Source organism: Streptomyces sp. NPDC001604 (assembly GCF_042893475.1).
Lineage (GTDB): Bacteria > Actinomycetota > Actinomycetes > Streptomycetales > Streptomycetaceae > Streptomyces.
The window spans coordinates 283,408-339,575 of the sequence record NZ_JBIAUY010000008.1 but is presented as its reverse complement, the minus strand read 5'-3'; the positions used below and the strand labels follow the sequence as shown (position 1 = coordinate 339,575).

The following is a 56,168-nucleotide window of genomic DNA, read 5'->3' as shown; positions in this document are numbered from 1 at the left end:
CGCCGTGGATGGCGCGCAGGGCCGCCGCCACGGCCGGGTCGTCGAGCGCGGCCGACCAGCCGGTGGCCTTGCGGTCGTGCTGCCACCAGGCGCGCAGGATGTACAGCAGCAGGGTGTCGAGCAGCGAGGTGACGATGGCGTCCGAGCCGGGCTGCGGCTCCTCCAGCTCCATGCCGAGCAGGTCCACCGCCGCCCGCAGTGAGCGATGGGCGCCGACCTGGGCGGGCAGGTGCACCACGTCCGGCAGTTCGGAGACCAGACGGTGGGTGCGGCTGCGGTCCATCTGGTAGGAGCCGCAGAGCAGGACCGCGTCTGGTGTTCCCTCCCGTGGACTGTTCGTCGGCGCGGGCCACCGGTTGTCCGACCCGGGCCGTACGTGCTCCAGCGGCACGTCGAGCCCGCTGGCCAGCGCATGCCCCCGCCCGTGCGCCAGGAACACCACGTCCCCGGGCCCGACCGCGACCGGCTCGCCCTCCGCCGGGATGAGCCACGCCGACCCGCGCAGCACCACATGGAACCCGGCCCCCGGGGATGCCTCGAACCGCATGCCCCACGGCGCGTACTTGTCCCGGCGCGAGGAGTGCGGCCGCCCGGTGCGCATCGCGCTCACGGCGTCACTGAGTACGTCCATGTCCGAACGGTAGCCGCATGCCGTACCGGAGAGACGATCGGACAGGAAAGGGAGAGCGGTGGACATGGATCGTCTCGCTTCCCGCCGCCTAGCGTGTTCCGCATGCCAACTACCGCACGCACTGTGCTTTTTCATGAAATCGGCGGACCCGAGGTCCTGATGGTCGAGGACGTGACCGTCCCCGACCCCGCCCCCGGCCACGTGCTCGTACGGGTCGAGGCGTTGGGCCTCAACCGCGCCGAAGCCCTCTTCCGGAGCGGCGGTTACTACTACCAGCCGGCCCTCCCCGCCTCCCGTCTCGGCTACGAGGCCGCCGGCGTCGTCGAGGCGGTCGGCGAGGGCGTGACCGAACTGGCCGTCGGCGACCCGGTGATGACCGGCCCCGGCATCGAGATGAGCGCCCAGGGCGTGTACGCCGAGCGGGTCGTCCTGCCCGAGACCGCGGTCCTGCGCCGCCCGGCCTCCGTGGACGCCGTCACCGGCGCCGCGGCCTGGCTGACGTACACGACCGCGTACGGCGCCCTGCTGGAGACGGCCGGCCTCAGGCCCGGCGACCATGTGCTGATCACCGGCGCGTCCAGCGGCGTCGGCACCGCGGCGATCCAGGTCGCCCGCCGCATCGGCGCGATCCCGCTCGCCACCACCCGCACCGAGGAGAAACGGGACCGGCTGCTGGAGCTCGGCGCGGCCGAGGTGATCGTCACCGGCGGATCGGCACCCGAGACGGTGGCCAAGGAGGTCAAACGGCTCACCGGGGGCAACGGCGCCGAAGTGATCTTCGACGCGATCGGCGGTCCCGGGTTCGGCCCGCTCGCCGAGGGCCTCGCCACGGGCGGCTCCGTGGTCGTCTACGGCTGGCTGGACACCCGCCCGGCCGAGATCCCCAGGAACTGGCCCTTCACCCTCCACACCTACGCCAACCTGATCCTCACCAGCACACCCGCCGGCCGCCGCCGCTCCACCGCCTTCCTCGACGCGGGCCTCGCCGACGGCGGGTTCCGCCCGGTCGTCGGCGAGGTCCTCGACGGGCTCGACCGCATCCAGGACGCCCACCGCCTGATGGAGTCCAACCGGCACACGGGCAAGATCGTCGTACGGGTCTGAGGGCCCTGACCCGTTTGCCGCAGCCCGCGGAATAGGCCGCCGATCTCCGAGGTTGACGCGACCCAGACCTATGCACGTGCATCATCCAGGGAAGGGCCTGTCATGAAGATCGGCATCATCGGCGCGGGCAACATCGGCGGCAACCTCACCCGGCGGCTCACCGCCCTCGGCCACGACGTCTCCGTCGCCAACTCCCGCGGTCCCCACACGCTCACCGAGCTGGCCGAGGAGACCGGCGCGACCCCGGTAACCGTGGAGGAGGCGGCGCGCGGCGCGGAGGTCGTGGTGATCACGATTCCCGTCAGGGCCATCCCGGACCTGCCGACGGGCCTCCTGGACGGCGCGGCCGAGAACGTCGCCGTGATCGACACCGGCAACTACTACCCCCGGCAGCGGGACGGCAGGATCGCGGCGATCGAGGACGAGGGCCTCACGGAGAGCGCCTGGACGGCACAGCAGATCGGCCACACCGTCATCAAGGCGTTCAACGGCACCTACGCCCAGGACATCCTGGATCGCCCGCGCCCCGCGGGCGACCCCGAGCGGCAGGCGCTCCCGGTCGCGGGCGACGACGAGGCCGCTAAGCGCCTGGTCAGGAACCTGATCGACGAACTCGGCTTCGACACGGTCGACACGGGCACCCTCGCCGACTCCTGGCGCCAGCAGCCGGGCACCCCGGTCTACGGGCTGCGCGCGGGCGTGGACGAGGTGACCAAGGCACTGGCGGAGGCACCTCGGGAACGTCCGGCGGACTTCAGGGCGTAACGGCGGGCGCGGGCCCGTCACCCACCCGAGGCCCACTCCTTCAGGGCGGCCTTGTCGGCGAAGTTCGCGACGTCCTTGTCGTGCGGCTCGCTGGTGTACTGGTGGAAGCGCCACTTGGCCTTGATGCGGGGCTTGCCCGCCGTGACGTAGTCGGCGATCCAGAGGCCGTCGCCGGCGTACGAGGTGGTGTCGACGTTCAGCCAGAAATCCTGGTTGGTGTAGAGGATGACCCGGTGGTTCGGCCGCAGCTCCTTGACCTTGCGGAGGAACTGGTCCTTCTCCGCGTTGCTCGCATGGGTCCCGGCGCTGGTCCGCTCCCAGTCCACGGCGAGGATGTCGCCCACCTTCGAGGGGGCGCGCTCGACGAAGTACTCCGCCTGGGCCTGGAGATGGCCCGGCCAGAGGAAGTGGTAGAAGCCGATGACGAGGCCGGCCTCGCGACCGTGTCGCGCCTGGGCGCTGACTCTCGGGTTGATGTACGAGCGGCCTTCCGTCGCCTTGATGAAGGCGAAGGAGAGGCCGTCCGTGCTGTACGAGGAGGGCTGGTAGGCGCTTACGTCGATACCGCGCAGCATGGAGGACTCCCTGAAGTGCCGGTGGGGGGACAGCGGTTGATTCATCCCCACCTTTGCACGGGTGATCCGTTCCGGATGTGGAAACGACGTGCAAAACGTCAACTCCGGTCGGCAAAACGGAGTTCAGCAAACTGGCCGGACAGCGTTGATCATCGGCCCGACACCCGGCCCGGCGACACAGGTCGTGCCCGGCGGCAAACCCGGCCACACTGCCTACGCCTACGCCTACGCCTACGCCTACGTCGGCCCCGCGGCCCTCCTGCGCACCCTCGTCATGGGCATCACCGGGGCCGCCGATCGCACTCGAAGCCGGCGGAACCTTCGTCCGGACGGTGTGACAGGCCCTAGCACTCGATGATGTTCACCGCGAGCCCGCCCCGGGCCGTCTCCTTGTACTTCACGCTCATGTCCGCGCCGGTGTCCTTCATCGTCTTGATGACCTTGTCCAGGGACACCTTGTGGGAGCCGTCGCCGCGCATCGCCATCTTCGCCGCCGTGACCGCCTTCACCGCGGCCATGCCGTTGCGCTCGATGCACGGGATCTGGACCAGGCCGCCGACCGGGTCGCAGGTGAGGCCGAGGTTGTGTTCCATGCCGATCTCCGCGGCGTTCTCGACCTGTTCGGGGGAGCCGCCGAGCACCTCCGCCAGCGCGCCCGCCGCCATCGAGCAGGCGGAGCCGACCTCGCCCTGGCAGCCGACCTCGGCGCCGGAGATGGAGGCGTTCTCCTTGAAGAGCATGCCGATCGCGCCCGCGGCCAGCAGGAAGCGGACGACTCCGTCCTCGTCGGCGCCCGGCACGAAGTTGATGTAGTAGTGCAGGACGGCCGGGATGATGCCCGCGGCGCCGTTGGTGGGGGCGGTGACCACGCGGCCGCCCGCCGCGTTCTCCTCGTTCACCGCCATCGCGTAGAGCGTGATCCACTCCATGGCGTGCGCCAACGGGTCGCCCTCGGCGCGCAGTTGACGGGCGGAGACGGCGGCCCGGCGCCGCACCTTCAGACCGCCCGGCAGGATGCCCTCGCGGGACATGCCGCGGGACACGCACGCCTGCATCACCCGCCAGATGTCGAGGAGCCCCGAGCGGATCTCGTCCTCGGTACGCCAGGCCCGCTCGTTCTCCAGCATCAGGGCGGAGATGGACAGACCCGTCTCCTTCGTCAGGCGCAGCAGCTCGTCGCCCGTGCGGAAGGGGTACTTCAGCACCGTGTCGTCCAGCTTGATGCGGTCCTGGCCGACCGCGTCCTCGTCGACGACGAAGCCGCCGCCCACCGAGTAGTACGTCTTCGACAGCAGCTCCGTACCCGAGGCGTCGAACGCCCACAGGGTCATGCCGTTCGCGTGGTACGGCAGGGCCTTGCGGCGGTGCAGCTTCAGGTCGTCGTCGAAGGAGAACGGGATCTCGTGCTCGCCGAGGAGCCGGATCCGGCTGGACGACTTGATCTCCGCGACCCGCTCGTCCGCCGTCTCCACGTCCACCGTCCGCGGCGAGGCGCCCTCCAGGCCGAGCAGCACCGCCTTGGGGGTGCCGTGGCCGTGGCCGGTCGCGCCCAGGGAGCCGTACAGCTCGGATCGTACGGACGCGACGGAGCCCAGCAGCTCCTCGCCCCGCAGACGTCGCGCGAACATGCGGGCCGCGCGCATCGGTCCCACCGTGTGGGAGCTCGACGGGCCTATGCCGATCGAGAACAGGTCGAAGACCGAGATGGCCACGGGAACTCCTCCGAAAAGGGTGGGGGCACACGTCGTCGGGTGCCCCCACCGGGGAACTACTTGTTCAGACCGGGGTACAGCGGGTGCTTGTCGGCAAGCGCCTTGACCCGGGCCTTGAGCGCCTCGACGTCGTACGACGGCTTCAGCGCCTCGGCGATGACGTCCGCGACCTCGGCGAAGTCCTCGGCGGTGAAGCCGCGGGTGGCCAGCGCCGGGGTGCCGATCCGCAGACCCGAGGTCACCATCGGCGGGCGCGGGTCGTTGGGGACGGCGTTGCGGTTGACCGTGATGCCGACCTCGTGGAGACGGTCCTCGGCCTGCTGCCCGTCCAGCTCGGAGTGGCGCAGGTCGACCAGGATCAGGTGCACGTCCGTGCCGCCGGACAGCACGTTCACCCCCACCTCGCGGGCGTCGTCCGCGGTCAGCCGCTCGGCGAGGATGCGCGCACCCTCCACCGTACGCCGCTGCCGCTCCTTGAACTCCTCGCTTGCGGCGACCTTGAAGGAGACCGCCTTCGCCGCGATCACATGCTCCAGCGGACCGCCCTGGAAGCCCGGGAAGACCGAGGAGTTCAGCTTCTTCGCGAAGTCCTGCTTGGCGAGGATGATGCCGCCGCGCGGGCCGCCCAGCGTCTTGTGCGTGGTGGAGGTGACGACATCCGCGTACGGCACCGGGTTGGGGTGCAGCCCGGCCGCGACCAGGCCCGCGAAGTGCGCCATGTCCACCCACAGGTACGCCCCGACCTCGTCGGCGATCCGCCGGAACTCCGCGAAGTCCAGCTGACGCGGATACGCCGACCAGCCCGCGATGATCACCTTCGGGCGGTGCTCCTTGGCCAGCCGCTCCAGCTCGGCCATGTCGACCAGGCCGGAGTCGTCCACGTGGTACGCGACCACGTTGAACTGCTTGCCGGAGAAGTTCAGCCGCATCCCGTGGGTGAGATGGCCGCCGTGCGCCAGGTCCAGGCCCAGGATGGTGTCGCCGGGCTGGGCCAGCGCGAACAGCGCGGCCTGGTTGGCGGAGGCACCCGAGTGCGGCTGCACGTTGGCGTACTCGGCGCCGAACAGCTCCTTGACCCGGTCGATGGCGATCTGCTCGGCGACATCGACGTGCTCGCAGCCGCCGTAGTAGCGCCGGCCGGGGTAGCCCTCGGCGTACTTGTTGGTCAGGACCGAGCCCTGGGCCTCCATCACCGCCAGCGGCGCGAAGTTCTCCGAGGCGATCATCTCGAGGGTGGACTGCTGGCGGTGCAGCTCGGCGTCGACCGCGGCGGCGATGTCCGGGTCGAGCTCATGCAGGGGCGTGTTCAGTACGGACATGCGTCTACGGCTCCTCAGCCGGCGTTCTGGGCGGTGTACTCGTCGGCGGAGAGCAGATCGGCCGGCTCCTCCGTGACACGGACCTTGAAGAGCCAACCGCCCTCGAAGGGCGCCGAGTTGACCAGGGACGGGTCGTTCACCACGTCCTCGTTGATCTCGGTGACCTCACCGGTGACGGGGGAGTACAGGTCGCTGACCGACTTGGTCGACTCCAGCTCGCCGCAGGTCTCGCCCGCGGTCACGGCGGAGCCCACCTCGGGAAGCTGGGCGTAGACGACATCGCCGAGCGCGTTGGCCGCGAACTCGGTGATGCCGACCGTCGAGACGCCGTCCTCGGCGGCCGACAGCCACTCGTGCTCCTTGCTGTAACGCAGCTGCTGGGGGTTGCTCATGGCCTGAATTCTCCTGTACGCGGTGGAGTGCTGATGAAGGGGGGACTGCGGGAAAAGCGTGTGAGCAGCGAAAATGTGCAGGGGGTCACGTCCGGGGACGGAGCCCCCCTCGCCCAGTCTCAGTCAGTGTCTACTTCTGCCGCTTGTAGAACGGCAGCGCCACGACCTCGTACGGCTCGTGACTGCCCCGGATGTCCACGCCGACACCCTCGGTGCCCGGCGCCGCATGCGCCGCGTCGACGTACGCCATCGCGATCGGCTTGCCCAGCGTGGGGGAGGGGGCTCCGGAGGTGACCTCGCCGATCACCTCGCCGCCCGCGACGACGGCGTACCCGGCGCGCGGGACCCGACGGCCCTCGGCGACCAGGCCGACGAGGACGCGCGGCGGGTTCTCCGCAGCCCTGGCGGCCGCCTCCTGGAGCGCCTCGCGCCCCACGAAGTCGCCCTCCTTCTCGAACTTCACCACCCGGCCGAGCCCGGCGTCGAACGGCGTGAGCGAGGTGGACAGTTCATGCCCGTACAGCGGCATGCCCGCCTCCAGGCGCAGGGTGTCCCGGCAGGACAGCCCGCAGGGCACCAGGCCGACCGATGCTCCGGCGTCGGTCAGCGCCTGCCACAGCTTCTCGGCGTCAGCGGGGGCGACGAACAGCTCGAAGCCGTCCTCGCCGGTGTAGCCGGTGCGCGCGATGAGGGCGGGGACGCCGGCGACGGTGCCGGGCAGGCCGGCGTAGTACTTCAGGCCGTCGAGGTCGGCGTCGGTGAGCGACTTCAGGATGCCGGGGGACTCGGGGCCCTGCACGGCGATCAGCGCGTAGTTGTCCCGGTCGTCGCGCACCTCGGCGTCGAAGCCGGCCGAGCGCTCAACGAGCGCGTCCAGCACCACCTGGGCGTTGGAGGCGTTGGCCACCACCATGTACTCGGTCTCGCCGAGCCGGTAGACGATCAGGTCGTCGAGGATGCCGCCGTCGGCCCGGCAGATCATCGTGTAGCGGGCGCGGCCGACGCCGACGGAGGCGATGTTGCCGACCAGCGCGAAGTTCAGGAGCTGGGCGGCCTGCGGGCCGGTGACGGTGATCTCGCCCATGTGGGAGAGATCGAAGAGCCCGGCCTTCGTCCGCACGGCGAGGTGCTCGTCGCGCTCGGAGCCGTAGCGCAGGGGCATGTCCCAGCCGGCGAAGTCGGTCATCGTCGCGCCGAGCGAACGATGCAGGGCATCGAGCGCGGTGTGACGGGGTTCGGTGCTGCTCATCGGACGGTCGTCTCCCAGGCAGAGTGCATGACGGGCGAGGTCGTTCCTCCCCATCTGTCATCGGAACCTGAGAGGTTCGCCATGAAGTCATGGCTTGCACCTTGGGTGGGGCCACCGGATCCGGTGGCCCGCTTTTCAGATGTGCCTCGCCCGCGCGGTAACGGGGCCTGAGAGATTCAAGGGAGGGACTTGCTCCTTCGGCGCCCGGCAGACTCTGCTGCCGGGACTCTCCCGCGCGGATTCAAACGGCCGGTATGCAGTTGCGCGCACATCATTGCACGCGCCCCCTCCTCCGTGGCACCTCCTCTGTGCCCCTCCTCTTTGTGACGGGGCTGTGGCCGGAACCGAACACACCCGCGAGACGCCGTGCATTACCTTCCCTTTACAAAGAGTGGGGAGAAGCTTTCCTGACCCCCAGGAAGGACGATCACGGTGAACAGGACCACGGTGTACGCCACGACCTCGGCCGTCGCGCTGCCCAAACAGCCCGCGGCCCCGGCCAAGGACGTGTGCGGTGCCTGCCCCGCACCCGTGGTCCGCGATCTGCGCGACCGCTCGGGGCACAGCCCGCACGCCCTGCTCTTCGGCCCCCGTGACCTGGTGGTGGTCACCGGCCTGCCCGGCAGCGGCAAGTCCACGCTGATGGAGCGCGCTGTCCGCGGCCTCCGCATCGACTCCCAGGACGCCCGGGACCGCTGGGAGGCCCGCACGCCCCGCTTCCTGCCCTACGCGCTCTACCGTCCCCTCGTCCGCCTCGCCCACTACGCCGGACTGCGCCGCGCCCTGCGCAGCGGCGAAGGGGTCGTCGTGCACGACTGCGGTACGCAGGCCTGGGTGCGCGGCTGGCTGGCCCGGGAGGGCCGGCGCCGCGGCGGCACCCTGCATCTGCTGCTGCTCGACGTCACGCCCGGCACGGCACTGGAGGGCCAGCGGGAGCGCGGCCGTGGCGTCTCGCGCTACGCCTTCCTGCGGCACCGCACCGCGGCGGCCCGGCTGATCCGCGCGGTCGAGCGGGGCGACCTGCCCGAGGGCGTCGGCTCGGCGGTGCTGCTGGACCGGGACGCCGCGGACGTCCTGCGCAGGATCGGTTTCACGGGGTGACGCACGGCCCAACCCCTTTGTCCCTCCCACCCGCTAGCCTTTCCAGCCACAGCAGTGGTTCTCAGCAGGCGGTCGGACACAGATGGACTTCGCAGCGGATCTCCCCGCGGACTTTCCCTTGCAGGCGCACCCCCATCCGCACGGCGGATGGCCCGGCAACGAGCTGGAGGAGGTGCTGTCGGCCTCCCTCGGCATACCCTCGGCGGGCGGCCGGATCCTCGAGGTGCTCGGCCGCAGCTTCGTCTGGGTGCCGCTGCCGAACGGCGGCGACCTGAACAGCGGCCCCCTCGACCTGCCCACGCTGGAGATCGAGGGCCAGGCCTATGTGCCGGTCTTCAGCTCCGAGGAGCAGTTCCGGCAGGTGGTCGGCTCCCACATGTCGTACACGATCGCCCCGGCCGTCGAGTTCGCCCGCGGACTGCCCCCGCAGGTCGGCCTCGCCGTGAACCCGGACGGCGTGGTCGGCATCCCGCTCCCGCCGCCCGCCGTCGCCGAACTCTGCCGCGTGGGCCGCACCCCGCTGGACGGCCCCGCCTCCGGCGGCCGCGTCAAGCTCTTCGAGCCGGACTGGCAGGACGACCCGATCGACTTCCTCGCCGCGGCCTCCGCCGAGTTCGCCGGGACAGGCGTGGTCGTCACCGCCCGCCGCTGCCTCGCCGCCATCGAGACGGCGGACCCGGTGATGTTCGTGGGCGTCGAACTCTCCCAGCGTGAGGGTGACATCAGAGCCCTTCCCCTGGAGGCCCTGAGCCGGGCCATCACCAGAATCCCCACCCAGTGGCCCGTCAACCTAGTCCTCCTGGACGTGACGGACGATCCGGTGGCGACCTGGATGCTCGAACGGGTACGCCCTTTCTATACGAGGGATCACCTGTAGAACGCCGCGAGGGGCAGCCGCCCCGGGCGCGCGTGCAGTATCGACACACAACAAGCCTCGAGTTCCTAGGCGCTTAAGCTTGTGTCCACGCGGGGCAACCATGAGAAGGGGCACACACGTGAGCGCCAGCGGCACCACGACCGGGACGGTCGAGAACATGCTGCGCCAGGTGACGCCGGGGCGCTACGACGCCTACGAGGCACTCCTCCGCGCACTCGCGACCCCCGGCTCCGGCCAGGTCTGGATGCTCCTGTGGCACGGCCAGGCGGGCTCCCCGGACGCCCAGTACGGAAACATGGAGGTCGGCGGCTACGGCTACGCGCCCTGCGTCACCTCGGCGCAGGAGCTGAGCGCCAGCGGCTGGAACAGATCGTACGAGGTGGTCGACGGGCTGGACGTCGCCCGGACCCTGTACCCCGACCACTTCGGCCTCTGGCTCAATCCGCACGCCCCGGGCGGCGGCGTGGGCATCCCCTGGCTGGACCTGCGCCGGATCGCCACCGGTCTGGAGCGCCAGGCGGCCGGCCCGCTGCGGATGTCGGAACCCGCGATCGAGATCCCGCAGTTCTACGCCCTGCTCGCGCAGAACGCCCATCGCACCCCGGCCGTCCGCTCGCTGCGCCGCGCCTGGGTGCAGCCGGCGCTCGGGGCGCCGTATCTCGCGATCGGGCTCGACGTGTACGACACCAGCCCGCCCGCGGTGGACTCGGTGCGGGCGATGATGCAGCAGTCCATCGGCGCCGTCCCGGACGGACTGCCGGTGTCGACGGTGGCGATGTCGGACGAGTACGACCCGGTCGCGCTGTGGATGCGCGCGAGCGCCCGCCCCTTCTACGACCGCGAGGCCCACGCGGCCGCTCCGGCCCAGGCCCCGGCGGCCGGGTACGGGTACCCGCCGGTGCATGGCGGATACTGAGACGCAGGCCTGGTCCGTACCAAGCCGGGAGTCGATCTGCGCGCGTAGATCGGGACGGAAGATCCTTTTCCGTGGAGTATGTCCGAAATTATCCCCGTCCGGCCGCCGTTACCCGGTGTCCGGATAACGGAACCCTCCAGCCTGCATCACGTTTACGCATCCTTTCCCCGCCAAGTCTGGCAACAGATCGCCAAAGCGTTGAAGACTCCCGGTCCAGGGGACTTCGTCCCTGTGTACGACGGACTGATCACGCCGCCACCGCGGCAAAGTGCGGGCCGGCTACCGCCGGTTGAGAGGGGTCCCTGCCAGATGACGGCACCATTGCACGAGCCGACCGCAGAAGCGGCCCCGAGCGCGGCCGAAGAAGCGGCGGTCGCCGCCGCCGGCGACAAGGCCGTACAGGGGCGTTCCCTGGGCCGGATCGCCTGGGAGCGCCTGAAGAGGGACAAGCTCGCCCTCACAGGCGGCATCGTCGTGCTCGTACTCGTCGTGGTGGCGCTGCTCGCTCCGGTGATCACCAGCCTCTACGGGCAGGACCCCGACGTCTACCACGAGAGCCTGATCGACCCGCTGTTCAGCACCCCCAAGGGCTCGCTCGGCGGCATCAGCGGCGACCACTGGCTGGGCGTCGAGCCGGTCAACGGCCGCGACATCTTCGCGCGCATCCTCTACGGCGCCCGGATCTCGCTCCTGGTCGGCTTCCTGTCCGCGATCGTCGCCGTCGTGCTCGGCACGATCCTCGGCATCCTGGCCGGCTTCTTCGGCGGCTGGGTCGACTCGGTCATCAGCCGCGTCATGGACGGCCTGCTGGCCTTCCCGCAGCTGCTCTTCATCATCGCGCTGGTCTCCGTCATGCCGAACGAGATGCTCGGCCTGAGCGGCTCCAGCGTGCGCGTGTTCGTGATGATCCTGGTCATCGGCTTCTTCGGCTGGCCCTACATCGGACGCGTGGTGCGCGGCCAGACGCTCTCGCTGCGAGAGCGCGAGTACGTCGAGGCGGCCCGATCGCTGGGTGCCGGGCGGTTCTACATCCTGTTCAAGGAACTGCTGCCCAACCTCGTCGCCCCGATCATCGTCTACACGACGATGATGATCCCCACCAACATCCTCACCGAGGCGGCACTCAGCTTCCTGGGCGTGGGCGTCAAGCCCCCCACGTCCTCCTGGGGGCAGATGCTCTCGACCGCGATCGACTACTACGACTCGGACCCCATGTACATGGTCGTCCCCGGCGTGGCGATCTTCATCACCGTTCTGGCCTTCAACCTCTTCGGCGACGGCGTGCGGGACGCGCTCGACCCGAAGGGCTCGCGCTGAACCTGCCGTAACCCAAGCGTCCCGTGAGTACTCCCACGGGGTCTCTCATCAAAACCGGAGGATCCGAGATCGTGACTACCCAACGCACCTCAGGGCGGCGCAAGCAGGCGTTGGCCGCTGCTGCCGCGGTCGCCGGCATGCTGACCATGGCGGCGTGCGGCGGCGGCAGCGACAGCGGCGGTTCGAAGACGGGTGCGGCCGGCTTCGACGCGGCGAACAACAAGGTTGCCCAGGCCGATCAGGTCAAGAAGGGCGGCACGCTGAAGTTCGTCACTGCGCAGGACGCCGACTCGTGGGACACCACGCGTGGTTACTACGGCTTCATGTGGGACTTCGCGCGCTACTACAGCCGTCAGCTGCTCACCTACAAGACCGAGCCGGGCGCCAAGGGCGCCGAGGTCACCCCCGACCTCGCCACGGACGAGGGCCAGGTCTCCACCGACGGCAAGACGTACACCTTCCACCTGCGTGACGGGATCACCTGGGAGGACGGCAAGCCGATCACCTCCCAGGACATCAAGTACGGCATCGAGCGCGTCTGGGCGCAGGACGTCCTGTCCGGCGGCCCGATCTACCTGCAGCAGATGCTCGACCCCAACGGCACCTACAAGGGTCCCTACAAGGACACCACCAAGGACAAGCTCGGCCTGAAGGCGATCGACACGCCCGACGCCAAGACGATCGTCTTCCACCTGCCGAAGGCCAACTCGGACTTCAAGCAGGTGCTGGCGATGGTCACGGCCTCGCCGGTCCGCCAGGACATGGACACCAAGTCCAAGTACGGCCTGAAGCCGTTCTCCTCCGGCCCGTACAAGTTCCAGTCGTACGCCCCGGGCAAGTCGCTGGTGCTGGTGCGCAACACCAACTGGAAGGCGTCCTCGGACCCGGTCCGCAAGGCGTACCCGGACAAGATCACTCTGGACATCTCCACCAACCAGAGCGACATGGACCAGCGCCTGATCAACGGCGACTACGACATCGACGCCAGCCAGACGGGCCTCGGCCCGCAGGGCCGCACCATCGCCCTGAAGCAGCACAAGGACAACCTGGACAACCCGGTCTCCGGCTTCATCCGCTACGCGGTCTTCCCGCAGAGCGTCAAGCCGTTCGACAACATCGACTGCCGCAAGGCCGTGATCTACGCCGCCGACCACGTGTCGCTGCAGACCGCGCGCGGTGGCCCGATCGCCGGTGGTGACATCGGCACCAACATGCTCCCGCCGTCGATCCCCGGTGGCGAGGGCCAGAAGTACGACCCGTACAAGATCGCCGGTGCCAACAAGAACGGCAACGACGACCTGGCCAAGCAGTCGCTGAAGGCCTGCGGTCAGCCGAACGGCTTCAAGACCACCATCGCCGTCCGCAACAACAAGTCGCAGGAAGTGGCCACGGCCACCTCCCTGCAGGCGGCGCTGAAGAAGGTCGGCATCCAGGCCGACATCTACCAGTACGACGGCTCGCAGAGCGCCGGCATCATCGGCTCCCCGTCGAACGTGGCCAAGAAGAAGCTCGGCATCATCATCATGGGCTGGGGCCCGGACTTCCCGACCGTCCAGGGCTACGGCATCCCGCTGTGGAGCAGCCACTACATCCTGCAGAGCGGCAACAACAACTACGCTCTGATCAAGGACAAGACGATCGACGGTCTGTTCGACCAGTACAACGCCGAACTGAACGAGGCGAAGAAGACCCAGATCGCCACGGAGATCAACCACAAGGTGAGCGAGGGCGCGTACTACCTGCCCTTCACCTTCGAGCGGCTCCTGAACTGGCGTTCCTCGCGGATCGGCAACGTGTACACGACGAACGCGTACAGCGGCTACTACGACTTCGTCAACATCGGTCTGAAGTCCTCGAAGTAATCCCGGCACACCCGCCGTACGGCACGAAAGGCAGGTGAAGGCCGGCGCGGCGGGACCGCGGGCCCCGGAAGACCTCCGGCGGCCCGCGGCCCCGCGGCGGGCCGTTAGCTGTGCTCGCTTACCTCATCAGGCGGCTCTTCGCCGCCGCAGTGATGCTGGTGGTCATCATCCTGGTGGTCTTCAGCATCTTCTTCCTCGTCCCCAAGTGGGCGGGCGTGGACATCGCCACGAGCTTCGTGGGCAAGCAGGCCGACCCCGCGGCGGTGGAAGCGGTGCGGACGAAGCTGGGTCTGAGCGACCCGATCTTCATTCAGGTCTGGCACTTCTTCAAGGGCATCTTCGTGGGCCGCACCTACGCGGCCGGCGGCGACATCACCCACTGCTCCGCGCCGTGCTTCGGCTACTCCTTCCGCAGCGAGCAGGCCGTGTGGCCGGTGCTGACCGACCGCTTCCCGGTGACCCTGGGTCTCGCGCTCGGTGCCGCCGTACTGTGGCTGGTCTTCGGTATCGCGGCGGGTGTGCTGGCCGCGCTGAAGCGGGGCAGCATGTGGGACCGCAGCGCGATGGTCATCGCGCTCAGCGGTGTCTCCCTCCCCATCTACTTCACCGGTCTGCTCAGCGTCGCGATCTTCGACATCGGGCTGCACTGGATCGACGCTCAGTACGTGCCCTTCAGCCAGGACCCCGCCCGCTGGTTCGAGAGCATGCTCCTGCCCTGGATCACCCTGGCGTTCCTCTATGCGGCGATGTACGCCCGGATCACCCGCGCCAACATGCTGGAGATCCTCGGCGAGGACTACATCCGCACGGCCCGCGCGAAGGGCCTCAAGGAACAGGTCGTCATCGGCAAGCACGCCATGCGCTCCACGATGACGCCCATCCTGACCATGCTCGGCATGGACCTCGGCGCCCTCATCGGCGGCGCGATCCTGACCGAGACGACGTTCAGCCTGCCGGGCCTCGGCCAGGCGGTGCTGACCGCCATCAAGAACCAGGACCTGCCCATCATTCTGGGCGTCACCCTGATCACTTCTCTCGCGGTGCTGATCGCCAACCTCGTGGTGGACGTCCTGTACGCCGTGATCGACCCCCGAGTGAGGCTCGCATGACGGAACTGAGCAAGAGCGGAGCGGCCGTGGGCGAGCCCACGGGCACCTCGCCCGCCCCGACCTCCTTCCTGGAAGTGCGCGACCTGAAGGTGCACTTCCCGACCGACGACGGCCTGGTCAAGTCCGTCGACGGGCTCTCCTTCAAGCTGGAGAAGGGCAAGACCCTCGGCATCGTGGGCGAGTCGGGTTCCGGCAAGTCGGTGACCTCGCTCGGCATCATGGGTCTGCACACGGCCGGCCAGTACGGCAAGCGCAAGGCGCAGATCTCCGGTGAGATCTGGCTGGACGGCACCGAGCTGCTCAGCGCCGACCCGGACGAGGTGCGCAAGCTGCGCGGCCGCCAGATGGCGATGATCTTCCAGGACCCGCTGTCCGCACTGCACCCGTACTACACGATCGGCCACCAGATCGTGGAGGCGTACCGCATCCACCACGACGTCGACAAGAAGACCGCGAAGAAGCGCGCGGTCGAGATGCTCGACCGGGTGGGCATCCCGCAGCCCGACAAGCGCGTCGACAGCTACCCGCACGAGTTCTCCGGCGGTATGCGCCAGCGCGCGATGATCGCGATGTCGCTGGTCAACAACCCCGAGCTGCTCATCGCGGACGAGCCGACGACCGCCCTGGACGTGACCGTCCAGGCGCAGATCCTCGACCTGATCCGGGATCTGCAGAAGGAGTTCGGCTCCGCGGTCGTCGTCATCACCCACGACCTGGGCGTCGTCGCCGAGCTCGCCGACGACATCCTGGTCATGTACGGCGGCCGCTGCGTCGAGCGCGGTCCCGCGGAGAAGGTGTTCTACGAGCCGCGCCACCCCTACACCTGGGGCCTGCTCGGCTCGATGCCGCGCCTGGACCGGGAGCAGCAGGAACGCCTGATCCCGGTCAAGGGCTCCCCGCCCTCCCTGATCAACGTCCCGTCCGGCTGCGCCTTCAACCCGCGCTGCCCGTACGCCGACATCCCGAAGGACAACGTCACCCGCACGGTCCGCCCCGAGCTGACCGAGGTCGGCAGCCAGCACTGGGCCGCCTGCCACATGACGCAGGAGCAGCGGGAGCGTATCTGGACCGAAGAGATTGCGCCGAAGCTGTGAGCGAGGACAAAGTGACCACTCCCGCGAAGAGCGACGGTGCCACCCTCACCAAGGACGCCGCCCCCGGCGAGACCCTGCTGAAGGTGACCGGGCTCCAGAAGCACTTCCCGATCAAGAAGGGCCTGCTCCAGCGGCAGGTCGGCGCCGTGCACGCGGTCGACGGCATCGACTTCGAGGTCAAGGCCGGCGAGACCCTCGGCGTCGTGGGCGAGTCCGGCTGCGGCAAGTCGACGATGGGCCGGCTGATCACCCGGCTGCTCGAACCGACCGGCGGAAAGGTCGAGTTCGAGGGCAAGGACATCACGCACCTCGGCGTGAGCGGTATGCGTCCGATGCGCCGCGATGTGCAGATGATCTTCCAGGACCCGTACTCCTCGCTGAACCCGCGCCACACCATCGGCACGATCGTCGGCGCCCCCTTCCGGCTGCAGGGCGTCGAGCCCGAGGGCGGCATCAAGAAGGAAGTGCAGCGGCTGCTGTCGGTGGTCGGTCTCAACCCCGAGCACTACAACCGCTATCCGCACGAGTTCTCCGGCGGTCAGCGCCAGCGCATCGGCATCGCCCGCGCGCTCGCCCTGAACCCGAAGCTGGTCGTGGCGGACGAGCCGGTCTCCGCGCTGGACGTGTCGATCCAGGCGCAGGTCGTCAACCTGCTGGACGACCTCCAGCAGGAGCTGGGCCTGACGTACGTGATCATCGCGCACGACCTCTCCGTCGTCCGGCACGTCTCGGACCGGATCGCGGTGATGTACCTCGGCAAGATCGTGGAGCTGGCGGACCGCGACTCGCTGTACCGGGCGCCGATGCACCCGTACACCAAGGCGCTGATGTCGGCGGTGCCGATCCCGGACCCGCGGCGCAAGAACGCCAAGAGCGAGCGCATCCTGCTCAAGGGTGACGTGCCCTCGCCGATCTCCCCGCCGAGCGGCTGCCGCTTCCACACCCGGTGCTGGAAGGCGACGCAGATCTGCAAGACGACCGAGCCGAAGCTCGTCGAGCTCAAGCCCGGCCAGCAGGTCGCCTGCCACCACCCGGAGAACTTCGAGGACCAGGCCCCGCAGGACACCGTTCTGCTGACGGTCGCCAAGGAGGCGGCCGAGCTGGTCGCGGACGAGGTGCTCGCGGAGTCGGCGGAGACGTCGGCGGCGGTGGCTGCGGAGGTCGCCGGGGATTCTCCCGAGGCCGTCGCTGTTTCTGACGAGGCCTCCGACAGCACTGGCTCCACAGAGGCGGAAGCGGGCGCTCAGGAGTCGACCGACGGGCAGAACTGACCACCGGTGTGCCCGGGCCGGCCGCCCGACGGGAAAGAGCCCCTGCCATCACTGGCAGGGGCTCTTTCCCGTCGGGCGGCCGCCTTTGTCCGCGCCTGGCGGGGGCCGTCCGGGTCACCCCCAGACCAGCACCCGCCACGACACGGAAGGTTTCACCGCGAGCCGCATCACCCGGTCACTTTTCGTGCCGGTGAATCCCGTGGTGTATGCCGCCGTGGCATTGCAGCCGGCCACCTCCAGAACGGAACCGCCTGATGCGTCGGTCATCTTCGCGGCACCGGGGCCCAGGCAGATCAGCCGCACCGTGACAGTGGAGCCGGTTTTCGCCAGGGCCACATCGAACTGCCGGGCACCCCGACCGCTCTCCGTGACCAGCAGTTTCCCCGGCGGAACGGGGAACTTCAGAGATTCCATCGTCGGCAGCCTTGTTTCCGCGGCCGCCGAGGCGTGCACTGGCGTCGGTGGTGCCGACTGCTGCGCCGGGGAACCCGATCCGCCGCAGCCCGCCATGGATATCAGCGCCCCGGACACTACGGCCACGCGTGCCGCGCATCGCGAGAAACGAACTCCGGAGACGGAAATCATCCCTTGCTGTGCCAGAATGCCGGAATGTGGTACGGGAATTTCGCGACGCCCTTGCGCGAGATCACCCACTTGCAATTCGCGCCGTAGTGTCCGACGTCCCAATTCATCACCTTCCGGTCGGCGCCGGCGTGGAGGTACCCCTCCCGCCACGACGACGGCACCTTCCAGGTGTCCGAGTAGGAGACCGAGGCCGTCATCGAGACCGCGATCGAGGCACCCACGGTCTCCTTGGCCTTGGCGAAGATGACGCCCTCTTCGGCCGACACGGAGCCGGTGATGGTGCCGGTGATCGAGGTTCCGGCGGTCAGGGTGATGCCGAGGGTGTGTCCGCCCGGCGCGCTGGACGGAGGAATCATCCCGATCCGGTCGGACCTCACGTTGCTGATTTCATACACCGATTCCGTGCCGCAATTGGTCGGATGCGTTGTCACGGACGTGGCGGCGTGAGCCGAGGTCGTACCTACGGCGACCAGGGCGAGCATTGCCGCACCGACAGTCATGGTTCTCGCGTATTGCGTCAAGATTCTGGTCCCTCATTGAGGAATGGAGGAGACCCGTCAACCACCCCGTGTGGCGACTCCCCCGTGGTTGTGAATTTAATGCATGCAGTGGACGGTGTAATAGATCATTTGCTATCTCATTGCCTCCAATTTGCCGGGTAAGCTCAGATAAAGCTCAAATTGAATTTCTGCAGGGGTGGATGATGTGGTCTCACTTTCCATAAGTGGGGACATTTGGTCGCCGCGGCATGGCCTGTGTCGGCCCCGGTCGGGGTCTGCCATCAGGAGTCAACTGCCGTGTAGCACATGACAACTTGGTAAAGTCATGTCCATGCCCCAGTTGCAGGGCGCAGAGTCGGGCGTATCCGTCTGATCGGACCACGCACCGAAGGGGCAACTCATGGCACTCTCCCGTTCGGCACGCTTAGGGGCCGTCGCGACCGCGGCGGCCTCTTTCCTTGTCATCGCCGCTTCCTCCGCCCCCACTCCGGGCGCTCCCGGCATCGGCGACAGCTACTTCCCGAACCTCGGCAACGGCGGCTTCGACGCCCGCCACTACGACCTCGACGTGGCGTACAACCCGGACACCGACCGCCTCGACGGCCGGACGACGCTCACCGCCCGCGCCACCCAGAACCTTTCCTCCTTCGACCTGGACCTGCAGAAGCTGGAGGTCACCCGGGTCGAAGTGAACGGCAGACGCGCCGAGTTCACCCGGGACGGGGACGAACTGCGCATCACGCCGAAGGGAGTGCTCCCCAAGGGGCACACCTTCAAGGTCACCGTCACCTACGGCGGCGTCCCCGAACCCCTCAACGGCCCCATCGTCTTCGGTTCCGACTACGGCTGGATGAAGACACCCGACGGCGTCTTCGTCGCCTGCGAACCCAATGCCGCCTCCACCTGGTTCCCGTCCAGCGACCACCCCGACGACAAGGCCACGTACGACATCCGCATCAAGGCGCCCAAGGGTCTGACCGGCGTCTCCAACGGCCGCCTCGTCTCCACGTACGACAAGGGCGACTCGACGTACACCCACTGGCGCGAGTCGAAGCCCATGGCCACCTATCTGGCGACCGCCACCATCGGCAAGTTCGACGTGAAGACCGGCACCACGCCTTCCGGCATCCCGATCTACGTCGCCATCGACCCGGTGCTCTCGAACAGCAACAACGTCGACGTGTACGCCGTCACCGCCGCGGCCACCGACTACTGGTCGCAGGTCTTCGGGCCGTACCCCTTCGAGGAGACCGGCGCGATCGTCGACGACATGCCCCAGGCCGGGTTCTCGCTGGAGGTGCAGAGCAAGCCGGCGTACTCGGCCGTGCGCAACGAGACGACGATCGTGCACGAACTCGCCCACCAGTGGTTCGGCGACTCGGTCTCGGTCGAGCGCTGGAAGGACATCTGGCTCAACGAGGGCTTCGCCACCTACGCCCAGTGGCTGTGGGCCGAGCACCAGGGCACCCGCAGCGCCCACGACTCCTTCCTGGCCGCATACAACTCGCGGGCCGCCGACAACCCGTTCTGGCAGATCACCGTCGCCGACCCGCAGCGCGACACCATGTTCGCCTCCGCGGTCTACCAGCGAGGGGCGATGACGCTCCAGGCGCTGCGCGAACGCATCGGCGACAAGGCGTTCTTCGAGCTGCTGCCGACCTGGACCAGGGTCCACCGCTACGGCAACGCGAACACCGGGCAGTTCATCGCGCTCGCCGAGAAGATCTCCGGTCAGAACCTCGACGACCTGTTCCAGAAGTGGATCTACACCACCGGCAAACCGGCCCTGTGAGAGCCGTGAGAGCCCCCGAGTAAGAATGTGGGGTGCTCCAGCAACTGTTCAGCCCCTCCGTCCAGCACACGCTCGACCTCGTCGGCATCTTCGTGTTCGCCATCTCCGGCGCACTGCTGGCCGTCCGCAAGAACTTCGACGTCTTCGGCATCGCCGTGCTCGCCGAGGTCACCGCGCTGGGCGGAGGGCTGTTCCGGGACCTGATCATCGGGGCGGTGCCCCCGGCCGCCTTCACGGACCTGGGCTACTTCATCACCCCGCTGCTGGCCGCCCTCATGGTCGTCTTCCTGCACCCGCACGTCGAGCGCATCCAGGTCGCCGTCAACGTCTTCGACGCGGCCGGCCTCGGTCTGTTCTGCGTCGCCGGAACGATCAAGGCGTACGAGTACGGTCTCGGCCTCACCCAGTCCGCGACCCTCGGCCTCGCCACCGCCGTCGGGGGCGGTGTGCTCAGGGACGTCCTCGCCAACGAGGTGCCGTCACTGCTGCGCTGGGACCGCGATCTGTACGCGGTCCCAGCGATGGTCGGCTCCACCATGGCCGTCCTGTGCATCCGCTACGACGCCCTGACCCCCTTCACCAGCGGACTCGCGGTCGTCACCGCCTTCGTGCTGCGGCTGCTTGCGATGAAGTACCACTGGCGAGCGCCGCGTGCGTGGAACCGCCGGTCGACCGTGCGGGAGGAGTAGCGTTCCGCGCCCGACCGTGGTGCTGGCCCATCTCCACGGAGAGCCAGCGGAACGACGGGACCACCTGCGGACGCCACAGCGCCATGGTGTGGCCGCCCGCGCTCTTCGGGATGAAGACGACATGCACCGTCGTCGGCGCCTTCGCGATCTGTTCGAGGCCGACACCGGCCTCGTAGCCGTCGTGCGGCTGGCCGGAGATGTACAGCGCGATCCGGGGCGGGGTGGGCGACTTCTTCAGCAGCAGGAAGGGGTTGTTCTCGGCCCGGACCGTCGGGTTCTGCGCGGCGAGCGAGTTGCGTTCGCCGATCGGGTCGTTGTAGCCGGACATGCTGATCGCGGCCATGTAGCGGTTCGGGTGCGCGACGGCCAGCTTGACCGCGCAGTGCGCCCCGGCCGAGTACCCGGCGACCGCCCAGCCCTTGGGGCCGGGCTGGGCGCGGAAGTTGTCCGTGACCATCTTCGGTACGTCGATGCTGAGCCAGCTGTCGGCGTTGACCTGGCCCGGAATGTTGGCGCAGCCCGTGTCCACGCCGGCCAGCAGGTTGGTGCGCGGGGCGACCAGGATGAACGGCGCGACCTGCCCGCTGCGCATGAGCGGGGCCAGCTGCTGGGTCACCTTCATCGACCCGAACCACGCCTTGGCCGAGCCCGGGTAGCCGGGGAGCAGCTCGACCACGGGGAAGTTGTGGTGGCGGTAGCCGGGGTCGTCGTACTGCGGCGGCAGCCACACATAGACCTCGGCGTTCACCCCGGAGACACGGCCCTTGAGCTCGGTCTGGCGCACGCCGCGCATGCCGGGGCCGGTGGCCGGGCTGAAGTCCTGCTTCACTTTGGGCAACCGTTTCACCGCTATTCCGCCGGTGCCGTCGGCACCCAGGTTGGCCGCCTGCTGCACATGGTTGCCCGTGCCGAGCAGGTCGGCCCAGTTGTCGTAGAGGTTGTTCGCGTTGTTGATGAAGACGAAGACCAGCGCGACCGCCGTCCCCTGGGCGAACAGCAGCATCAGCATCCGGGCCGCCATGCGCAGGGCTTTCGGCCCGCGCATGCGCGTCCACAGGACGAGCGGCAGTATCAGGGCGATCGCGAACAGCACGATCAGCGTGTAGAGGAACGGAGTCCCGGTGAGGCTCATGTCCCCATAGAGGGGGAGAGGCGCCTCGGGGTTGAGGACGAGTGCGGACACTTACCAAGAAATTGCCGGAACCTCACCCGGGAGGACGGCGGCCGAAGGAATGTGTCATGTGTCCTTAACATGGAAAGCTACCGCTTAGTAATTTCTCGTTGTACGGTTCAGACATGCCAGAAGCAGCTTCCGTGCAGGCCACCAGGGCCGCCATCGGTGACAGCGAGTTCGACCGGGACACCGCGCTCGTCCGGCGCGCACCCGGCGTGTACGACATCGACCTCTCCGCCGGCTGGACCATCATCAACGCCGTCAACGGCGGCTATCTGCTGGCCGTCCTGGGCCGCGCCCTCGCGGACGCCCTGCCGCACGCCGACCCGTTCACGATCTCGGCGCACTATCTGACGGCGTCCCAGCCGGGCCCGGCGGTCGTCCGCACCGACGTCGTCCGCACCGGCCGCACCCTGTCGACCGGCCAGGCCTCGCTCTTCCAGTACGACGACGAGGGCCGCGAGGTGGAACGCATCCGTGTCCTCGCCTCCTACGGCGACCTGGACGCGCTGCCGGACGACGTGCGGACCACGGCCGTCCCGCCCGCGTTCCCGCCCGTCGACCAGTGCTTCGGCCCACAGGATGCGCCCGCCCCCGTCTCCGGCAGCTCGGCGATCGCCGACCGTCTGATGATCAAGCTCGACCCGGCCACCCTCGGCTGGGCGGTCGGAGCACCGTCCGGCAAGGGCGAGATGCGCGCCTGGTTCGGCCTGGCGGACGGCCGGGACGCCGACCCGCTCTCCCTCCTCCTGGCGGTGGACGCACTCCCGCCCACCGCCTTCGAACTCGGCCTGAAGGGCTGGGTGCCCACGGTGGAGCTCACGGTCCACGTCCGCGCCCGCCCGGCCCCCGGCCCCCTCCGCGTCTCGATCACCACCCGCAACCTGGCCGGCGGCTTCCTGGAGGAGGACGCGGAGGTCTGGGACAGCAACGACCGCCTGGTGGCCCAGTCCCGCCAACTGGCCCGCGTGAGGCTCGGCTAGCGCCCGGCGGGCCCCCAGACCGCCGGACGGGCTGAATTTTCAGCCCCTCCGGCGTTTGAGGAGCGGGGGTCCGGGGGCTGGCTCCCCGGGTCGGGACGGGTAGGGGCGGCGGGGGCGAGATCAAAACGCAGACTGTGGTGGGCGATCAGGCTCGGCTGAGCGGAGACCGTCCGAGCCAGGCGGCCAACTGGCGGTAGACGTCGGCTCCTTCAGGGGCCGGCAGGACGTCGGCGAAGGGGGTCTGGTCGTCGCGCTCCGGGTCGGGCAGGACGCGGCGGGCGGTGGCGAAGGCGAACTCGGCCGGCTCCGGGTCGAGGTCCAGGGGGTGGCCCAGGGACTCGGAGAGGTCCCAGGTGTGGGTCACCAGTTCCATCACGTAGCCCGACAGGGCCGCACGGCCCGGTACCTCACCCCAGGGGACGCGCACCGGCGCCTCCATGCGGTCGTCGCTCGCCCAGGCCTTGAGCACCCGGGTGCGGACCTCGTCGTACACGGCCGTCCAGTCGTCGTCGGCCACGCCGTCCACGAACGGGTGCACCGCGAGCCCGTCGCCGCCCTCGCCGACCACCGCGATGCGCAGGGTGCCGCCGACCATGTGGCTGAGCAGCGTGCGCACGTCGAACTCGGTACAGGGAGTCGGTCCGGCCAGCTGCTCGGGACGTACCGTCTTGATGAGCGCCGCCGCCTGCTCGGTGGCGCGGCTGTACACGGGGCGGGGGTCGATGGCGTTCATGGCGTTCATGGCGTTCATGGGGACCTCTCTCTGAAGGGCTTGGGTCAGAGAGTCGCCGCATAACCTGACAGTTTCCGTCAACATTTGCCGGAGAGATCCGGGGGCGCGATTCTGGTGCCGTGAAGTCCGACCGACTGCTCTCCATCCTGCTGCTCCTGCAGACCCGCGGCCGTGTCCCCGCGCATGAACTCGCCGACCGGCTGGAGGTGTCGGTGCGGACCATCTACCGGGATGTCGAGGCCCTGTCCGCCTCCGGTGTCCCGGTCTACGCCGAGCGCGGGCGGCACGGCGGCATCGAACTGCTCGCCGGGTTCCGTACGGACGTCACAGGGCTGACCGCCGACGAGTCCCGCGCCCTGTTCATCCTCGCCGCCCAGGGCGCACACGCCGCGCTCGGCCTGGACGCGGCGCTCGGCTCGGCGCTGCGCAAGGTGATGGCCGCGCTGCCGGCGCCGTACCGCCCCGCCGCCGAGGTGACCTCCCGCCGCATCCTCGTCGACGCCACGCGCTGGAAGGGCGGTCCGCAGCCCGCCGTCGACCTGGACACCCTGCAGGACGCCGTCTTCACCGACCGGCGGCTGCGGCTGCGCTACCGGCACAGCGGGGCGCAGGAGGCGCGGACGTACACCGTCGATCCGTACGGACTCGTGTCGAAGGCGGGCATCTGGTACCTCGTCGCCGACCGGCGTGCGAAACCGCAGCTCTTCCGCGCCGACCGGGTGCGGTCCGCCACTGTCCTCGACGACGTGGTGAAGCGGCGGCCGGGTGTCGAACTCGCCGATGTCTGGGAGGTGTTGCGCCGCCAGGTCGAGGAGCGTCCCGGCGGGCTCGACGTCACCGTCCGCGTCCGCCGCGACCGCCTCGACATGTTCCTGCGCCTGCACGCCGCGCAGCTCGCCGAACTCCCCGAGGACGACGGCGAGGGCGAGTGGGTGACCGCGCGGCTCTCCTACGGCGTCCTCGGCCAGACGCGCCAGCTGCTGCAGTTCGCCGACCGCGTGGAGGTCCTCTCGCCGCCGGAGGTGCGCGCGGAGCTGGCCGCCGCGGCCGCTTCCGTCACGGACGTGTACCGGCGAGTGGGCGAGAGCGGTCAGTGAAGCCGCAGGTCAGTGCGGTCTCCTGAGATCCCCTTTACCTGAATCACAGGCCGGGGACAGACCGCCCCCAAGGAAGCCATAAGCGCCGTTGATTGAGTTCCCGCACTCGAGGATCCCTCATCTCCCTTCATCTTCCTTGGAGTTGTTTCTCATGAAGCGTGTGCGTCTCGTCCCCGCAGTGGCCCTGCTGGCGCTCTCGCCTCTGGTCCTGGCGGCCTGCGGCTCGGGCGACTCGTCGTCGTCCTCGGACAGCGGCAACTCCGGGCAGCAGCAGGCCTGTCAGGCACCGACCGGCAACGCCTCCGGGCGCCCGAGCGGCGCCCCTTCGGGTGCCCCCACCGGCAACGCCACCGCCAGGCCCTCCGGCGCCCCCTCGGGCATGCCGAGCGGCGCGCCCAGCGCCGGGGCGGCGGCGGGTGGCGGTCAGGGCGGTCCCGGCGGAGGGGGCCGGGGCGGCGGCTGCGGCGGTCAGGGCGGCCCCGGCGGCGGTGCGGCACCCGGCGGCGCCCCCACCGCGCAGGCCACCAAGAACTGACCTCGGACGCCGTACGACAAGGGGGCGGCACCCCCGTTGAACCGGGTGCCGTCCCTTCGGGCTGCCCGGGCTCAGTCCATCCAGTGGTGCCGTCCGATGCTGATCAGCCGCATCTGACGGGTCGCGATCTGCGCCACGCGCTCCCGGTCCTCCTTCGTGCCCTCCAGGGCCTCGAGGAACAGCGAGGCGGTGACCAGCATCTGGTCCACGTACAGATGGGCCAGCATGAGGAGGTCGTCGTCGCTCCAGCCCTCGGACTCCGGGTCCTTGGCGAGCTCGCCCTTCACCTCCTCGGCGAACCGGGCCAGTTGGTCCCGGATGGCCTCCCGCACCGGCTGGACCCCGCCATGCCGTTCACGGGCGATAAAGCGGACATGCGCGGGGTACCCGTCCACATGGCCGGCGATCAACTCGATGGCGCGCGCTATGCGTTCCTCGCTGGAGTCGGCCGCGGACACCGTCGTCCGGATCATCGGGTGCAGGCTGCCCAGTGCCTCCTCGACCAGGGCCGCGCCGAGATCCGCAATGGAGCGGAAGTGGCGGTAGAAGGCGGTCGGGGCGACGCCGACGGCGCGCGTGACCTCGCGCAGGCCCAGGCTGCTCAGGCTCTGCTCCTCCAGCAGGCCGAGCGCCGCGTCCAGGAGCGCCTGCCGGGTCTTCTGCTTCTGGGCCTGCCGGATGCCGAGGGTGTGACTCATGTCATCCAGTTAACAACTGTTCTCCGGATTTGGAAAGCCGTCAGGCGCGCTAGACTCTGAAGTCAGTGAACAAGTGTTACTACAACCGTTCACCGAAACTTAACCAGAGGCGCCCTCCCGGGGCGCACGGAGGGGGATCGAATCCCATGCTGTTCCTCGTCGCCGCACTCATGCTGCTCGGCGTCGTCCTGGGCACCGTGGCCCACGCGCCGCTGACCGTCACCGCTCTCGTGGCCGTCGGCATCGCCGTCTGGCTCGGCATCTTCGCCGCCCGCGAGCGCCACAGCCGCCGCACCTCGGCCAACTGACCGCCGAGTCGGCCGCCCGACCCGACTTCCGACTTCCGCTTCCTGGAGCTGAGCACCATGCAACTCACCGCCCCGGCCACGAGCCGCACCGACACCACCACCCGCAAGCCCGCCCGCGATGCCGACGGCATGGCCGTCGCGTCCTTCATCCTCGGTCTTCTCGGCCTCCTCGTGCTGAACATCTTCCTCGGCCCCGTCGCCATCGTCCTGGCCGCCGTCGCTCTCTGGCGCGGCACCGCCCGCCGCGGTCGCGCGTACCTGGGTATGGCCCTGGGCGTGGCCGACCTGGTGGTTCTGGTGATCGCCATGCAGATGTCCAACACGGTTTCGTGGAGCCTGTGAGCCCGAGGCGCACCATGACGAACGGCCGACCTCCCCGAGGACGACGGGGCCCGGTCGCCGAACCGCCCGGTCCGGACGTACGGCCGGCGACGGGGGCCCCGTAGAATCGGCCCCACCATGGCTTACCTCGACCACGCCGCGACCACCCCGATGCTCCCCGAGGCAGTCGAGGCAATGACCGCCCAGCTGAGCGTCACGGGCAACGCCTCCTCCCTCCATGCCTCCGGCCGGCAGGCCCGCCGTACCGTCGAGGAGGCCCGCGAGACCCTTGCCGAAGCGCTCGGCGCCCGCCCCAGCGAGGTCGTTCTCACCTCCGGCGGCACCGAGGCCGACAACCTCGCCGTGAAGGGCCTGTACTGGTCCCGCCGCGACGCCGACCCGGCCCGCACCCGCGTCCTCGCCAGCCCGGTCGAGCACCACGCCGTCCTGGACGCCGTGCACTGGCTCGCGGAACACGAGGGCGCCACCGTCGAGTACCTCCCGGTCGACCCCTACGGGCGGGTCCACCCCGAGGCGCTGCGTGAGGCCATTGCCCGCAATCCCGACGACGTGGCCCTGGCGACCGTGATGTGGGCGAACAACGAGATCGGCACGGTCATGCCGGTCCGTGAACTCGCCGACGTGGCACGGGAGTTCGGCATTCCGCTGCACGCCGACGCGGTCCAGGCCTTCGGCCAGGTCCCGGTCGACTTCGCCGCCTCCGGACTCGCCGCGATGACGGTCTCCGGGCACAAGATCGGCGGCCCGTACGGCATCGGTGCGCTGGTCCTCGGCCGCGAGTACACCCCCGTACCGGTCCTGCACGGCGGCGGCCAGGAGCGCCATGTCCGCTCCGGGACCCTCGACGTCCCCGCCGTCGCCTCCTTCGCGGTGGCCGGACGCCTCGCCGCCGAGCAGCGCGAGTGGTTCGAGCGGGAGATCGGCGCGCTGCGCGACAGCCTGATCGAGGCGGTTCGTACGGCGGTTCCGGACGCGATCCTGGGCGGAGACCCCGTGGACCGCCTGCCGGCCAACGCCCACTTCACCTTCCCGGGCTGCGAGGGCGACTCCCTGCTGCTGCTGCTCGATGCGCAGGGCATCGAGTGCTCCACCGGCTCCGCCTGCACCGCGGGCGTCGCCCAGCCCAGCCATGTCCTGCTGGCCACCGGCACCGACCCCGACCTGGCCCGCGGCACCCTGCGCTTCTCCCTCGGCCACACCTCCACCGAGGCCGACGTCGAGGCCCTGGCGAAGGCGATCGGCCCGGCGGTCGAGCGGGCTCGAGCCGCCGGGCTCACCTGAGAGGCCCTAGCTCTCCGTCACCATGAGGGACGCCATCATGCCCTCGTCCTCGTGCTGCAGCAGATGGCAGTGGAGCATGTACATGTAGGTGTCGTCGGAGAAGTCCGTGAACTCCATGGCGATCTTGATGGTTCCGCCGCCGACCACCTCGTACGTGTCGAACCAGCCGAGGTCGACTCCGGTCGGATCCGCGCCGTTGACGGAGACCAACTGGTACGGCACGTCGTGCAGATGGAACGAGTGCTCCAGCTGCGTGTTGTTCTTGATCGTCCAGATCTCCTTGGAGCCCAGCGTGGTGCTGATCATGGCCATGGACGACATGCTCGTGCCGACCGAACCGTCGATCGTCATCGAGGTGCCGCTCTGGCCGAGCGTGATGGTGCGGGCCGTGAAGCCGCTGGTGTCGTACCGGTCGATCGTGTTGAGCGAGCTCGGCAGGTCGGCCGGGGTGTCCGTGCCGGACGCCGTGATGGCGAGCACGTCGTAGGTGCCGCTGCCGCCGCGCACCCATCCGGTGGTGACGACGGCCTGGAGCGTGACGGCGTCCGACAGATCCAGCACGAACTCGGCGCGGGCGCCGGCCACCAGCCGGATGCTGGTCACTTCGGTGGCCGCGGTGAGATAGCCCTGGTCGGTGGCGATCTGGTTGAGCTTGCCTCCGTCGCTGCGCTGGAGGGTGATGATGTCGGACGGCGAGGCGTTGAGCACCCGGAACCGGGTGCGCGTCCTGGTCGCCGTGAAGGTGAGCGTGGTGTCGTCGACGTTGGTGCCGTTCAGCAGCAGCGGGAAGCTCAGGCCGCTGCTGAGATAGCCGGACAGGTCGTACTTGAGGGCGCCCGCGCTGTCGGTGGCGAGGCTCTGGAAGATCAGTGGGATGTCGTCCGTGCCGTAGGTGCTCGGGAGGTCCGAGGACGCGGTCGAGTCGTCCTCGACGATGATCATGCCGGCCAGGCCGTGCACCGCCTGCTTGGCCGTGGTGCCCAGGGCGTGCGGGTGGTACCAGAGCGTCTTGGCTTCGTCCTTGACCGTGAACGTCGGGGACCAGGTCGTCCCGTCGGTGAAGGCGACCTGGGGGCCGCCGTCCATCTTGGCCGGGACATGGGCGCCGTGGAAGTGGACGGTGGTGTCCTCGCCCAGGCTGTTGGTGATGTCGAGCAGGACCGTGTCGCCGCTGGTCCACTTCATGGTGGGCCCGAGGAAGGACTGGTTGTAGCCCATCGTGTCGCTGGTGACCCCGGGGAGCACCTCGGCGGTGCCGGTCCTCGCCTCCAGCGTGAAGGTGGTGGTGCTGCCGGAGGTGGTGCCCTCCAGCAGGTCCGGGACGGTCAGGGTGGCCGAGTTGGTCGCCGCGCTCGCCTTGCTCCTGCCCGCCTCCGTCAGCAGGGAGAAGGCGGCCCCGGCCCCGGCGACGGCCCCGAGGCCGACTCCGGCCATGCCGCCGAGGAAGCGGCGCCGGTGCACGCCTTTGCCCTTGCGGGTGTTCTCGCCGTGTCCGCCCCTGCCCGCGCCGGGCTCTGTGGTGTGAGTCATGGGCGGGATCGTTGAACCGAGGACTGTGCGAGGACTGGGGTGAAGTCAGGAGGACGCCGTGCCGGCTGTGAAGGCGCCCTGAGCGTCCGTTCCACTCAACTTCCTTGAAGAAAAGCCAAGTTGAAAAAGCCCAGATCGCACACGGCGTGGGGGACGCAACGGACACCTCGTCCCGGCGGAAGCCTTTACGACTTCGTTGTCTTCACCGAACGCACGAGCCGCATGTACCGGTCCCAGTCCCAGTACCGCCCCGGATCGGTGTGGTCCGTCCCCGGCACCTCCACATGCCCGATGATGTGCTCCCGGTCGACGGGTATGCCGTACCGCTTGCAGATCCCCGCGGTCAGCCGCGCCGAGGAGGCGTACATCGCGTCCGTGAAGGACGATCTGTTCTCCACGAAGCCCTCGTGCTCGATGCCGACACTGCGTTCGTTGTACTCGCGGTTGCCCGCCTGGAACGCCACGTCCAGCTCGCGGATCATCTGGGTGACGTGCCCGTCCTTGCGGACGATGTAGTGGGCCGCGGCCTTGTGGCCCGGGTCCTGGAAGGCCTTGACCGCGCTCGCGAAGTCGCCCTGGGTGACGTGGATGATCACGCGGTCTATCGAGTAGTCGTCCGGCCGGTCGGCCCGCCGGTAGTTCGCCGGCGAGGCCGCCACCCACTTCGCGCCCCGGAAGTCGACCGCGCCCGGAGTGCGCGGCTTCTCCACCCCCGGCAGCCGCCACCACAGGTGGGACAGCTCCTGACGCGCCAGCACCGCCGTGCCGACCGCGGCCGCCGCCCCGCCCACCAGCAGCGCACGGCGCCCGATCCGCCGGTCCGAGTCACTCCTGCTCGCCCCCATGTGATCACCAACGGATACTCGTGGGCTCCGGTTCCCGTGTCCCCGTACTCTTGAAGGGCTATGACTGACACCTCGCAGCGCCCCCGCCCCCTTCGCGTACTCGCCGCCATGTCCGGCGGAGTGGACTCCGCCGTCGCCGCCGCCCGCGCCGCGGAGGCCGGCCACGACGTGACCGGCGTCCACCTCGCGCTCTCCGCGAACCCGCAGTCCTTCCGCACGGGCGCGCGTGGCTGTTGCACCATCGAGGACTCGCGCGACGCCCGCCGCGCCGCGGACGTGATCGGCATCCCGTTCTACGTCTGGGACCTCGCCGACCGCTTCCGCGAGGACGTGGTCGAGGACTTCGTCGCCGAGTACGAGGCCGGCCGCACCCCGAACCCGTGCCTGCGCTGCAACGAGAAGATCAAGTTCGCGGCCCTGCTGGACAAGGCCCTCGCGCTCGGCTTCGACGCCGTCTGCACCGGCCACTACGCCCAGGTGATCGTGAACGAGGACGGCACCCGCGAGCTGCACCGCGCCTCCGACATGGCCAAGGACCAGTCGTACGTCCTCGGCGTCCTGGACGAGAAGCAGCTGGCGCACGCCCTCTTCCCGCTCGGCGACACCGTGACGACCAAGGACGAGATCCGTGCCGAGGCCGAGCGCCGCGGTCTCGCGGTCGCCAGGAAGCCCGACTCGCACGACATCTGCTTCATCGCGGACGGCGACACCCAGGGGTTCCTCGCGAACCGGCTCGGCAAGGCCGAGGGTGACATCGTCGACGAGTCCGGGGCGAAGATCGGCACCCACGAGGGCGCGTACGGCTTCACCATCGGCCAGCGCAAGGGCCTGCGCATCGGCACCCCCGCACCCGACGGCAAGCCGCGCTACGTCCTGGACATCTCGCCGGTGAACAACACCGTGACGGTGGGCCCGGCCGACGCCCTGGACGTGACCGCCCTGACCGCGATCAAGCCCCGCTGGTGCGGCACCGCGCCGACCGGCCCGGGCAGCTACACCGCCCAGCTGCGCGCCCACGGCGGCGAGACCGAGGTCACCGCCGAACTGGTCGACGGCACCCTGGAGGTCTCCTTCTCGGAGCCCGTCCGCGGTGTCGCCCCCGGCCAGGCGATCGTGCTGTACGACGGCACGCGCGTGGTGGGCTCGGCGACGATCGCGACGACCACGCGCGCGAAGACGACGACGTCCGTCGCCTGACCGTCTCCAGGAAGGCGCCCAGAGCTCGAACCGGCTGCCGCCCCAGCCCGCGGCGCCCTGCCACCGTCGTTCCGCGGCCCCGACCATCTGCGCCAGGTGCCACGGCGACCGCCAGGCCGCCGTAAGGCGTACTTGACCGCCACGGCGAGCGCGGCGACCGGCGCCGCGAGCAGGGTCAGCAGCTGTGGGTTTCGGGTTCATCAGGTATTGACGTGGGAGCGCACCCATCTAGAGGAACTCCGCCAGCACGGGCGCGAGGACGTTCGGATCCACCAGGTGGGTCTGTCCCTCCAGGACCCGGTACGTTCCCTGGGGTGCCGTTTCGGCCACGGCCCGGGCGGCCTCGCGCATCCAGGCGGGGCTCGCACTGCCCGCAAGGGACAGAACGGGCACCTCGATGCCGGCCAGCCGGTCCTGCGGCACCAGACCGTCTCCCATCACGGCGTTGTCGTACGCCAGGGTCGGCGCGATCGCCTCCATGCCGGACCACATGGGGGAGTTGCGGGCGCTCTGGATCATCTCCTCGGCCAGCCCGGTGAGCCTGAGGAACAGCTCGACCGCGTCCCCTCGCCGGCCCTGCCCGAGCGCCTCCTCGAGCCGCTCGGTGTACTCGGCGCGCTCCTTCGCGCCGCCCTCGTACACCGCGAACGGCACCTCGTACACGGCGACCCGGCGGACCGGCAGCCCGCTCGCGGCCGCCTCCAGGACCAGCGCGCCGCCCGAAGAGTGGCCGTACAGCGAGGCCTCGCCGCCCACCGCGTCGATGAGCGCGGCGAGATCCTCGACCTCCCGGGCCACCGCGTACGGCAGGGTGTCGCCGCTCTCGCCGCGGCCCCGGCGGTCGTAGGAGACGACGCTGAAACGACCGGAGAGCGGCCCGGCGAGGGGCGCCACGGTGGCGCCCGTCGACATCGCTCCGCTGACGAGGATGACCGCGGGCCCCTCCCCGGTGCGTTGACAGGCGAGAGAGGTGCCGTCGTGCGAAATGGTCTTCTTGTCCATGCCTGTGGAGACTGCCCCAAGGCGGGGAAATAATCGCCCTTACGCGCTGAAGACCTCGCTCACGACACCTCGACTTCGTAGAAGCAGAGGTGGTCCTTGATCTGGGCGACCTCGGGCTTGGGCTCGGGATAGGACCACACCAGGTCCGCCGCGTCCGGCAGCGACCAGTAGCTCGCGGTGCCCTTGAACGGGCAGTAGGTGTGGGTGTCGGACGGGGTCAGCAGATTGAGCCGTACGTCCTCGGCGGGGAGGTAGTACCGCGGCGGACAGCCCGTCTCCCTGAGGACGAGGGCCCGTTCGCTCTCCGCCAGGATCTGCTCGCCGTGCACCACGCGCACGTGCCGGTCGCTCTGCTCGATGGTGATCGTGTGTCCTTCGGCCATACCGGAAGAGCATTCGCGGAGGCCCCTTTCTTCCCGCGTACGGTGAGGGCATGCGAATCTGCGTCTTCCTCTCCGCCGCCGACCTCGACGACCGCTACACGCGCCCCGCGCGCGAGTTCGCGAAACTGCTGGGCAAGGGCGGGCACACGCTGGTGTGGGGCGGTTCGGACGTAGGCCTGATGAAGGTGGTCGCCGACGGCGTCCAGGAGGCCGGAGGACGGCTGTGCGGGGTCTCCGTGGACTTCCTGGCGGCCAAGGCGCGGCAGGGCTCGGACGAGATGGTGATCGCCCGTGACCTCGCCGAACGGAAGAAGCTGCTCCTGGAGAAGGCCGACGCCGTGGTGGTCATGGTCGGCGGGACGGGAACCCTCGACGAAGCCACCGAGATCCTGGAGCTGAAGAAGCACGGCCACACCGACAAGCCGGTCGTCCTGCTCAACACCGCGGGCTTCTACGACGGCCTCAAGGAGCAGTTCCGGCGCATGGAGGACGAGGGGTTCCTGCCCCGGCCCCTCACCGACCTGGTGTTCTTCGCGGAGGAGCCGGTGGGTGCGCTGGCCTACCTGGAGGAGAGCCAGGGCATCGAGTGAGGCGCGCATGATGCGGGCGGCGGAACGGGGCGGGGCGTTGCGCGGATCCCCGCGGGTGCGAGCATGGCGGGCATGGCTACCCATGTGATCACCGGAGCGGGCTCCGGCATCGGCGCGGCCGTCGCCCGCCGCCTCCACGCGCGCGGGGACGAACTCGTCCTGCACGCGCGCGACGCGGGCCGCGCGAAGGAACTCGCGGCGGAGTTTCCCGGTGCGAGGACGCTGGTCGGCGACCTGGCTGACCCGGACAAGCTGTCCTGGGCCTTCTCGCACCAGACGCTGCCGGACCGGGTGGACTCCCTGCTCCACATCGCGGGGGTGGTCGACCTCGGGCCGGTCGGCGAGCTGACGCCCAAGACCTGGCGCCACCAGCTCAACGTCAACCTGATCGCTCCGGCCGAGCTGACCCGGCACTTCCTGCCCCAACTCCGCGCCGCCCGCGGCCATGTGGTCTTCGTCAACTCCGGCGCGGGCCTGAACGCCCATGCGGACTGGTCCGCCTACGCGGCCTCGAAGCACGGCCTGAAGGCCCTGGCGGACTCGCTGCGGCACGAGGAGCACGGCAACGGCGTCCGCGTCACCTCGGTCTATCCCGGCCGCACGGCCAGCCCCATGCAGGCCAAGGTCCACCAGCAGGAGGGCAAGGAGTACGACGCGTCGAAGTGGATCGATCCGGAGTCGGTCGCGACGACGATTCTGATGGCCGTCGATCTGCCGAGGGACGCGGAGGTCAATGACCTGACGGTGCGACCGGGTCGCTGACGAATTTCTTTCGCCCCCGCCGCCCCTTCCCATTCCCGTCCCTGGGGGCTGCGCCCCCAGACCCCCGCTTTCGGCCTGAACGGCCTCGTCCTCAAACGCCGGACGGGCTGAAAGATCAAGCCCCGGCCGGCGAGAAATCAGCTTCTCCGGCGTTTGAGGAGCGGGGGTCCGGGGGCCGGCCCCCGGGTCGGGACGGGTAGGGGCGGCGGGGGCGAAAAACATAGGCTTCTCGTGTGAACGCAGACCTTTCCTTCGGCCCCGCCACGGGCATCGGCTCGATGCCCGGCGGCGACGCCCGCGAGGCGGCCAAGACCGTCACCGGGACCTTCGAGGACTTCCCCTTCCTGCCGGAGCTGCCCGCCCGCGGCCCCGGCGCCGACATGATCGGCAGAACCGCAGGGATGCTCGTCGAGCTGTACGCGCGCGTGGAGCCCAGCGGCTGGCGCATCGGCGACCGCCCGGGACGGGACACCAAGCGGGCCAGGTCATGGCTCGGCGAGGACCTCGACGCCATCGAGGAGTTCACGCAGGGGTACGAGGGCCCGCTCAAGGTGCAGGCGGTCGGCCCCTGGACCCTCGCCGCCGCCCTGGAGCTGAAGAACGGCGAGGCGGCCCTCTCCGACCCCGGCGCCTGCCGCGACCTCGCCGCCTCACTCACCGAGGGCCTCCGCCTGCACCTCGCCGAGGTGCAGCGCCGCATCCCCGGCGCCCACCTCGTCCTCCAGCTCGACGAACCCTCCCTCACCGCCGTCCTGCGCGGCCGGGTGAAGACCGCCAGCGGCTACCGCACCCACCGCGCCGTCGACCGCCAGCTCGTCGAGGCCACCCTCCGCGACGTCGTCGGGGTTCACAGCGGCGGCCCCACCGTGGTCCACTCCTGCGCACCGGACGTCCCGTTCGCCCTCCTGCGAAGGGCGGGCGCGGCCGCGGTCTCGTTCGACTTCTCGCTCCTCACCGAGCGTGACGACGACACGATCGGAGAGGCGGTGGAAGCGGGTACCCGGCTCTTCGCAGGTGTCGTACGGGGCACGGACGGCCCATTGTCAGACCCTGCCGGTAGCGTCATGGGTGTCAGGACGCTGTGGCGCAGGCTGGGGCTGCAACCGGGACTCCTCGCGGAGGCGGTCACCCTCACGCCGTCGTGCGGACTCGCGGGGGCCTCCCCGGACTACGCACGCAGGGCACTCGCTCACTGCGTCCGGGCGGCGAGATCCCTCGCGGACAACCCAGAGTAACGGGAGGACAACACGGTGGCCGGCGACAAGCAAGCGGAGACGACGGTGCCCGCCGAGGCGCGGGAGAAGCACGCGAAGCTCGCTGAGCAGATCGAGGAGCACCGCTTCCGGTACTACGTGAAGGACGCTCCGGTCATCAGCGACGCGGAGTTCGACAAGCTCCTGCGCTCCCTGGAGGCGCTGGAGGAGGAGTACTCCGAGCTGCGCACGCCGGACTCCCCGACCCAGAAGGTCGCGGGGGCGTACGAGACGGAGTTCACCTCCGTCGAGCACCGCTCCCGCATGCTCTCCCTGGACAACGCCTTCAGTGACGAGGAGCTGGCCGCGTGGGCCGAGCGCGTCGCCAGGGACGTCGGCGGGCCCGACTACCACCTCCTGTGCGAGCTCAAGGTCGACGGCCTCGCCGTCAACCTCACCTACGAGCGGGGCCGCCTCACGCGCGCGGCGACCCGCGGCGACGGCCGCACGGGCGAGGACATCACTCCCAATGTCCGTACGATCGCGGAGATTCCGGACAGGCTGAGCGGTGACCGCGTCCCCGACCTCGTGGAGATCCGCGGCGAGGTCTACTTCCCGATGGAGAAGTTCGAGGAGCTCAACGCCCGTCTGGTGGAGGCCGGCGACAAGCCCTTCGCCAACCCGCGCAACGCGGCGGCCGGTTCACTGCGCCAGAAGGACCCCCGGGTCACCGCCACCCGCCCGCTCCACATGGTCGTCCACGGCATCGGCGCCCTGGAGGGCTTCGAGGGCCTCACCCGCCTCTCCCAGGCCTACGACCTCCTCAAGACCTGGGGCCTGCCCACCTCCCGGCACAACAAGGTGGTCGACGGCCTCGACGGCGTACGGGAGTTCATCGCCCACTACGGCGAGAACCGCCACTCCGTGGAGCACGAGATCGACGGGGTCGTCGTCAAGCTGGACGAGATCCCGCTCCAGGGACGGCTCGGCTCCACCTCCCGCGCCCCGCGCTGGGCGATCGCGTACAAGTACGCGCCGGAGGAGGTCAACACCAAGCTCATCAACATCCGCGTGGGCGTGGGCCGCACGGGCCGGGTCACTCCGTACGCCCAGGTCGAACCGGTCACGGTGGCCGGCTCCGAGGTCGAGTTCGCCACCCTGCACAACCAGGACGTCGTCAAGGCCAAGGGCGTCCTCATCGGCGACACGGTGGTGCTGCGCAAGGCAGGTGACGTCATCCCGGAGATCCTCGGCCCGGTCGTCGACCTGCGCGACGGCAGCGAGCGCGAGTTCGTGATGCCGGCCGAGTGCCCCGAGTGCGGTACGGCGCTGAGGCCCATGAAGGAGGGCGACGTCGACCTGCGCTGCCCCAACGCCCGCACCTGCCCGGCCCAGTTGCGCGAGCGGCTGTTCTATCTGGCGGGCCGCAAGGCGCTGGACATCGAGCACTTCGGCTATGTCGCCGCGGCCGCCCTCACCAAGCCGCTGGAGCCCGAGGACCCGCCGCTCGTGGACGAGGGCGACCTGTTCGACCTCACGATCGAGCGGCTGCTGCCCATCAAGGCGTACGTCCTCGACCAGGACAGCGGGCTGCCCAAGCGCGACCCGAAGACCGGCGAGGAGAAGGTCGCCACGGTCTTCGCCAACCAGCAGGGCGAGCCGAAGAAGAACGCGGTTGCCATGCTGGAGAACATCGCCGCGGCCAAGCAGCGCCCGCTCGCGCGCATCCTCACGGGCCTGTCGATCCGTCATGTCGGCCCGGTCGCCGCCGAGGCGCTGGCCCGCGAGTTCCGGTCGATCGAGCGCATCGAGCAGGCCACCGAGGAGGAACTGGCGAACACCGACGGCGTCGGCGCAATCATCGCCGCCTCCCTCAAGGAATGGTTCGCCGAGGAGTGGCACCAGGAGATCCTCCGCAAGTGGCGCGCCGCGGGCGTGCGGATGGAGGAGGAGAGCTCGGGCGAGGACGAGGGCCCGCGCCCGCTCGAAGGGCTGACCGTCGTGGTCACCGGCACTCTCGAGCACTTCACCCGCGACGGAGCGAAGGAGGCGCTGCAGAGCCGCGGAGCGAAAGTAACCGGTTCCGTTTCGAAGAAGACATCCTTCGTGGTCGTAGGTGACAATCCTGGGTCGAAATATGACAAGGCGATGCAGGTCAAAGTGCCCGTCCTGAACGAGGAGGGCTTCAACGTCCTGCTGGAACAGGGACCGGACGCGGCGGCCGAAGTTGCGCTTCCCACAGCTGAATAGCGATTGAAGGCCACCCGATCGGCGCATACCAGATGCATACGGGTGGCCGGGGTGCATTCGGGCAACCGTCTACGACCGCTGCCCGTGGAAGCCTTCTGCGGCCTACTGTTGAGGTGTGCACCTGCCGTGCCCAGCTGCGGTTGGGGCATCCCCTTGCTCCTGACGAGCAAGGGGAAGGGTTTTCCAACGCGGTGCCGTTGATGGATGTCGGGCAACGGGCCGCGTGGCGTGGGCACCGCCGGCTGTGAGAGGGACGGGAATGGAACCGACCGAGAGCGCCGCCCCTGACTCACGGCTGCGCCTGCGCCGGGTCACCGGCGCATGGCGGGCGAGCCGGTGGGCCGGGCGGCCTTCGGAGCGTCCGGGTGCGGAGGGGCGCGCCACCGGACAGTACACCGTGACGGACGGACGCGCCCCGCACCTCACCACCGACCACCCTCCCGGACTGCCGGACCCCGAACACGAACGGCACATGTCCTGGCCCGCACTGCCCGCCGCGGTCGTCGCGGCAGCGGCCTTCGTCCTCGGCGCCGGCTTCTACCGCGGCTTCACCGGGACCCACGCGCTCTTCCCGGCCGGCACCGTCGGCTGGTCCTTCGCGGTGCTGACCGGCATCATCGTCGGCCACCTGGTCATGCTCGGCCGCTCCCGCTGGTGGGGCGGCACCGGCTCGGGCGCCGCCCTCACCCTCGCCGTCCTGATGCTCTACGGCTGGGTGCCCGCCGGAATGGTCAGCCTCACCGTGGTCGTGCTGGTCGGCATAGCCCGGCGCAACCGCTGGCGCCAGGGCGTGCTGCACGGCTCGGTGGACATCCTCGGCATCGGAGCCGGAGCCCTGGTGCTGGGTGCCTTCGGACGCGTGCCGTCCGTGGAGAAACCCTGGAACCCCGACACCTGGACCCTCAGCACCGCGCCCGAGGTGATGCTGGTCGCCGTCGCCTACCTCCTGGTCACCCGCACCCTCCTGTGGTACCTGCACGCCCCGCGCCACGGCGGGCTGCCCACCGTCGCCCGCACCGCCCTGGTCAGACAGGGCCTGGTCGCGGTCGCGCTGCTCGGCATCGCCCCGCTGGTCTGCGTGGTCGCCGCCGCCCAGCCGGTGCTGCTGCCGCTGTTCGCCATCCCGCTGATCGCCCTCGACTCCACCCTGTGGATAGCCCGCGCCCGGGCCGAGGAACAACTGCGCGACCCGCTGACCGGACTGCCCAACCGGCAGTGGCTCCTCGAGCGCATCTGGACCGCCCTGGACGACGCCGAACGCATCGGCGCCCGCGCCGCCCTGATGCTGATCGACCTCGACCGCTTCCGCTCGGTCAACGACACCCTGGGGCACCTCGCCGGTGACCGGCTGCTCCTGCAGATAGCCGACCGGCTGCGCCTCGCCCTGCCCCGCGGAGCGGAGGCCGCGCGGCTCGGCGGTGACGAGTTCGCCGTTTTACTCCCGGTCGCCGACTCCACGACCTCCGCGACCCGGGTCGCCCGGAGCCTGGTCGCCGCGCTCAGCTCCCCGCTCGACCTGGACGGGCTCACCCTCGTCCTGGAGGCCAGCGCGGGGGTCGCCGTCTTCCCGGACCACGCGCTCGATGCGGAGGGGCTGCTGCGGCGGGCGGACGTGGCGATGTACCAGGCGAAGCGGGACCGTACGGGCGTCGAGGTGTACGAGTCCAAGCGGGACTCCAACACACCGGACCGGCTGGGCCTGCTCGGCGATCTGCGCCGGGCGCTGGACGCGCACGAGGTGCAGCTGCACTACCAGCCCAAGGTCCGCTTCGACGGCCAGGTCGCGGGTCTGGAGGCCCTGGTCCGGTGGGTCCATCCCGAGCGCGGGAAGGTGCCGCCGGACGAGTTCATAGCGATCGCCGAGTCCTCCGGGCTGATGCCCCATCTCACGGAGTACGTCCTGGAGACGGCGCTGGGGCAGGTGGCCCGGTGGCGGGCGCAGGGCCTGCATGTGCCGGTCGCGGTCAACGTCTCCCCGCGTGACGTCCACACCCCCGGTTTCGCGGGATCCGTCGCCGCCCGGCTGGCCCGGCACGGGGTCCCGGCGGGAGCGCTCCAACTGGAGATAACGGAACACGTCCTGCTCGAGGACCCGCAGCGCGCCGCCGACACACTGGCCGGCCTCACCGGACACGGCGTGAAGATGTCACTGGACGACTTCGGCACCGGCTACTCCTCCCTGGTGCACCTGCGGCGGCTCCCGGTGAGCGAGCTGAAGATCGACCGCTCCTTCGTGGCCCGCCTCGCCGTCGACGCGGAGGACGCGGAGATCGTCCGCTGCACGGTCGACCTCGCCCATTCCCTCGGTCTGCTGGTCGTCGCGGAGGGCGTCGAGGACGACGAGACCTGGGAGCGGCTGCGCGACCTCGGCTGCGACGCCGTACAGGGCTGGCTGGTCGCAGCCGCGATGCCGCCGGAGGAGACGACGGCGTGGCTGCGGGCGCGCGGGTCGCGGGGCTGGCAGCGCCCTCGCGCGGCGCTGCCGGCCGCGGCGGCCGACGAGTAGTTCCCCCACCGGCCCATCCGTGTGGGCCGGTGGGGGGGCGGGCGTTGCCGGACGCGTCCGACCGCCCGCCGGCCCGGTCCGGGAAACCGTTTCACGGTTACAGCGCCCCGCCCCATAGGATTGGGCCCAAACCACACACACTCACCCCAGAGGAACGCTGCATGCCTGGCATCACGCGCGAGGAGGTCGCCCACCTCGCCCGGCTGGCGCGTCTGGAGCTGAAGCCCGAAGAGCTCGAACACTTCGCGGGACAGCTGGACGACATCATCGGCGCGGTGGCTCGCGTCAGCGAGGTCGCCGACCAAGACGTACCGCCGACCTCGCACCCGCTCCCGCTGACGAACGTCATGCGCAAGGACGAGGTCCGTCCCTCGCTCACCCCCGAGCAGGCGCTCTCCGGCGCCCCGGCCCAGGAGCAGCAGCGTTTCAAGGTGCCGCAGATCCTGGGGGAGGACTAACCGCCATGACGGACAACGTCACCATCATCAAGCTCACGGCCGCCGAGACCGCCGCGAAGATCGCCTCAGGCGAGCTCACGGCCGTCCAGGTCACCGAGGCCCACCTGGCCCGTATCGAGGCCGTCGACGAGAAGGTGCACGCCTTCCTGCACGTCGACCGCGAGGGTGCCCTGGCCCAGGCCCGTGCCGTCGACGAGAAGCGGGAGCGGGGCGAGAAGCTCGGACCCCTCGCCGGTGTGCCGCTCGCGCTCAAGGACATCTTCACCACCGAGGGCATCCCGACGACCGTCGGTTCGAAGATCCTCGAGGGCTGGATCCCGCCGTACGACGCGACCCTCACCAAGAAGCTGAAGGCCGCCGACGTCGTCATCCTCGGCAAGACCAACATGGACGAGTTCGCCATGGGGTCGTCGACGGAGAACAGCGCCTTCGGGCCCACCGGCAACCCGTGGGACCTCACCCGCATCCCCGGCGGCTCCGGCGGCGGCTCCTCCGCCGCGCTCGCCTCCTTCCAGGCGCCCCTCGCCATCGGCACCGACACCGGCGGCTCCATCCGCCAGCCGGCCGCCGTCACCGGCACGGTGGGCGTGAAGCCGACGTACGGTGCGGTCTCCCGCTACGGCATGGTCGCCTTCTCCTCCTCCCTCGACCAGGGCGGCCCCTGCGCCCGTACGGTTCTGGACGCGGCACTGCTGCACGAGGTCATCGCCGGGCACGACCCGCTGGACTCCACGTCCATCGACGCGCCCGTCCCGCCGGTCGTCGAGGCCGCGCGCAACGGCAGCGTCGAGGGCATGCGCGTCGGCGTCGTCAAGCAGTTCCGCGGCGAGGGCTACCAGGCCGGCGTCATCCAGCGGTTCGACGAGTCCGTCGCGCTGCTGAAGGAACTGGGCGCCGAGATCGTCGAGCTGGACTGCCCGTCCTTCGACCTCGCGCTGTCGGCGTACTACCTGATCGCGCCGAGCGAGTGTTCCTCGAACCTCGCCCGTTTCGACGGCCTGCGCTACGGCCTGCGGACCGGCGACGACGGCACGCACTCCGCCGAGGAGGTCACCTCCCTCACCCGCGCCGAGGGCTTCGGCCCCGAGGTGAAGCGCCGCATCATGCTCGGCACGTACGCCCTGTCCAGTGGCTACTACGACGCCTACTACGGCTCCGCCCAGAAGGTCCGCACGCTGATCACGCGCGACTTCGAGAAGGCCTTCGAGCAGGTCGACGTCATCGTCTCGCCGACGACTCCGACCACCGCCTTCCCGATCGGCGAGCGCGCCGACGACCCGATGGCGATGTACCTGGCCGACCTCTGCACCATTCCCACGAACCTCGCGGGCAACGCGGCCATGTCGCTGCCCTGCGGTCTGGCCCCGGAGGACAACCTCCCGGTCGGTCTGCAGATCATCGCGCCGGCGCTGCAGGACGACCGTCTTTACAAGGTCGGCGCAGCCGTCGAGGCCGCCTTCGTGGAAAGGTGGGGGCACCCGCTCCTCGAGGAGGCTCCGTCGCTGTGACCAAGACACTGACCAAGGCCAAGGACTTCAAGAAGTCCAAGTCCGGTACGTACGTGTCCATCGCCACCACCGCCTTCGGCGCGTTCGGTGTCGCCAAGCGGATCAAGAAGGCACGTTCCGAGCAGGACACGCTGCGGCTGATCGACGCGACCGTGGCCGCCGTCGGGATCGTCACCGGTCTCGCCGTCCTGTACCGCGAGCTGAAGCGGCTGGGCGACGACGACGTCCTGCTGGGCTGAGAGGGAAGTTTCACCGTGACCACCACGACCGACCTGGTGTCGTACGAGGACGCGCTGGCGTCGTACGACCCCGTCATGGGCCTCGAGGTCCATGTCGAACTCGGCACCAAGACCAAGATGTTCTGCGGCTGTTCGACCGAGCTCGGTCAGGACGCCAACACGCAGACCTGTCCCACCTGCCTCGGCCTGCCCGGCTCGCTCCCGGTCGTCAACGCGACCGGCGTCGAGTCGGCGATCAAGATCGGTCTCGCGCTGAACTGCGAGATCGCCGAGTGGTGCCGCTTCGCCCGGAAGAACTACTTCTATCCGGACATGCCGAAGAACTTCCAGACCTCCCAGTACGACGAGCCGATCGCCTTCAACGGCTACCTCGACGTACAGCTGGAGGACGGCGAGACCTTCCGCGTGGAGATCGAGCGCGCCCACATGGAGGAGGACACCGGCAAGTCGACCCACGTGGGCGGCGCGACCGGCCGTATCCATGGCGCCTCGCACTCGCTGCTGGACTACAACCGGGCCGGCATCCCGCTCATCGAGATCGTCACCAAGCCGATCGTCGGCGCGGGCGACCGTGCCCCCGAGGTGGCCAAGGCGTACGTCCGTGAGCTGCGCGAGGTCATCAAGGCGCTCGGTGTCTCGGAAGCCCGGATGGAAATGGGGCAGATGCGCTGCGACGTGAACCTCTCGCTGATGCCCAAGGGCAGCGAGAAGTTCGGCACGCGCTCCGAGACGAAGAACGTCAACTCGCTGCGGTCCGTGGAGCGTGCCGCCCGTTTCGAGATCCAGCGGCACGCGGCCGTGCTGAACAGCGGCGGCACGATCGTCCAGGAGACCCGCCACTTCCACGAGGACACCGGGTCGACCACCTCGGGCCGGGTGAAGGAAGAGGCCGAGGACTACCGGTACTTCCCCGAGCCGGACCTGGTGCCGGTGGCCCCCTCGCGCGAGTGGGTCGAGGAGATCCGGGCGGCGCTGCCCGAGATGCCGCTGGCGCGCCGTACCCGGCTGCTCGCCGAGTGGGGCATCTCCGCCACCGACATGCAGGCGATCCTCAACGCCGGTGCGCTGGACCCGATCGTCGCGACGATCGACGCCGGTGCCGACGCGGCCTCGGCCCGCAAGTGGTGGATGGGTGAGCTGGCGCGCAGCGCCAACGAGTCGGGCACCTCGCTCGACGAGCTGGCGATCACGCCGGAGCAGGTCGCCCGGGTCACCGCGCTGGTCAACTCCGGTGATCTGAACGACAAGCTGGCCCGCCAGGTCATCGAGGGCGTTCTCGCCGGCGAGGGCACCCCGGACGAGGTCGTCGAAAAGCGCGGTCTGAAGGTCGTCTCCGACGACTCGGCGCTGGGTACGGCGGTCGACGAGGCCATCGCCGGCAACCCGGGCATCGCCGACAAGATCCGCGGCGGCAAGGTGGCCGCGGCCGGCGCGCTGGTCGGCGCGGTCATGAAGGCGACCCGCGGTCAGGCCGACGCGGCTCGCGTCAAGGAGCTGATCCTGGAGAAGCTCGGCGTCAGCGAGGGCTGAGCATGCCGTTCTCGGGGGCTGCGCCGGCGTACCGGAGCAGCCCCCGAGCCATGTCACCGGTCCGACCGAGGTGACAGAGTTCTCGTTACTGTCCTGTGATCTGGCTCCCACTCGTGTGAATAAGTCCACGAATGGCATAAACGATCACTTCTGCCTGCAAGAGTGGTCTTCGCATTGCTCATGCGTTCTTTGCGGGCTGTTCATCTTGTGAACGACTGTTCCCGGTCAAAGATCCACAAATCCACCTGGGAGCACGTTCGTGGCAGCCCTTGCACGTTGGTGTGTTCGGCACCGCCTCGTCGCGGTACTGCTGTGGCTCCTCGCCTTCGGCGGGGTGAGCGCGGCCGCCGCCGTCACCGGCTCGGCGTACTCGAACGACTACGAGGCTCCCGGCACCGAGTCCGGCCGGGCCATGCAACTGCTGCAGGACGGCTTCCCGGGGTTCGGCGGCGACAGCGACACCGTCGTGTGGCACACCACCTCCGGCACGGTCCGCGCCGCCGACGTCGAACAGACGATGACCGAGACCCTGGACAAGATCGCGGACCTGCCCGGCATCGCGTCCGTCGTCGGCCCCTACGACGGCCAGGGCACGGACCGGATCAGCGCCGACGGGCACACCGCGTACGCCACGATCACCTTCGACGACCGGGCCGAGGACATCAAGAAACCCGAGGCGGAGGCCGTCGTCCGCACGGCCGAGGCGGCCCGGGCCGACGGCCTCCAGGTGGAGCTCGGTGGCAGCGCCATAGGGCTCACCGAGTCCGCGGGCGGACATCTCGCCGAGGTGGTCGGCGTGGTCGTCGCCGCCGCCGTCCTGTTCCTCGCCTTCGGCTCGCTCGCCGCCTCGATGCTGCCCATCGCGACCGCGCTGGTCGGCGTCGGCACCGCGTACGGCGCGACCGTGCTGCTCGGACACGCCATGACCGTCGCCGACTTCGCGCCCATGCTCGGCATGCTGATCGGGCTCGGCGTCGGTATCGACTACGCGCTGTTCATCGTCACCAGACACCGACGCGGACTCAAACGCGGGCTGCCCGTCACCGAGGCGGTCACGGGCGCCGTGGCGACCACGGGACGCGCCGTCGTCTTCGCGGGTGCCACGGTTTGCATCGCCCTGCTGGGCATGCTGATCCTCAGACTGAGCTTCCTCAACGGCGTCGCGATCGCCGCCTGTCTGACGGTCGTCCTGACGGTCGCGGCCTCCGTCACCCTGCTGCCCGCCCTGCTGTCCTTCATCGGCCCGCGCGCCCTGAGCCGGCGCGAGCGGCGCCATCTGGAGGAGCACGGGCCGCAGCCGGAGCTGCCGACCGGCTTCGCCCACCGCTGGTCGGCCTTCGTGGAACGCCACCCCAAGGTGCTCGGCATCGTCGCGCTGGCCGTCATGACCGTCCTCGCACTGCCCACGCTCTCCCTCCACCTCGGCACCTCCGACCAGGGCAACGACCCGAAGACATCCACCACCAGGCAGGCGTACGACCTTCTCGCCGACGGTTTCGGGCCCGGCGTGAACGGCCCGCTCACCGTGGTGACGCGCGTCGACGGCGCCGAGGACAAGCTCGCCCTCGACAACCTCGACGCCACCATCCGCACCACCGAAGGTGTCGCGTCGGTGACCCCGGTGACCTACGACACCGGCGGCGACACCGCGTACTTCACGATCGTCCCCGAGTCGGCGCCCCAGTCGCAGAAGACCAGCGACCTCGTCGACCGGCTGCGCACCGAGGTGCTGCCGCGCGCCGAGACCGGCACCTCGCTCGATCTGCACGTCGGCGGTGTGACGGCGAGTTACGACGACTTCGCCGCCGTCATCGTCGGCAAGCTGCCCCTGTTCGTGGGCGTCGTCATCGGCCTGGGCTGTCTGCTCCTGCTGCTCGCCTTCCGGTCCATCGGCATCCCGGTGAAGGCCGCCGCGATGAACGTCGCCGCCGTCGCCGCCGCCTTCGGCGTCGTCGTCGCGATCTTCCAGTGGGGCTGGGGGAGCGAGCTGCTGGGCCTCGGGCGTGCGGGCCCGATCGAGCCCTTCCTCCCCGTGATCATGGTGTCCGTCCTCTTCGGGCTCTCCATGGACTACCAGGTCTTCCTGGTCAGCCGGATGTACGAGGAGTGGCTGGAGACCGGCGACAACCGGCGCGCCGTCCGGGTCGGACTCGCCGAGACCAGCCGGGTGATCAACTCCGCCGCGGTCATCATGATCTCGGTCTTCCTCGCCTTCGTCCTCAGCGGCGACCGGGTGATCGCCATGTTCGGCATCGCGCTCGCCTCCGCGGTCGCCCTCGACGCCTTCGTCCTGCGCACCCTGCTGGTACCGGCGCTCATGCACCTGCTCGGCGGCGCCAACTGGTGGCTGCCCCGCTGGCTCGACCGGCGCCTTCCCCGCATCAGCATCGAACCGCCCGAGGCCCGCGCGGCCCATGAGAGGCTGGCCGCGGCGACGGACGCCGAGGTGGCGGACGTACTGGCGAAGGGGCGGGACGAGGATGTACGCGATACCTCTGGGTGACGATGCCGAACTGCGTCCCCTGGAGCCGTGGCACGCCGAGGAGTTCCTGGCGCATCTCGAGCGCGGACGGGACTTCATCGGCCAGTTCATCGCCTTCGGCTCCAAGGCCGTCGACGTGCCCTCCGCACGGGAGGTGCTCCAGCGGTACGCCGACATGCGCGCCGCCGACACCGGCTCGCTCCACGGCATCCGGCTCGACGGAAAGCTCGTGGGTGGCGTGCTCACGCTGAACTTCGACGCGGAGACCCAGAACGCCGAGGTCGGCTGCTGGCTGGAGCCCGCCGCGACGGGCCGCGGACTGGTCACCCGGGCCATGCGGGTGCTCATCGACTGGGCGGTCGAGGAGCGCGGCATCCACCGCATCGAATGGGTCGCCGCCTCGGGGAACGTACCCAGTCTGAACGTCGCCCGGCGCCTCGGAATGACCCGCGACGGAGTACGGCGCCAGGCGCACCCCTATGGTGGGGTGCGGCACGACCTCGAGGTGTGGTCGATCCTCGCCCCGGAGTGGCGCGCAGTACGCGCGCGTGCCGCACACCACGATGAGTGAAGATCCGTAAGAAGAGGCCTCCACGATCGCCCCGACGATCATTAAGAGACTTCTCAGACAGCGTCCGTACGGTGCGAGGTATGGGAACCACCAAGACTGATGACGAGGCCGGCACGACCGTGGCCGCCGAAGTGAAGCCCGACGAGGAGACGGTGGACGCCACCGCAGCCGAGGAGACCCCCGAGGAGGCGACCGCCGAGGCAGACCTTGTCGAGAGCGACGGCGGCGACCGGGAGCCCTCCGGCGTCGGCCAGGGTGCCGGGGCCGTCGTCTCCGCCGCGCTCGGCGTCATCTCGCTGACCGGCAGCTGGGTCGGCACCGTCGCCTCCGCGCGCCAGACGCTCGTGGGGCAGATGCACGCGCAGACGCAGCAGTCCTCCGATGTCGCCAAGCTCCTCAAGGAGGGCTACGGCGACGCCTGGAAGGCCACCGCGTTCTGGGGCGGCACGTTCGCGCTCCTCGCGCTGATCGTCGGCGTCGTGGTGCTCGCCCGGCCCGCCTTCGGCGCCCCCGGCAAGCCGCAGCCGGTCTGGATCAAGTCGGTCGCCTGGGGCGGTGTCGCTCTCGGCGTCATCGGCCTGCTGCTGGCCGTCCTGCAGTACAGCGACCTCCTGATCAGCGTGCCCTCGACCGGCTGAACCACCACCGCATCACCGCAGGTCCTGAGGGGTCTTAGGGCATCCGTGAGCACCTTACGGAGCTCCTGAGGCCCCTCACGCACATCTAAGGCCCCGGGCGGCCCCGAAGATGCGGAACTCTCCCGATGTGGCGCACCCCCCTTGGAGACGAAGGTTGAGGCATCGCAGCAAGCGAAGCCCGAAAACCGCCTCTCACAAGGGACACACCATGTACGAGTACGAGATCTCCCAGTACCGCTCCGCCGATCTGATCCGCCAGGCCGAGCAGGAGCGGCTGGCCCGCCAGGTCGTCCGCGTCCGCCGCGCCGCCCGCCACGAGGCCACCCGCCATGCCGCCGAGGACGAAAGCCATAGCCGGGGTCTTCGACGGCTCCGGTCCGCCCGCGCGGCGTGAGCGCGGCAAGCGCCGGCCGGCCGCAACCAGCCGGTCCGGCGCTTGAGGACGAGGCCCCTCCAGGGCCGAAGCGGGGGCCCGGGGGCGGCAGCCCCCGGGCGAAAACCGTTCCCGCGCTGTCGGACCCTCATGCGATGCTCGGCGTCGTGGAGACCAGGTCCGTAAGCCCCGTGTTCGTCGGCCGAACAGAAGAACTCGACATCCTGAACGACGCCCTCGCCCAAGCCGCCGCGGGCACCCCGCAGGCCCTCCTGATCGGCGGCGAGGCCGGGGTGGGCAAGACCCGGCTGGTCGAGGAGTTCGCCACCGCGGCCTGCCGTGCGGGTGCCGTCGTCGCGCTCGGCGGCTGTGTCGAGATCGGTGCCGACGGGCTGCCCTTCGCCCCCTTCTCCACCGCCCTGCGCGCCCTGCGCCGCGAACTGCCCGACGAGCTCGCCGCCGCGGCCGCAGGCCAGGAGGAGGAACTCACCCGGCTCCTGCCCGAACTGGGCGAGGCCTCCGGAGGGCGGCACGACGAGGAGGGCATGGCCCGCCTCTTCGAACTCACCGCCCGCGTCCTGGAGCGCGTCGCCGCCGAGCGGACCGTCGTCGTCGCCCTCGAGGACCTGCACTGGGCCGACGCCTCCACCCGCCACCTCCTCGCCTACCTCTTCCGCACCCTGCGCACCGGCCGCCTGGTCGTCCTCGCCACCTACCGTGCCGACGACATCCACCGCCGCCATCCGCTGCGCCCGCTGCTCGCGGAACTCGACCGGCTGCGCACCGTCCGCCGCGTCGAACTCGGCCGCTTCAACCGGGAGGAGGTCGCCCGCCAGATCGCCGGCATCCTCGCCGCCGAACCGGACCCCACCCAGGTCGACGACATCTTCGAACGCTCCGACGGCAACGCCTTCTTCGTGGAGGAACTCGCCGTCTGCGCCAGCGAGGGCTGCGGCACCGGCCTCACCGACTCCCTCCGCGATCTGCTCCTGGTCCGGGTCGAGGGCCTGCCCGAGATCGCCCAGCGGGTCGCCCGGATCGTCGCCGAGGGCGGCTCCACCGTCGAGTACCCGCTGCTCGCCGCCGTCGCCCAGCTCGCCGAGGACGACCTCATCGAGGCGCTGCGGGCCGCCGTGAACGCCAACATCCTGCTGGCCACGCCCACCGGCGACGGCTACCGCTTCCGCCACTCCCTGGTCCGCGAGGCGGTCAGCGACGATCTGCTGCCCGGCGAGCGCTCCCGCCTCAACCGCCGCTACGCCGAGGCCCTGGAGGCCGACCCGACGCTCGTCCCCGCCGACCAGCGCGTCATGCGCCTGGCCAGCTACTGGTACCACGCCCACAACGCGGCCAAGGCCCTCCCCGCCGTCCTGGACGCCTCCGTCGAGGCCCGCTGCCGCCACGCCTACAGCGAGCAACTGCGGCTCCTGGAACGGGCGATGGAGCTGTGGGACACCGCCCCCGAGGACGTACGGGACCGGCTGCGCCCCATCGACTACACCGAGGTCTACCCGCCCTGCGGCTGTGATCCGGCCACCACACCCCTGCGCTATCTGGACCTGATGGCCGAGGCCGCGGTCGCCGGCCGGCTGTCCGGGGAGCGCGAACGCGCCCTGAAGATCACCAAGCGGGCCCTGCATCTGCTGGAGGACGAGGACGACCCCCTGCGCGCCGCCTGGTTCTGGGTCCAGCGCTCCCGTCTCGTGCAGGCCCTGGCCCGCGGCGACGGCTGGAAGGAACTCGGCACCGCCCAGGAACTGGTCCGCGGCCTGCCGCCCTCCGAGGTGCACGCCGAGGTGCTCTCCACCGCCGCCGCCTGGTCGATGCTCCATGAACCGGGGCCCGAAGCCCTCTCCTCCGCCGAGCGTGCCGTCGAGTACGCGCGCATGGTCGGAGCCCGCGAGATCGAGCTCAACGCCCGCCTCACCTACGGCGGCCTGATGGTCGACGCGGGTTCCGTCGAGGCGGGCCTCGCCGAGATGCAGGAGGTCAAGGACCGGGCCCTGGAGGAGGGCGTCTCGTACGTCGCCGGTCGCGCCTACGTCAATCTGGCCGCCGAACTGGACGCGGTGGGCCGCACCCGGGAAGCCGTCCCCCTCCTCCAGGAAGGCCTCGTCTACACCAGGAAGTTCGGCCAGCTGGACTCCGAGGCCTGGGTGTGGGCCAACCTCTCCGAGGCGCTCTACTCCCTGGGCCGCTGGGACGAGGCCGCCGACGCGGCGGCAGGCGCCCTGCGCGTGGGGCACGGCGCCAAGCCCCGGGGCGCCGGCGCCAGCTGTCTCGCGCATGTCGCCCTCGGCCGCGGCGACCTGCCCGAGGCCGCCCGCCAACTCGCCGCGGCCCGAAGCTACTTGGGCACGCACGATCCCATGCCTCAGCACACCCTCCCCCTCTCCTGCATCGAGATCGGTGTGGCCGCCGGGGAGGGCCGCCTCCTCGACGCCCGGGCCGAACTCGCCCGCGCCCTGGTCTCCGACATCCCGCCCGGCACCCAGCGCTACGGCTGGCCCCTGCTGCTGGCCGCCGCCACCGCCGAGGCCGACGCCCGGGCCCTGCCCGCGGCGGCACAGGGCCGTGCCGACGCCCTCGAACGGCTCCGCGAGGCCGTCAAGAAGACCACCACCGACACCCCCATCTGGCTCGCCCACGAGCAGTGGGTCCGCGCCGAACTCGCCCGCGCCGAGGGCTGCGACACCATCGACACCTGGTCGGACGTGGTCACCTGTTTCGAAGCCCTGGACCGCCCCTACGACCTCGCCCGCGTCCGCCACCGGCTGGCCGAGGCCCTCCTCGGCTCGGGCGGCGACGACGAGCGGGACCGCGCCACCGAACTGCTGCGCCTGGCCCATGCGGTGGCCGACCACCTCGGTGCCCGCCCCCTTGCCGACGCCGTCGCCCTGCTCGCCCAGCGAGCCCGCCTCGCCCTGAAGAGCGTCCCGGACCGGCGGCCCGCGGACCCCGCGGAGGCGCTCGGCCTCACCGGACGGGAACGTGACGTCCTGCGCCTGGTCGCCGCCGGCCGCACCAACCGCCAGATAGCCGAGGAACTCTTCATCTCCCCGAAGACCGCCAGCGTCCATGTGTCGAACATTCTGGGCAAGCTCGGCGTCTCAGGAAGAGGAGAGGCGGCGGCGGTGGCGCATCGACGGGGACTCTTCCCGCCGGGGGACGGCGACCGGCTCATCGCCGGATGACTCAGCAGCTGAAGGGAGAGCGATGTTCAACGTCTTCGAGGAACTCTTCGCACCCGGCCGCAAACACACCCGCGACGAGAAGAAGAGGCTGGAACTGACCCGCGAGGACGTCGGCGACAACGACCCCGGACGTGGGCCGATAGACCTCGAGTCCGGGAAGGTCGTCGTACGGCCGTCCCGGCAGGAGGGGCAGTCGGACGCTGCTGAGGAGTGATCCCTCAGCCGACCTCCAGCTCCAGTATCCGGTCGTCGCCGGACTTCGGGTCTCCTCGGCCGTCCGTGTTGCTCGTCGTCAGCCACAGCTTGTTGCCGCCGGCCGGGAGCACGGTGCGCAGGCGGCCGTACTTGCCCTGCAGGAAGGGCTGCGGATCGGCCGCGGCCGCCGTGCCCTTCAGGGGGATGCGCCACAGGCGCCGGCCCTTCAGGCCCGCCATCCAGATCGAGCCCTCGGCGTAGGCGATGCCGCTGGGGGAGGCGTCGTCCGTGTGCCACTGGGCCAGCGGGTTGTGGTACTCGGGGTCGGACGACCTGCCCTCGGCGTCCGGCCAGCCGTAGTCGTCGCCCGGCTTGATCGCGTTCAGCTCGTCCCAGGTGTCCTGGCCGAACTCCGAGGCGAACAGGCGCTGTTCGGGGTCCCAGGCCAGGCCCTGGACGTTGCGGTGACCGTAGGTGTAGACGGGGGAGTCCGGGAAGGGGTTGCCGGGAGCCGGGTCGCCCTCCGGGGTGAGACGGAGGATCTTGCCGCCCAGGGACTTCCTGTCCTGGGCCAGGCCCCGGTTCCCGCTCTCGCCCGTGCCCGCGTACAGCATCCCGTCCGGGCCGAAGGCGATCCGGCCGCCGTTGTGGATGTAGCCCTTGGGGATGCCCTTGAAGATCGTGTCCGGGGCGCCCAGCTGTTCGCCGGCCGGCTTCTTCGCGTCGTACAGCAGGCGGACGATGCGGTTGTCCGAGGCCGAGGTGAAGTACGCGTAGATCATGCGGTCCGCGGCAAAGTCCGGGGAGAGCGCGATGCCGAGGAGGCCGCCCTCTCCGGCGGGGGAGACCCCGGAGATTGCCCAGCTCGGTCTTGCTGCCGGTCTTCTCGTCGACCTTCGTGATCGTCCCCTCGTCCCGGGAGGAGACGAGCAGGCCCCCGCCGGGCAGCCGGGCGAGGCCCCACGGGGTCTTCAGACCTGTCGCGACCGTGCGCAGCACTGTGACGGAGCCCTTGGCGGGCGGGGCCTGTTCGGCCGCCTGCCGAGACGGTGACGAGGTCGCGGTGCCCGGCCCCGTTCTTTCACCGCCGCCCCCGGACCCTCCGCCGGAGGAACAGCCCGCCGTCAGCAGGAGCGCGGTCGTGGCCAGCACGGCCGGCACAGCTCGTCGTAGCACGATCTTGGTCCCTTCGGGCGGCGGTCCAGCGGCAGGTTCTCCTTGTCTTACACCGCCCGCGCCTCACAGGTTCCCGGTCCCCGAATCCCGAATCTCCGCCGCCGCGGCCACCCGCCCGGTTTCGGTCCCACGACGCGGTGCCTCAGTCCCAGGATCCCCGCGCCCCCGGCAGCCCGGCCACCTCGGCCAGGTCCTCCGGGGTCAGCCGGAGGGCTGCGGACGCGGCGTTCTCCGCCGCCCAGTGCTCGTGTTTGGTGCCCGGGACCGGGACCACGTGCCGTCCCTGGGCCAGCACCCAGGCCAGGGCCACCTGGGCGGGCGTGACCTCGTCGCCGTGCCGGGCCGCGACCCTGCGCAGGCCGGCCACGATCGGCTGGTTCGCGGCCATCATCTCCGCGGTGAAACGGGGGTGGCGGGCGCGCACGTCGTCCGGTTCGAAGCCCTGGCCCGGGGTGAGCGTGCCGGTCAGGAAGCCGTTGCCGAGCGGCATCGCGGCCAGGAAGCCGACGTCACGCGCCTCGCACCACGGCAGCAGCGACTCCAGTGCCTCCGGCGACCACACCGACAGCTCGGCCTCCACCGCGCTCACCGGGAACACCTGCTGGACGCGCCGGAGTTGCCTGATCGTCGCGTCGTGCAGTCGGCCGCCCGAGCGCCGGCCGCCGCGGGCGCCCACCGCGCACCACCCCAACGCCCGTACCTTTCCGGCCTGTACGAGCTCCGCCATCGCGCCCCATGTCTCCTCCACCGGGACCTCCGGGTCCTCACGGTGCAGCTGGTAGAGATCGATGACGTCCGTCTGCAGGCGCCTCAGGGACGCGTCGCAGGCGCGCTTCACATAGCCGGGGCGGCCGTTGGCCACGATGTGCTGCTCGCCCACCAGCAGGCCGACCTTCGTCGACACGAAGGCGTCCTGGCGGCGCTCCTTCAACACCCGCCCCACAAGCAGCTCGTTGGTGAACGGGCCGTACATGTCGGCCGTGTCCAGGAGCGTCGAGCCCGCGTCCAGCGCCCGGTGCACCGCCCTGAGCGATGCGTCGCCCCGCTGCCGCGACCCGCTGTACGCCCAGCTCATCGGCATGCACCCGAGTCCGACGGCCCCCACCGCGAGTGCCCCCGCGCCGATCGTCCTGCGCTCCACCTGCTCGTGACCCTCCCTGTCCTGGCCCCCCAACCTAACCTCTGCGCTCCCATGAACCTGACATAGCCTCCTGACATGACTGCTGACGTGTGGCTCTCCATCCCGCCCGAGACGATCGAGGGGCTTCCCGAGGGCCCCGAGTACCGTTTCTGGGACGGCGCCGACGACTTCCCCGCGGACCCTGCCGACTGCGTCTTCTACGTCGTTCCCTACATGAAGCCCAGTGACGTGGGCGTACGTCCCCTGCCCGCGTTGAGCGGCGTACAGGTCGTACAGACCCTGACGGCCGGCATCGACAGCCTGGAGCCGGGACTGAAGCACCTGCGTCCCGGCGTGCAGGTGTGCAACGCGCGCGGGGTGCACGAGGCGAGCACCGCGGAGCTCGCACTCACGCTGATCCTGGCCTCGCTGCGCGGCGTCCCCGACTTCGTGCGCGCCCAGGACCGCGGGGAGTGGCTCGGCGGCTTCCGGCCCGCGCTGGCGGACAAGAACGTCCTCATCGTCGGCTACGGGTCGATCGGATCCGCCATCGAGGACCGGCTCGTTCCGTTCGAGGTGGCGCGGGTGGCGCGCGTCGCGCGCTCTGAGCGCACCACGGCGCGCGGCCCGGTGCATCCGCTCACCGATCTGCCCGCCCTGCTGCCACAAGCGGATGTCGTCGTCCTGGTCACGCCCCTCACCGAGGCCACCCGCGGCCTGGCCGGCGCCGACTTCCTGGCGCGGATGAAGGACGGCGCGCTCCTCGTGAATGTCTCCCGCGGCCCCGTCGTCGACACCAAGGCCCTGCTCGCCGAGGTGGAATCCGGCCGCATCACCGCCGCCCTGGACGTCACCGACCCGGAGCCGCTGCCCCGCGAACACCCCCTGTGGCGCGCGCCCGGCGTCCTGATCAGCCCCCATGTCGGAGGCCCCTCGTCCGCGTTCCTGCCCCGCGCCAAGCGGCTGCTGGTGGACCAGCTGACCCGTTTCCTGAACCGGGAGCCGCTGCGCAACGTGATCCTTACGACAGGCGCGAACGGCGCGTGACCCCGACGACTTGAGCGTCCCCTGCGCGCCCCGCGCGACGGGCGCAACGGGCGTGTAATCCGCTTCCGGTACCCTCCGCAACCTTGCGGACGCGGTCCGTGCTCACATTCCCGCTGGTCGTCACGGAGCGTAGAGGAACTATGTCCCTGAGTGACGAGACTGGTGTATCGTCCCGAGCAGGGGCTGCGCCGCACCGTTCGGCGCCGGGGATGGAAATTCAGACTGTGAGGGGGGCGACGGGCGATGCACGGCCTATGGGCGAGCGATCCGACGCGACGGGGCCGCCGGAGGCGACTCTGGCGTACGGCCGCGCGCAGACGCGGTCACCACGGCAGTCACGGCTGCCGTCACAGCCATCACCACCGCAGGCACAGCCGCCGGGGGCATGCGCACCCAGCGCACCGGGAGCCGCGGGACCTGGGAGCGATGCGGACCGGGTGGGCCCGGTGAGCTCGCCCCCGCCCCCCACGACCACCCTCGCCGCAGCGGTGCGGGTACAGCCTTCGCAGGGGACGCTGGTACCCCGTCCGCCGGTCGCCGGCCGCGGACACGGTCTGGTCCCCCAACTCGTTCTGGCCCTGGTGTGCGCGGGATACGCCGTCGGTTCCGCGTTCGGCTGGGGTTCGGACGAACTCTCGCTGATCATGGGCGACTTCGGGCTGAGCGCCGCGGCCGGCACCGCCGCCGTGTCGCTGTTCCTGTACGCCCGTAGCCGCCGTGTCCGCTTTCGACCCGCCTGGCTGCTGTTCGCCCTCTCCTCGGCCATGGCCGCCCTGGGCAACGCGGTCTGGGGGTGGTACGAGGTCGTCCTGGGGGAGCAGGTGCCCACTCCCAGCTATGCCGACCTGTTCTTCCTGTGCTTCGCGCCGCCCGCGATCGTGGGGCTCCTGGTGCTCGCCAAGCGGCCGGTGACGAAGGCCGGCTGGGTGTGCCTCGCGCTCGACGCCTGGCTGATCGGCGGCTCGCTGCTCACGCTGTCGTGGAGCCTCGCGCTCGCCCAGGCGGCCAAGTTCGACGGGCCGAGCGTCGCGCACACCGCGCTGTCGCTCGCCTACCCGCTGATGGACATCGTCCTGGTCAGCATGGTGCTCGCGCTGCACTTCAGGCGCTCCGCGGTGAACCGCACGGCGGTCAACACCGCCATCGGCGCGCTGGCGCTGACGGTGATGTGCGACGCCCTGTTCACCTCGCCGCTGCTGCACAACAGCTACCACTCGGGCCAGTTGCTCGACGCGGGCTGGTTCGCCGGCTCCCTGCTCCTCGCGTACGCCCCCTGGGCCGCGCCCCGGCAGGGCCAGCAGGCCGAGTCCGGCCGGTGCGACCTCGACGGGCACACGCGCGTGGTGCACGAACACGTGCCGGGCCAGC

The 56,168-nt window shown here is 70.2% G+C and carries 52 protein-coding genes, 1 pseudogene and 1 riboswitch (2 of these 54 only partly in view); of the genes and pseudogenes, 36 read left to right on the top strand and 17 right to left on the bottom strand.

The genetic code is table 11. From position 1 onward, the window contains the following. Nucleotides 1–631, bottom strand: the 5' portion of a protein-coding gene (locus ACFY1E_RS23985; RefSeq protein ID WP_389079222.1) for an AraC family transcriptional regulator. Its footprint begins 278 nt before the window's first position; 631 of the gene's 909 nt are visible here — the first part of the coding sequence; the start codon lies at nt 629–631; its stop codon lies off the left edge, out of view. Between the two features lie 102 nt (nt 632–733). Between ACFY1E_RS23985 and ACFY1E_RS23980 the strand changes: the two genes are divergently transcribed. Beyond that, a complete protein-coding gene (locus ACFY1E_RS23980) occupies nt 734–1,735 on the top strand; it encodes a zinc-dependent alcohol dehydrogenase family protein (RefSeq protein WP_389079220.1) in 1,002 nt (333 codons plus the stop codon). Between the two features lie 42 nt (nt 1,736–1,777). Continuing rightward, entirely contained in the window at nt 1,778–2,500 is a 723-nt protein-coding gene (locus tag ACFY1E_RS23975; protein WP_389079302.1) for an NADPH-dependent F420 reductase, read from the top strand. 17 nt (nt 2,501–2,517) lie between these two features. Here the strand turns inward: ACFY1E_RS23975 and ACFY1E_RS23970 are convergent, their stop codons facing one another. The 5 genes from ACFY1E_RS23970 to gcvT all read right to left on the bottom strand — a co-directional run bounded on the left by ACFY1E_RS23970 (nt 2,518) and on the right by gcvT (nt 7,747). Further along, nucleotides 2,518–3,075, bottom strand: a complete 558-nt coding sequence (locus ACFY1E_RS23970; RefSeq protein ID WP_389079301.1) for a GH25 family lysozyme — start codon at nt 3,073–3,075, stop codon at nt 2,518–2,520. A gap of 344 nt (nt 3,076–3,419) precedes the next feature. After that, nucleotides 3,420–4,787: an L-serine ammonia-lyase gene (locus ACFY1E_RS23965; RefSeq protein ID WP_389079218.1), complete on the bottom strand. Its 1,368-nt coding sequence runs from the start codon at nt 4,785–4,787 to the stop codon at nt 3,420–3,422. Between the two features lie 56 nt (nt 4,788–4,843). Beyond that, entirely contained in the window at nt 4,844–6,106 is a 1,263-nt protein-coding gene (glyA, locus tag ACFY1E_RS23960; RefSeq protein WP_389079216.1) for a serine hydroxymethyltransferase, read from the bottom strand. A gap of 14 nt (nt 6,107–6,120) precedes the next feature. Beyond that, nucleotides 6,121–6,498: a glycine cleavage system protein GcvH gene (gene gcvH / locus ACFY1E_RS23955; protein ID WP_099931447.1), complete on the bottom strand. Its 378-nt coding sequence runs from the start codon at nt 6,496–6,498 to the stop codon at nt 6,121–6,123. A gap of 130 nt (nt 6,499–6,628) precedes the next feature. Next, a complete protein-coding gene (gcvT, locus tag ACFY1E_RS23950) occupies nt 6,629–7,747 on the bottom strand; it encodes a glycine cleavage system aminomethyltransferase GcvT (protein ID WP_389079215.1) in 1,119 nt (372 codons plus the stop codon). A 145-nt stretch (nt 7,748–7,892) separates the two neighbouring features. After that, nucleotides 7,893–7,991: riboswitch (glycine riboswitch) on the bottom strand. 188 nt (nt 7,992–8,179) lie between these two features. Between gcvT and ACFY1E_RS23945 the strand changes: the two genes are divergently transcribed. The 8 genes from ACFY1E_RS23945 to ACFY1E_RS23910 all read left to right on the top strand — a co-directional run bounded on the left by ACFY1E_RS23945 (nt 8,180) and on the right by ACFY1E_RS23910 (nt 17,294). After that, complete coding sequence (locus ACFY1E_RS23945; RefSeq protein WP_389079213.1) at nt 8,180–8,848, top strand: AAA family ATPase; 669 nt, start codon at nt 8,180–8,182, stop codon at nt 8,846–8,848. An 82-nt stretch (nt 8,849–8,930) separates the two neighbouring features. Then, nucleotides 8,931–9,725, top strand: coding sequence for an enhanced serine sensitivity protein SseB (locus ACFY1E_RS23940; protein WP_389079210.1), 795 nt, complete (start codon nt 8,931–8,933; stop codon nt 9,723–9,725). 118 nt (nt 9,726–9,843) lie between these two features. After that, nucleotides 9,844–10,641, top strand: coding sequence for an enhanced serine sensitivity protein SseB C-terminal domain-containing protein (locus ACFY1E_RS23935; RefSeq protein WP_389079209.1), 798 nt, complete (start codon nt 9,844–9,846; stop codon nt 10,639–10,641). 309 nt (nt 10,642–10,950) lie between these two features. Beyond that, a complete protein-coding gene (locus tag ACFY1E_RS23930; protein ID WP_389079206.1) occupies nt 10,951–11,958 on the top strand; it encodes an ABC transporter permease in 1,008 nt (335 codons plus the stop codon). Between the two features lie 71 nt (nt 11,959–12,029). Continuing rightward, complete coding sequence (locus ACFY1E_RS23925) at nt 12,030–13,820, top strand: ABC transporter substrate-binding protein (RefSeq protein WP_389079204.1); 1,791 nt, start codon at nt 12,030–12,032, stop codon at nt 13,818–13,820. A gap of 110 nt (nt 13,821–13,930) precedes the next feature. Further along, nucleotides 13,931–14,929, top strand: a complete 999-nt coding sequence (locus ACFY1E_RS23920; RefSeq protein ID WP_389079201.1) for an ABC transporter permease — start codon at nt 13,931–13,933, stop codon at nt 14,927–14,929. Continuing rightward, nucleotides 14,926–16,023, top strand: a complete 1,098-nt coding sequence (locus tag ACFY1E_RS23915) for an ABC transporter ATP-binding protein (RefSeq protein WP_389079199.1) — start codon at nt 14,926–14,928, stop codon at nt 16,021–16,023. Before ACFY1E_RS23920 ends, ACFY1E_RS23915 begins: the two co-directional genes overlap by 4 nt. Then, nucleotides 16,020–17,294 (top strand): ABC transporter ATP-binding protein, encoded by a 1,275-nt coding sequence (locus tag ACFY1E_RS23910; protein ID WP_389079197.1) that lies wholly within the window; start codon nt 16,020–16,022, stop codon nt 17,292–17,294. The genes ACFY1E_RS23915 and ACFY1E_RS23910 overlap by 4 nt, the downstream gene beginning before the upstream one ends. Before the next feature lie 114 nt (nt 17,295–17,408). On the opposite strand, the gene ACFY1E_RS23905 is transcribed toward ACFY1E_RS23910, so the two are convergent. Beyond that, the gene (locus tag ACFY1E_RS23905; RefSeq protein WP_389079194.1) at nt 17,409–17,879 is read right to left on the bottom strand and encodes a hypothetical protein; all 471 of its coding nucleotides are present in this window, start codon (nt 17,877–17,879) and stop codon (nt 17,409–17,411) included. Next, nucleotides 17,876–18,256, bottom strand: coding sequence for a hypothetical protein (locus ACFY1E_RS23900; protein WP_389079192.1), 381 nt, complete (start codon nt 18,254–18,256; stop codon nt 17,876–17,878). The genes ACFY1E_RS23905 and ACFY1E_RS23900 overlap by 4 nt, the downstream gene beginning before the upstream one ends. 523 nt (nt 18,257–18,779) lie before the next feature. Between ACFY1E_RS23900 and ACFY1E_RS23895 the strand changes: the two genes are divergently transcribed. Together ACFY1E_RS23895 and ACFY1E_RS23890 are read left to right on the top strand one after the other, a co-directional pair. Continuing rightward, the gene (locus tag ACFY1E_RS23895) at nt 18,780–20,171 is read left to right on the top strand and encodes a M1 family metallopeptidase (RefSeq protein ID WP_389079190.1); all 1,392 of its coding nucleotides are present in this window, start codon (nt 18,780–18,782) and stop codon (nt 20,169–20,171) included. A gap of 32 nt (nt 20,172–20,203) precedes the next feature. Beyond that, a complete protein-coding gene (locus ACFY1E_RS23890) occupies nt 20,204–20,860 on the top strand; it encodes a trimeric intracellular cation channel family protein (RefSeq protein WP_115905751.1) in 657 nt (218 codons plus the stop codon). On the opposite strand, the gene ACFY1E_RS23885 is transcribed toward ACFY1E_RS23890, so the two are convergent. Further along, nucleotides 20,769–21,992, bottom strand: a complete 1,224-nt coding sequence (locus ACFY1E_RS23885; protein ID WP_389079188.1) for an alpha/beta hydrolase — start codon at nt 21,990–21,992, stop codon at nt 20,769–20,771. The genes ACFY1E_RS23890 and ACFY1E_RS23885 overlap by 92 nt on opposite strands. A 164-nt stretch (nt 21,993–22,156) precedes the next feature. Between ACFY1E_RS23885 and ACFY1E_RS23880 the strand changes: the two genes are divergently transcribed. Further along, nucleotides 22,157–23,017, top strand: a complete 861-nt coding sequence (locus ACFY1E_RS23880; protein WP_389079186.1) for a thioesterase family protein — start codon at nt 22,157–22,159, stop codon at nt 23,015–23,017. A 145-nt stretch (nt 23,018–23,162) separates the two neighbouring features. Here the strand turns inward: ACFY1E_RS23880 and ACFY1E_RS23875 are convergent, their stop codons facing one another. Further along, entirely contained in the window at nt 23,163–23,759 is a 597-nt protein-coding gene (locus ACFY1E_RS23875; protein WP_389079298.1) for a TIGR03086 family metal-binding protein, read from the bottom strand. Between the two features lie 110 nt (nt 23,760–23,869). Here ACFY1E_RS23875 and ACFY1E_RS23870 point away from each other — a divergent pair, with 110 nt between their 5' ends. Next, complete coding sequence (locus ACFY1E_RS23870; RefSeq protein WP_389079183.1) at nt 23,870–24,847, top strand: helix-turn-helix transcriptional regulator; 978 nt, start codon at nt 23,870–23,872, stop codon at nt 24,845–24,847. Nucleotides 24,848–24,998: 151 nt separating this feature from the next. Continuing rightward, nucleotides 24,999–25,382 (top strand): hypothetical protein, encoded by a 384-nt coding sequence (locus ACFY1E_RS23865; protein WP_389079181.1) that lies wholly within the window; start codon nt 24,999–25,001, stop codon nt 25,380–25,382. 71 nt (nt 25,383–25,453) lie between these two features. Here the strand turns inward: ACFY1E_RS23865 and ACFY1E_RS23860 are convergent, their stop codons facing one another. Continuing rightward, entirely contained in the window at nt 25,454–26,080 is a 627-nt protein-coding gene (locus ACFY1E_RS23860; protein WP_389079179.1) for a TetR family transcriptional regulator, read from the bottom strand. A 146-nt stretch (nt 26,081–26,226) separates the two neighbouring features. On the opposite strand from ACFY1E_RS23860, the gene ACFY1E_RS23855 reads away from it, so the two are divergent. The 3 genes from ACFY1E_RS23855 (at nt 26,227) to ACFY1E_RS23845 (ending at nt 28,011) form a co-directional block, all read left to right on the top strand. After that, nucleotides 26,227–26,388, top strand: a complete 162-nt coding sequence (locus ACFY1E_RS23855; RefSeq protein ID WP_181922309.1) for a hypothetical protein — start codon at nt 26,227–26,229, stop codon at nt 26,386–26,388. A 57-nt stretch (nt 26,389–26,445) separates the two neighbouring features. Further along, nucleotides 26,446–26,730: a DUF4190 domain-containing protein gene (locus ACFY1E_RS23850; RefSeq protein WP_389079177.1), complete on the top strand. Its 285-nt coding sequence runs from the start codon at nt 26,446–26,448 to the stop codon at nt 26,728–26,730. A gap of 117 nt (nt 26,731–26,847) precedes the next feature. Next, nucleotides 26,848–28,011, top strand: coding sequence for a cysteine desulfurase family protein (locus ACFY1E_RS23845; RefSeq protein ID WP_389079174.1), 1,164 nt, complete (start codon nt 26,848–26,850; stop codon nt 28,009–28,011). Between the two features lie 6 nt (nt 28,012–28,017). Here the strand turns inward: ACFY1E_RS23845 and ACFY1E_RS23840 are convergent, their stop codons facing one another. Together ACFY1E_RS23840 and ACFY1E_RS23835 are read right to left on the bottom strand one after the other, a co-directional pair. Then, nucleotides 28,018–29,541 (bottom strand): multicopper oxidase family protein, encoded by a 1,524-nt coding sequence (locus tag ACFY1E_RS23840; RefSeq protein WP_389079172.1) that lies wholly within the window; start codon nt 29,539–29,541, stop codon nt 28,018–28,020. A gap of 185 nt (nt 29,542–29,726) precedes the next feature. Beyond that, complete coding sequence (locus tag ACFY1E_RS23835) at nt 29,727–30,386, bottom strand: N-acetylmuramoyl-L-alanine amidase (protein WP_389079170.1); 660 nt, start codon at nt 30,384–30,386, stop codon at nt 29,727–29,729. A 60-nt stretch (nt 30,387–30,446) separates the two neighbouring features. On the opposite strand from ACFY1E_RS23835, the gene mnmA reads away from it, so the two are divergent. Continuing rightward, nucleotides 30,447–31,583, top strand: a complete 1,137-nt coding sequence (gene mnmA / locus ACFY1E_RS23830) for a tRNA 2-thiouridine(34) synthase MnmA (protein ID WP_389079168.1) — start codon at nt 30,447–30,449, stop codon at nt 31,581–31,583. 228 nt (nt 31,584–31,811) lie between these two features. On the opposite strand, the gene ACFY1E_RS23825 is transcribed toward mnmA, so the two are convergent. Together ACFY1E_RS23825 and ACFY1E_RS23820 are read right to left on the bottom strand one after the other, a co-directional pair. Then, nucleotides 31,812–32,585, bottom strand: a complete 774-nt coding sequence (locus tag ACFY1E_RS23825) for an alpha/beta fold hydrolase (protein WP_389079165.1) — start codon at nt 32,583–32,585, stop codon at nt 31,812–31,814. A gap of 59 nt (nt 32,586–32,644) precedes the next feature. After that, nucleotides 32,645–32,968, bottom strand: coding sequence for a DUF427 domain-containing protein (locus tag ACFY1E_RS23820; RefSeq protein WP_389079163.1), 324 nt, complete (start codon nt 32,966–32,968; stop codon nt 32,645–32,647). Nucleotides 32,969–33,018: 50 nt separating this feature from the next. Here ACFY1E_RS23820 and ACFY1E_RS23815 point away from each other — a divergent pair, with 50 nt between their 5' ends. From ACFY1E_RS23815 to ACFY1E_RS23745, 15 genes are all read left to right on the top strand, one after another. After that, nucleotides 33,019–33,558: a TIGR00730 family Rossman fold protein gene (locus tag ACFY1E_RS23815; protein WP_389079161.1), complete on the top strand. Its 540-nt coding sequence runs from the start codon at nt 33,019–33,021 to the stop codon at nt 33,556–33,558. Between the two features lie 63 nt (nt 33,559–33,621). Further along, nucleotides 33,622–34,320: an SDR family oxidoreductase gene (locus ACFY1E_RS23810; RefSeq protein WP_389079159.1), complete on the top strand. Its 699-nt coding sequence runs from the start codon at nt 33,622–33,624 to the stop codon at nt 34,318–34,320. Between the two features lie 233 nt (nt 34,321–34,553). Continuing rightward, complete coding sequence (locus ACFY1E_RS23805; RefSeq protein WP_389079156.1) at nt 34,554–35,555, top strand: methionine synthase; 1,002 nt, start codon at nt 34,554–34,556, stop codon at nt 35,553–35,555. Between the two features lie 15 nt (nt 35,556–35,570). Continuing rightward, a complete protein-coding gene (gene ligA / locus ACFY1E_RS23800; RefSeq protein ID WP_389079154.1) occupies nt 35,571–37,763 on the top strand; it encodes an NAD-dependent DNA ligase LigA in 2,193 nt (730 codons plus the stop codon). Between the two features lie 259 nt (nt 37,764–38,022). After that, a complete protein-coding gene (locus ACFY1E_RS23795; protein ID WP_389079151.1) occupies nt 38,023–40,269 on the top strand; it encodes a putative bifunctional diguanylate cyclase/phosphodiesterase in 2,247 nt (748 codons plus the stop codon). Between the two features lie 161 nt (nt 40,270–40,430). Beyond that, nucleotides 40,431–40,727: an Asp-tRNA(Asn)/Glu-tRNA(Gln) amidotransferase subunit GatC gene (gene gatC, locus ACFY1E_RS23790; RefSeq protein ID WP_030851400.1), complete on the top strand. Its 297-nt coding sequence runs from the start codon at nt 40,431–40,433 to the stop codon at nt 40,725–40,727. A gap of 5 nt (nt 40,728–40,732) precedes the next feature. After that, a complete protein-coding gene (gene gatA, locus ACFY1E_RS23785; protein WP_389079149.1) occupies nt 40,733–42,235 on the top strand; it encodes an Asp-tRNA(Asn)/Glu-tRNA(Gln) amidotransferase subunit GatA in 1,503 nt (500 codons plus the stop codon). Further along, entirely contained in the window at nt 42,232–42,474 is a 243-nt protein-coding gene (locus ACFY1E_RS23780; RefSeq protein ID WP_389079147.1) for a hypothetical protein, read from the top strand. Before gatA ends, ACFY1E_RS23780 begins: the two co-directional genes overlap by 4 nt. A gap of 15 nt (nt 42,475–42,489) precedes the next feature. Further along, nucleotides 42,490–44,004 carry an Asp-tRNA(Asn)/Glu-tRNA(Gln) amidotransferase subunit GatB gene (gene gatB, locus ACFY1E_RS23775; protein ID WP_389079144.1) on the top strand — a complete coding sequence of 505 codons (1,515 nt, stop codon included), beginning with the start codon at nt 42,490–42,492 and terminating at the stop codon, nt 44,002–44,004. A gap of 259 nt (nt 44,005–44,263) precedes the next feature. Then, nucleotides 44,264–46,507: an MMPL family transporter gene (locus ACFY1E_RS23770; RefSeq protein ID WP_389079142.1), complete on the top strand. Its 2,244-nt coding sequence runs from the start codon at nt 44,264–44,266 to the stop codon at nt 46,505–46,507. Continuing rightward, a complete protein-coding gene (locus ACFY1E_RS23765; RefSeq protein WP_389079140.1) occupies nt 46,485–47,057 on the top strand; it encodes a GNAT family N-acetyltransferase in 573 nt (190 codons plus the stop codon). The genes ACFY1E_RS23770 and ACFY1E_RS23765 overlap by 23 nt, the downstream gene beginning before the upstream one ends. 80 nt (nt 47,058–47,137) lie before the next feature. Continuing rightward, nucleotides 47,138–47,695, top strand: coding sequence for a hypothetical protein (locus ACFY1E_RS23760; RefSeq protein WP_389079137.1), 558 nt, complete (start codon nt 47,138–47,140; stop codon nt 47,693–47,695). 208 nt (nt 47,696–47,903) lie between these two features. Further along, nucleotides 47,904–48,089 (top strand): hypothetical protein, encoded by a 186-nt coding sequence (locus tag ACFY1E_RS23755; RefSeq protein WP_389079136.1) that lies wholly within the window; start codon nt 47,904–47,906, stop codon nt 48,087–48,089. Nucleotides 48,090–48,223: 134 nt separating this feature from the next. Then, entirely contained in the window at nt 48,224–51,262 is a 3,039-nt protein-coding gene (locus ACFY1E_RS23750) for an AAA family ATPase (RefSeq protein ID WP_389079133.1), read from the top strand. Nucleotides 51,263–51,284: 22 nt separating this feature from the next. Then, nucleotides 51,285–51,476: a DUF6191 domain-containing protein gene (locus ACFY1E_RS23745; protein WP_389079131.1), complete on the top strand. Its 192-nt coding sequence runs from the start codon at nt 51,285–51,287 to the stop codon at nt 51,474–51,476. A gap of 4 nt (nt 51,477–51,480) precedes the next feature. Here the strand turns inward: ACFY1E_RS23745 and ACFY1E_RS23740 are convergent. Both ACFY1E_RS23740 and ACFY1E_RS23735 read right to left on the bottom strand, forming a co-directional pair. Beyond that, nucleotides 51,481–52,618: pseudogene (locus tag ACFY1E_RS23740) on the bottom strand (PQQ-dependent sugar dehydrogenase). A gap of 157 nt (nt 52,619–52,775) precedes the next feature. Beyond that, complete coding sequence (locus ACFY1E_RS23735) at nt 52,776–53,774, bottom strand: aldo/keto reductase (RefSeq protein WP_389079128.1); 999 nt, start codon at nt 53,772–53,774, stop codon at nt 52,776–52,778. Nucleotides 53,775–53,849: 75 nt separating this feature from the next. Between ACFY1E_RS23735 and ACFY1E_RS23730 the strand changes: the two genes are divergently transcribed. Next, nucleotides 53,850–54,800, top strand: a complete 951-nt coding sequence (locus tag ACFY1E_RS23730) for a 2-hydroxyacid dehydrogenase (RefSeq protein WP_389079126.1) — start codon at nt 53,850–53,852, stop codon at nt 54,798–54,800. A gap of 446 nt (nt 54,801–55,246) precedes the next feature. Then, a protein-coding gene (locus tag ACFY1E_RS23725; protein ID WP_389079123.1) for an EAL domain-containing protein crosses the window boundary here: on the top strand, nt 55,247–56,168 show its 5' end (the start). It continues 2,090 nt past the right edge of the window; only the first 922 of its 3,012 coding nucleotides appear in the window; its start codon is at nt 55,247–55,249; its stop codon lies beyond the right edge, outside the window.

What these genes read in the sequence shown, in the direction of transcription:
- ACFY1E_RS23915 (WP_389079199.1), top strand. Translation starts at nt 14,926, where the DNA reads ATGACGGAACTGAGCAAGAGCGGAGCGGCCGTGGGCGAGCCCACGGGC.
- ACFY1E_RS23845 (WP_389079174.1), top strand. Translation starts at nt 26,848, where the DNA reads ATGGCTTACCTCGACCACGCCGCGACCACCCCGATGCTCCCCGAGGCA.
- ACFY1E_RS23855 (WP_181922309.1), top strand. Translation starts at nt 26,227, where the DNA reads ATGCTGTTCCTCGTCGCCGCACTCATGCTGCTCGGCGTCGTCCTGGGC.
- ACFY1E_RS23755 (WP_389079136.1), top strand. Translation starts at nt 47,904, where the DNA reads ATGTACGAGTACGAGATCTCCCAGTACCGCTCCGCCGATCTGATCCGC.
- ACFY1E_RS23895 (WP_389079190.1), top strand. Translation starts at nt 18,780, where the DNA reads ATGGCACTCTCCCGTTCGGCACGCTTAGGGGCCGTCGCGACCGCGGCG.
- ACFY1E_RS23745 (WP_389079131.1), top strand. Translation starts at nt 51,285, where the DNA reads ATGTTCAACGTCTTCGAGGAACTCTTCGCACCCGGCCGCAAACACACC.
- ACFY1E_RS23880 (WP_389079186.1), top strand. Translation starts at nt 22,157, where the DNA reads ATGCCAGAAGCAGCTTCCGTGCAGGCCACCAGGGCCGCCATCGGTGAC.
- gcvT (WP_389079215.1), bottom strand. Translation starts at nt 7,747, where the DNA reads ATGAGCAGCACCGAACCCCGTCACACCGCGCTCGATGCCCTGCATCGT.
- ACFY1E_RS23970 (WP_389079301.1), bottom strand. Translation starts at nt 3,075, where the DNA reads ATGCTGCGCGGTATCGACGTAAGCGCCTACCAGCCCTCCTCGTACAGC.
- ACFY1E_RS23850 (WP_389079177.1), top strand. Translation starts at nt 26,446, where the DNA reads ATGCAACTCACCGCCCCGGCCACGAGCCGCACCGACACCACCACCCGC.
- gatA (WP_389079149.1), top strand. Translation starts at nt 40,733, where the DNA reads ATGACGGACAACGTCACCATCATCAAGCTCACGGCCGCCGAGACCGCC.
- ACFY1E_RS23820 (WP_389079163.1), bottom strand. Translation starts at nt 32,968, where the DNA reads ATGGCCGAAGGACACACGATCACCATCGAGCAGAGCGACCGGCACGTG.
- glyA (WP_389079216.1), bottom strand. Translation starts at nt 6,106, where the DNA reads ATGTCCGTACTGAACACGCCCCTGCATGAGCTCGACCCGGACATCGCC.
- gatC (WP_030851400.1), top strand. Translation starts at nt 40,431, where the DNA reads ATGCCTGGCATCACGCGCGAGGAGGTCGCCCACCTCGCCCGGCTGGCG.
- ACFY1E_RS23875 (WP_389079298.1), bottom strand. Translation starts at nt 23,759, where the DNA reads ATGAACGCCATGAACGCCATCGACCCCCGCCCCGTGTACAGCCGCGCC.
- ACFY1E_RS23980 (WP_389079220.1), top strand. Translation starts at nt 734, where the DNA reads ATGCCAACTACCGCACGCACTGTGCTTTTTCATGAAATCGGCGGACCC.
- ACFY1E_RS23860 (WP_389079179.1), bottom strand. Translation starts at nt 26,080, where the DNA reads ATGAGTCACACCCTCGGCATCCGGCAGGCCCAGAAGCAGAAGACCCGG.
- ACFY1E_RS23940 (WP_389079210.1), top strand. Translation starts at nt 8,931, where the DNA reads ATGGACTTCGCAGCGGATCTCCCCGCGGACTTTCCCTTGCAGGCGCAC.
- gcvH (WP_099931447.1), bottom strand. Translation starts at nt 6,498, where the DNA reads ATGAGCAACCCCCAGCAGCTGCGTTACAGCAAGGAGCACGAGTGGCTG.
- ACFY1E_RS23765 (WP_389079140.1), top strand. Translation starts at nt 46,485, where the DNA reads ATGTACGCGATACCTCTGGGTGACGATGCCGAACTGCGTCCCCTGGAG.
- ACFY1E_RS23815 (WP_389079161.1), top strand. Translation starts at nt 33,019, where the DNA reads ATGCGAATCTGCGTCTTCCTCTCCGCCGCCGACCTCGACGACCGCTAC.
- ACFY1E_RS23825 (WP_389079165.1), bottom strand. Translation starts at nt 32,585, where the DNA reads ATGGACAAGAAGACCATTTCGCACGACGGCACCTCTCTCGCCTGTCAA.
- ACFY1E_RS23840 (WP_389079172.1), bottom strand. Translation starts at nt 29,541, where the DNA reads ATGACTCACACCACAGAGCCCGGCGCGGGCAGGGGCGGACACGGCGAG.
- mnmA (WP_389079168.1), top strand. Translation starts at nt 30,447, where the DNA reads ATGACTGACACCTCGCAGCGCCCCCGCCCCCTTCGCGTACTCGCCGCC.
- ACFY1E_RS23810 (WP_389079159.1), top strand. Translation starts at nt 33,622, where the DNA reads ATGGCGGGCATGGCTACCCATGTGATCACCGGAGCGGGCTCCGGCATC.
- ACFY1E_RS23795 (WP_389079151.1), top strand. Translation starts at nt 38,023, where the DNA reads ATGGAACCGACCGAGAGCGCCGCCCCTGACTCACGGCTGCGCCTGCGC.
- ACFY1E_RS23730 (WP_389079126.1), top strand. Translation starts at nt 53,850, where the DNA reads ATGACTGCTGACGTGTGGCTCTCCATCCCGCCCGAGACGATCGAGGGG.
- ACFY1E_RS23865 (WP_389079181.1), top strand. Translation starts at nt 24,999, where the DNA reads ATGAAGCGTGTGCGTCTCGTCCCCGCAGTGGCCCTGCTGGCGCTCTCG.
- ACFY1E_RS23835 (WP_389079170.1), bottom strand. Translation starts at nt 30,386, where the DNA reads ATGGGGGCGAGCAGGAGTGACTCGGACCGGCGGATCGGGCGCCGTGCG.
- ACFY1E_RS23750 (WP_389079133.1), top strand. Translation starts at nt 48,224, where the DNA reads ATGCTCGGCGTCGTGGAGACCAGGTCCGTAAGCCCCGTGTTCGTCGGC.
- ACFY1E_RS23885 (WP_389079188.1), bottom strand. Translation starts at nt 21,992, where the DNA reads ATGAGCCTCACCGGGACTCCGTTCCTCTACACGCTGATCGTGCTGTTC.
- ACFY1E_RS23930 (WP_389079206.1), top strand. Translation starts at nt 10,951, where the DNA reads ATGACGGCACCATTGCACGAGCCGACCGCAGAAGCGGCCCCGAGCGCG.
- ACFY1E_RS23905 (WP_389079194.1), bottom strand. Translation starts at nt 17,879, where the DNA reads ATGATTTCCGTCTCCGGAGTTCGTTTCTCGCGATGCGCGGCACGCGTG.
- ACFY1E_RS23760 (WP_389079137.1), top strand. Translation starts at nt 47,138, where the DNA reads ATGGGAACCACCAAGACTGATGACGAGGCCGGCACGACCGTGGCCGCC.